Genomic DNA, 57,396 nt, shown 5'->3' on the forward strand with positions numbered 1-57,396 from the left:
CACGATGGGCGGGCTCTGGGTCGACTACGACCTCCAGACCACCGTCCCCGGCCTCTTCGCGATCGGCGAGGCCAACTTCTCCGACCACGGGGCCAACCGCCTCGGCGCCTCCGCCCTGATGCAGGGCCTCGGCGACGGCTACTTCGTCCTGCCCTCCACCATCAACGACTACCTGGCCCGCCACCCGCACCAGGACGCCGTCGACGACGGCCACCCCGAGGCCGCGGCCGCCGTACGGGAGGTCCGCGACTGCCTCGCCAAGCTGCTCGCCGTGGACGGCGACCGCACCCCGGACTCCTTCCACCGCGAGATCGGCGAGCTCATGTGGGAGTACTGCGGCATGTCCCGCACCGAGGAAGGACTGCGCAAGGCCCTCGCCCGGATCCCGGAGATCCGCGAGGAGTTCTGGCAGCGCATCAAGGTCCCCGGCAGGGGCGAAGAGTTCAACCAGTCGCTGGAGAAGGCCAACCGCATCGTCGACTACCTCGAACTCGCCGAGCTGATGTGCCTCGACGCCCTCCACCGCGCCGAGTCCTGCGGCGGCCACTTCCGCGAGGAGTCCCAGACCCCGGACGGCGAGGCCGCCCGCCGCGACGAGGAGTTCGGCTACGCCGCCGCCTGGGAGTACCAGGGCACCGGCGCGGCCCCCGTCCTGCACAAGGAAGACCTCGTCTTCGAGTACGTCCACCCCACCCAGCGGAGCTACGCATGAGGCTCAACCTGCGCGTCTGGCGCCAGCAGAACCCCGACACCCCCGGCGCCATGGTCACGTATGAGGTCGACGGCATCTCCCGCGACATGTCGTTCCTGGAGATGCTCGACACCCTCAACGAGGACCTCATCCTGCGCGGCGAGGACCCGGTCGCCTTCGACCACGACTGCCGCGAGGGGATATGCGGCGCGTGCAGCCTCGTGATCAACGGCGACGCCCACGGCCCCGAGCGCACCACCACCTGCCAGCTGCACATGCGCTCCTTCGACGACGGCGACACCATCGACGTCGAGCCCTGGCGCGCCGCCGCCTTCCCGGTCGTCAAGGACCTCGTCGTGGACCGCGGCGCCTTCGACCGGATCATCCAGGCCGGCGGCTACATCACCGCCCCGACCGGATCCGCCCCCGAGGCGCACGCCACGGCCGTGCCCAAGGCCGACGCCGACTCCGCCTTCGAGCACGCCGAATGCATCGGCTGCGGGGCCTGCGTGGCGGCCTGCCCCAACGGTTCCGCGATGCTCTTCACCTCCGCCAAGGTCAACCACCTGAACGTGCTGCCGCAGGGCTCGCCGGAGCGCGAGACCCGCGTCCTCGACATGGTGGCCCGGATGGACGACGAGGGCTTCGGCGGCTGCACCCTCACCGGCGAGTGCGCCACGGCCTGCCCCAAGGGCATCCCGCTGCCGTCCATCGCCGCCATGAACCGCGAATGGCTGCGGGCGGTCCGCAAACACGGAGCGTGAGGAATCTGAGAAGTCCCTGTGAGACGGGAACAAGGGACTCCAGGCACTTGCGTGAAAAATGAACGAAGGGAAAGGTGGAGGTGAACGAGGCATCCGCCCCTGCCTGCCGGACGGCACCGCACCCCCTCACGCCGGGTGCCGTCCGCATCCTCGGGTGCCGCACACCGGCGCCGTCTCGCGAGGTCGTATATGCAGGGCCGTTCCCGTCTCCCCCTTCCCCTCGGCCTGCGCCGGATCGTACGGACGCTGCGCAGGCCCGGCGGCGTACCGAAACAGCCGGACGCCGCCCTGCGGGAGAGCACCGGGAGCGGGAGCCCGGCGCCGCCCCCGCCCGGCCGGGCCCGTGAGGACGAGCTGCTGGGAAAACTGCCCGGCCTGGTCCGCCACCGCGGCCGGCTCTCCCGGGTCCGCGACGACCTGCTGCCCGCCGGCGCCCGGGACGCCAACCTGAGGGCGGTCGCCGAGGGACTCGAAACGGCCGGCGTCCCGTACGGGCTGGTCCCCGACGGGGAGCTCCGGCACCGGGTGGCCATCGCCCCGGGCGACCGCGCGAGCGCCCTGAAGGCATGCGCCGCGGCCTTCGCCGGGCTCCCGGTGTACGCCCGGCTCCTCGGCGACGGCGACGGCGACGGCGACGGCGGCGAAGCCGGGGAGGTCCTCGCCGAAACACTCCCCGAAGCCGTCGCGGCCCAGGAGGGCCCGCCCGCCGGCACCCACCCCCCGAAGATCAAGGGCATCCGGCTCTTCCAGCCGGTCGTCACCTCCGGCCGGACCGTGGCCTACGGCCCCGAAACCGGCTGTGACCTGGAGTTCTGGGAGGCCGCCGAGTCCGGCATCGGAGCGATCGCCGGGCTGCGCGAGACCCCGTACGGCTGGTGGGTGCCCACCCTCGAAGCCACGTCCACCACCCGCGTCGGCGACCGCGACCACCCCGTCGTCGACGCCTTCGCGGGCTGCTTCCCCGACGACATCGACTTCCCGGTCGACGCCGTGATCACCTGGGTCGACGCCGCCGACCCCGCCTGGCGCCGCCGCCGGGACCGCGCCGCCGCCGGGGCCACCGCCGCAGAACACGCCTCTGTCGACCACGCCGAGAACCGCTACCGCGACCGCGGGGAGCTCCGCTACTGCCTGCGCTCCATCGCCGCCCACGCGCCCTGGATCCGCCGCGTCTTCATCGTCACCGACGACCAGACCCCGCCCTGGCTGGCCACCGACCACCCCCAGGTCACCGTCGTCGACCACCGCGAGCTGTTCGCCGACCCCGCCGGCCTCCCCGTCTTCAACTCCCACGCCATCGAGAGCCAGCTCCACCGCGTCCCCGGCCTCGCCGAGCACTTCCTCTACTTCAACGACGACATCTTCCTCGGCCGCCCGCAGCGCCCCCAGAACTACTTCCTCTCCTCCGGTCTGCCCAAGGTCTTCCACGACCAGCGGGCCGTGGCCCCCAGCGCCCCCGGCGCCGACGACGACGTCTTCACCGCCTCCCAGAAGGCCACCCGCCACGCGGTGGAACAGGCAGCCGGCCGCACCTACCCGCATATCCTGGCCCACACCCCGTACCCCCTCAGCCGCTCCCTCTTCGCCCACGTCGAGGAGCGGCTGCCCGGCCGGCTGACCACCACCAGCCGCTCGGTCTTCCGCAGCGCCGACGACCTCGCCCCCGTCACCCTCGCCTCCCACCTGGCCCTCGCCGACGGCCGTGCCGTGGAGGGCGAACTGCACCACGCGTACGTCAGCACCGGGCGGGCCGAGGAAATCGACCGGCTGCCCGGCCTGGCGGCCGCCCGCTGGGCCGACGCGTTCTGCCTCGCCGACGACGACACCGGCCCCGGGCTCTCGCCCCAGGAGCAGCAGCGCGCGGTCGCCGCCTTCCTGGAGGCGTACTTCCCGGTGCCCTCGCCCTACGAGAGGTGCGGGCCGTACGGGACGCCTCGGCCGATCGGCTGATCCGATCGGCCGACCGGGCGCTCGTGCCGGCACTACGCCGCGCCGCGCCACGGAGGCGTCCGGCCGGTGGGGGACAGTGGGCCCCATGCCAGAAGCCCCCGCCGGGTCCGGACCGCGCCGCCGCACCCTCCTGGCGGCCGCCGCCCTCGCCCCGCTCGCGATGGCCGGCTGCTCCGCGGAGGATCCGTCCACCGCCTCCCACGGCCCGAAGGCCGCGCCGAAGGATGCCCTGGTCATGGTGATCCGGCACGCGGAGAAGCCGTATGCGGGGGACCTGGGCGAGGACGAGGACGGCAACGAGGACCCCGGATCACTCGCCGGGCGCGGCCGCCGCCGCGCCGAGGAACTGCACCGCCTGTTCCCGCCGGCCGGTGGTTCGGCGCTGCCGCGCCCGGCCGTCGTCTTCGCGGCAGGCGGCCCGTCCGGTCCCGGAGGCCGCCCCCCGGCCCGCTGCCGCCAGACGGTCGAGCCGCTGACCGCCGCCCTCCGCGCGCCCCTGCGCGCCGAGTTCGCCGTCGGCGCCGAGGAGGCCCTGGCGCGCGCCGCGCTGGCCGCCCCGATGCCCGTACTCGTCTGCTGGGAACACACCGGAGTCCCCCGCCTGATCCACGCCCTCGGCGCCCACCAGGTCCTCGGCGTCCCCGCCGCCTGGCCCGACCGCTACGACCTGGTGTGGACGTTCACCCGCCGGCAGGGCCGGTGGAGCTTCCGCGAACTCGCGCAGCACCTGCTCCCGGGCGACGCGTAGCCCCTACACCTCGCGCAGCGCCCGCGCGAGGTAGCCCGCCGTACGGCCCGCGCCCGCGGCGGCGACCTCCGCCGGCGTGCCCGCCGCGACGATCCGGCCGCCGTCCGTGCCGCCGCCCGGACCCAGGTCGATCACCCAGTCCGCGCCCGCCACCACCTCCATGTCGTGCTCCACGACCACCACCGAGTGCCCGGCGTCCACCAGCCCGTGCAACTGCCGCAGCAGCACCCGCACATCCGCCGGATGCAGCCCGGTCGTCGGCTCGTCCAGCACGTACAGGGTGTGGTCGCGGCGCAGGCGCTGGAGCTCCGTCGCCAGCTTGATCCGCTGCGCCTCGCCGCCCGACAGTTCCGTGGCCGGCTGCCCCAGCCGCAGATAGCCGAGCCCGATGTCCTCCAGCGCCCGCAGACTGCGCGCCGCCGCCGGGACCTGTGCGAAGAAGGCCGCCGCGGACTCCACCGTCAGGCCCAGCACCTCCGCGATGTTCAACCCCTCGTACCGCACGTCCAGGGTCTCGGTGTTGTACCGGGCCCCGGCGCACTGGGGGCACGGGGCGTACGTACTCGGCAGGAACAGCAGCTCCACCGAGACGAACCCCTCGCCCTGGCAGGTCTCGCACCGGCCGCCCGGCACGTTGAAGGAGAACCGGCCCGCCTTCCAGCCGCGCGCCCGCGCCTGCGGAGCCTGCGTGAACAGCTTGCGCACCACGTCGAACAGTCCCGTGTACGTGGCCAGGTTGGACCGCGGGGTCCGGCCGATCGGCTTCTGGTCCACCTCCACCAGCCGCCGCACCGGGAACCCCGGATCCGCGATCCGCTCCCCGACCTCCCGGGCGAGCACCTGGCCCACCAGCGTGGACTTGCCCGACCCCGACACGCCGGTGACCGCCGTGAACACCCCGAGCGGGAACTCGGCGTCCACGCCCCGCAGGTTGTGCCGCTCGACGGCGGTGAGCCGGACCGAACCGCTCGCCGTCCGCACCGGCCGCCGCAGTCCCGCCTCAGCCTCCGCCTCAGCCTTCGCCTCCGCCCCGCCCGTCCCGAACAGGTGCCGCGCCGTCGCCGACTCCGCCACTCCCGCGAGCTCCCGCGGCGGCCCGCTGTACAGCACCCGCCCGCCGTGCTCCCCGGCCAGCGGACCCACGTCCACCAGCCAGTCCGCATGCCGCACCACGTCGAGGTGGTGCTCGACCACGAACACCGTGTTCCCCGCCGCCTTGAGCCGGTCCAGTACGCCGAGCAGCGCCTCGGTGTCGGCCGGATGCAGACCCGCCGACGGCTCGTCCAGCACGTACACCACCCCGAACAGCCCGGACCGCAGCTGCGTCGCCAGCCTCAGCCGCTGCAGCTCGCCCGCCGACAGGGTCGGCGCCGTGCGGTCCAGGCTCAGATAGCCGAGCCCGAGCTCCACGACCGGCCCGATCCGGGACCGCAGGTCCTCGGCGAGCACCCGGGCCGCCTCCCCGCCCGCGGGCGCGTTCTCCCGTACGGGATCCGGTACGCGGGCCAGTACGGCGTCCAGGGCGGTCAGCGGCAGCGCCGCCAGCTCCGCGATCGTACGGCCCGCGAACGTCACGGCCAGCGCCGCGGGTCCCAGCCGCCGGCCCGCGCACACCGGGCACGGTGAATCGGTCAGGAACCGCTCCGCACGGGCCCGCAGCGTGGCGCTCTTGCTGTCGGAGAACGTCCGCATCACGTAGCGGTGGGCGCTCATGTAGGTGCCCTGGTACGGCCGTTGGATCCGGTCCGCATCCCGCACCGGATGCACCGTGACCACCGGCTGCTCCTCGGTGAACAGGATCCACTCGCGGTCCTTCGCGGGCAACTCCCGCCAGGGCGCGTCCACGTCGTACCCGAGCACCTCCAGGATGTCCCGGAGGTTCTTGCCCTGCCAGGCCCCGGGCCAGGCGGCGATGGCGCCCTGACGGATCGACAGCCCCGGGTCCGGCACCAGGAGTTCCTCGCTGGTGCGGTGGATGCTGCCGAGTCCGTGACAGGAAGGGCAGGCCCCGGCGGCCGTGTTGGGGGAGAAGGCGTCCGAGTCGAGCCGCTCGGCGCCCGGCGGGTAGGTCCCGGCGCGCGAGTAAAGCATCCGCAGGGAGTTGGACAGCAGGGTCACCGTCCCGACCGAGGACCGCGAGCCGGGGGAGGAGCGCCGCTGCTCCAGGGAGACCGCGGGCGGCAGCCCGGTGACGGAGTCCACCTTCGGGGCGCCGATCTGGTGGATGAGACGGCGGGCGTACGGGGCCACCGACTCGAAGTACCGGCGCTGGGCCTCGGCGTAGAGCGTGCCGAAGGCCAGGGAGCTCTTCCCGGAGCCGGAGACCCCGGTGAACACGGTCAGGGCGTCGCGCGGGATGTCCACGTCGACGCCGCGCAGATTGTGTTCCCGGGCACCCCTTACCCGTACGAAGGGGTCGTGGTGGTTCTCGGGCGCGGTGGAGTGGTGCATTCGCACCAGTTTACGGGCCGCTTCCCAGGGCTGCCCGCAGTCAGAGCCGGGCCGGCCCGGCCGCCCCCGCCAGCCCGGCCACCCGGGCCAGCCGCTCGAAGGAGTCCAGCAGCGCCGTGCGGTCGTACGTGGAGGTGGTGACCAGCAGCTCGTCCGCGCCCGTCAGGTCGGCCACTTCGGCCAGCTGCGCCGCGACCTGCTCCTCGGTGCCGTGGATGTGCCCGGCGAGCCCGCCCTCGTACAACTCCCGCTCCTTCGGGGTCATGGCCAGCGCCTCCACCTCCTGCGCCGGGCGCAGCGGCGGGAAGCTGCCCCGGGTGCGGGAGTAGGCGAGGGACCAGGCCTCCGGGATGAGGATGCGCCGGGCGGCCTCCGGGGTCCGCGCCACGGCCACCGTCCCGGAGACCACGACGTACGGCTCCGGGACGGTGGCCGAGGGGCGGAACTCCGCGCGGTAGCGCTCGATGACCTCCGTGACCCGGCCCCGGGCCCGCAGGTCGCCTACCACCAGCGGCAGCCCGGCCCGGGCCGCGATCCCGGCGCCCTCGCCGGTGGCCAGCACGTAGGCCGGTATCCGCAGCCCCTCCGCCGGGCGGGCGTGCACCTCGGGGTGCGCCTGCTGGCTGCCGTCCAGCCAGCCCAGCAGCTCCGCCAGCTGCTCCTCGAAGCGGTCGGCGTCCCCGGTGTCCCGGCCCAGCGCCCGCCGGATCCCGCCGGTGAAGCCGACCGAGCGGCCGAGCCCCATGTCGATCCGGCCGGGGAACAGCGACTCCAGGACCCCGAACTGCTCCGCGATCACCAGCGGTTGGTGGTTGGGCAGCATCACCCCGCCCGTGCCGACCCGGATCCGCCGGGTGGCCCCGGCGACGGCCGCGGCCAGTACGGCGGGCGCGGAGCCCGCGACTCCGGGGACGCTGTGGTGCTCGGAGACCCAGAACCGGTGGTAGCCGAGCCGCTCCGCCGCGCGGGCGAGCTCCACGGTGTCGCGCAGGGCCTGCGGGGCCGGGTGCCCCTCGCGGGTGCGGGACCGGTCGAGGACGGAGAGTCTGCGGATCACACAAGGCTGTAACGCACACGCGCCGAAAGGATTCCCCGCCAGGATTCCCTGCCTAATCTGACCCGTATGAGTGACAGCAACGACCGTCGGCCGCTGGCCGTGTTCGACATCGACAACACCCTGGCCGACACCGACCACCGCCAGCACTTCCTGGAGAGCCGGCCCCGGGACTGGGACGGCTTCTTCGGCGCGGCCCCGGCCGACCCGCCGCTGGCGCGCGGGGTGGCGCTGGCGGTGGAACAGGCGGCCGACTGCGAGGTCGTGTACCTGACCGGGCGCCCGGAGCGGTGCCGCGCCGATACGCAGGAGTGGCTGACCCGGCACGGGCTGCCCGAGGGCCGGCTGTGGATGCGCGGGAACCAGGACCGCAGGCCGGCCCGGACCACCAAGCTGGAGGTGCTGCGGCGGATCGCCCGTGGCCGGGAGGTGCGGATGCTCGTGGACGACGACGAGCTCGTCTGCCAGGCGGCGCGCGCCGCGGGCTTCAAGGCGGTCCTGGCGGACTGGGCGGCGGACGCGCCGGAGCTCAAGTCGGCACAGGAGGGGGAGGGCCGCACCTGATCCGTGGCGGAACCGGGCTCAGTCCTCGCCGTCGAGGCGGAACCCGACCTTGAGCCCCACCTGGTAATGCGCCACCGCGCCGTTCTCGATGTGCCCGCGCACCTGCGTGACCTCGAACCAGTCCAGGTTGTGCAGCGTCTGGCCGGCCCGGGTGATGCCGTTGCGGATGGCCTGATCGATGCTCTCGGGGGAGGTGCCGACGATCTCGGTCACCCGGTAGGTGTGGTTCGACATGGGTTCTCCCGACGGTGGGTGGCTTTTGCCTCGTTCCACGGTGCCCCAGTAAGTGCGTCTTCGCGAACTTTGTGTGAACAGTCCCGAGCGGCAGGGCCTTGACCCACCCATTGGTCTATGCCAATTTCAAGCCATCTCCGAGACCGGACTCCAGAAGGTGACCTTCGTGAAGATGCGCTTCCTCGCCGTGTGCACGGCCCTCGCGGCCGCGACCGCCCTCACGGGCTGCAGTCAGCTGGCGGGATCGGCCGGAGGGGCGCAGAAGGTGACCCTCTGGCTGATGAAGGGCAGCGCCTCGGAGGACTTCATCGCGAAGTTCACCTCCTCTTTCGAGAAGGAGCACCCCGGCGTCGACCTGGACGTCAAGATCCAGGAGTGGACGGGCATCGGCGAGAAGGTCAACGCCGTGCTCGCGGGCAAGGGCGGCGAGAGCGCCGACGTCATCGAGGTCGGCAACACCCAGGTCGCCCAGTACATCGAGACCGGCGGCCTGTCCGAACTCACCCTGGAGGGCCTGCGCGAGTGGGGCAGCAAGGACTGGCTCAAGGGCCTCTCCGACCCGGGAAGCATCGACGGCGCCCAGTACGGCGTCCCGTGGTACGCCGCCAACCGCGTGGTGATCTACAACAAGGACCTCTTCGCGAACGCCGGCATCAAGACCCCGCCCAGGAACCGGCAGGAGTGGATCCAGGCCACCCAGAAGCTCGACAAGGGCGACCGGCAGGGCATCTACCTGCCCGGCCAGAACTGGTACGTCCTCTCCGGGTTCATCTGGGACGAGGGCGGCGAGCTCGCCGTCGAGACCGGCGGAGAGTGGGTCGGCACCCTCGACGACGACAAGGCCCTGGCCGGCATGGAGTTCTACAAGCAGCTCCAGGCCCTCGGCGACGGCCCCAAGAACGCCGACGAGGAGACGCCCCCGCAGTCCGAGGTCTTCGCCGGCGGCGAGGTCGCCCAGATCGTCGCCCCGCCCGGCCAGGCCGCCGCCATCGAGGCCGCCAACCCGGCCCTCAAGGGCAAGATCGGCTTCTTCCCGGTCCCCGGCAAGACCTCCGACAAGCCCGGCGCCGTCTTCACCGGCGGCTCGGACCTGATCATCCCCGAGCGGACGAAGCACCGGCGCCAGGCCGTCGACGTGATCACCGCGCTCGTCAGCGAGACCTGGCAGACCGAACTCGCCCGCACGATGAGCTACGTACCGAACAAGGCCACCCTCGCGCACGTCGTCGACGGCAACGAGGGCGCCGCGAGCATGGCTCCCGGAGCCGCCCAGGGGCGCGCCACCCCGAAGTCCGCCCGCTGGGCCGAGGTCGAGGGCAAGAACCCGATCAAGCCCTACATGACGGCCGTACTCACCGGACAGGACCCGAAGCAGGCCGCCAAGGAGGCCTCTGACATGATCAGCAAGGTCCTCAGCTCCGACCGCTGAGCCTGGCCGAGGGGCGCTCCTGAGCGCCCGTCGAGCACCCCGCGAGCCCCCGTCGAGCGCCGCCCAGGCACCTGCCCAGCGCCTTTCGAGCGGGTGTCGAGCCCCCTTCGAGCATGTGCCGAGTTCCGGCGCGCCCGCCGAGTTCAGCGTTCGCACATCCAAGTGCCGCTGAGCAGTCATGTCGAATCCAGCCAGTCACGGAAGAAGTAAAGGAGCCAGGCCGCACCACCTGCCGGCCTGGCTCCCGTGCCCGGATCAGGAGCCGCCATGACCATCGCCCCCCTGTCCCCGTCCACCCTTCCCCCCACCGTGACCTCGGCCGTCACTCCTCTCCTCACCCCCGCAGCCGTACCCGCGGTCGCACCCGTCGCGGTACCCGCGGCCCTCCCCGCCACCCCCCACTACACCGTCCGCCTCGCCCGTGACGAGGACGAGGTGCGCGCCGCCCAGCGCCTGCGCCACCTGGTCTTCGCCGGCGAGCTCGGCGCCCGCCTCGACGGACCCGAGCCGGGGCTCGACTCCGACGCCTTCGACGCCTACTGCGACCACCTCCTCGTCGTCGAGGAGGAGACCGAGCAGGTCGTCGGCACCTACCGGCTGCTGCCCCCGGAGCGCGCCGCCGTCGCCGGTCGCCTCTACTCCGAGGGCGAGTTCGACCTCTCGGCCCTCGCCCCGATCCGCCCGGACCTCGTCGAGGTCGGCCGCTCCTGCGTCCACCCCGACCACCGCAACGGCGCCGTCATCGCCCTGATCTGGGCCGGCCTCGCCCGCTACATGGACCGCTCCGGCCACAACTGGCTCGCCGGCTGCTGCTCGATACCGCTCGCCGACGGCGGGGTCCTGGCCGCCGCCACCCGCGAGAGCGTCCTCACCCGCAACCTCGCCCCCGAGGAGTACCGGGTCACCCCGCACCTGCCCTGGAACCCCGAGGGCATCACCTTCCCCGGCCGCATGGAGCTGCCCCCGCTGCTCCGCGGCTACCTGCGCCTGGGCGCCTGGGTCTGCGGCGAGCCCGCCCTCGACGCCGAGTTCGGCTGCGCCGACCTGTACGTCCTGCTCTCCCTGCGGCGCACCAACCCGCGCTACCTCAAGCACTTCCTCTCGCTCGTCCCGGCCGCATGAGCGTCTGGCTGCCCACCTCGCCCTGCACCCCCGAGGCCTGCGCCGGCCACGCGGGGGAGCGGGCGAGCCTCGCCCGCGCGGTGCTCCGGCTCACCACCGCCGTCGCCCTGATCCTGCTCGGGATCCTGGGCTTCCAGCCGGTCCGGCTGTTCCCCGCCCGCCCCCGCCAGGCGCTGGTACGGGCCTGGGCGACCGCCCTCGTCCGGGCCTTCGGCATACGGATCACCGTGCACGGAAACCCCGGGCCGGGCGGCGGCCGCCTGATCGTCGCCAACCACATCTCCTGGCTGGACATCCCGCTCGTCGCCGCCGCCATGCCCTGCCGGATGCTGGCCAAGAGCGACATCGGCCACTGGCCGGTGCTCGGCCCGCTCTCCCGGCAGAACGGAACCCTGTTCATCGAACGGGACCGGATCCGCGCCCTCCCCGGCACCGTCGAGACCATCACCCGCGCCCTGCTGGCCGGCGACCGCGTCACCGTCTTCCCCGAGGGCAGCACCTGGTGCGGGCGCGCCCGGGGGCCCTTCCGGCGGGCCGCCTTCCAGTCCGCCCTGGACGCCCGGGTGCCCGTACAGCCCGTGCAGCTCGAGTACCGGCTGCCGGACGGGAGCCTCGCCGGGGCGCCCGCCTTCGTCGGGGACGATCCGCTGACCGCCTCCCTGTGGCGGATCGCACGGGCCCGCGGGGTGCGGGCCGAGGTCCGGCTGCTGCCGCGGATCCCGCCGGGCCGGTACGCGGACCGGCGGGAGCTCGCGGCCGCGGCTCAGGCGGCCGTCGCCGTCGAATCCGTCTCGGTCGTCCCTGTCGTCCCCGTCACCGCTTCCTCCGCCCCCACCCCTTCCTCACTGCTCGCGGGCGTGCCGGCCCAGCCGAACTCGCCGTCGGCCACCGACAGGGACAGGGCGAAGCGGCCCTCCGCATCCGTCCACCACTGAGTCAACTCCAGTCCTGCCGCAGCGAGTTCCTTCCGTACGCCCTCCTGGCGGAACTTCGCGGAGACCTCCGTCAGGATCTCCTCGCCCGCCGCGAACGGCACCACCAGATCCAGCGCCCTGACCTTCACCACCACCTCCGACCGGGCCCGCAGCCGCATCTCGATCCATTCCTGCTCCCGGTTCCACACCGCGACGTGCTCGAAGTCCTCGGTGTGGAAATCCGCGCCCAACTCCCGGTCGACGACGGCCAGTACGTTCTTGTTGAACTCGGCCGTCACCCCCTGCGCGTCGTCGTACGCGGCCACCAGCACGGCCTCGTCCTTCACCAGGTCCGTCCCCATCAGCAGGGCGTCCCCGGGCGACAGCATCGCCCGTACGGAGGCCAGGAACACGGCGCGCTCCGGCGGCAGCAGATTGCCGACCGTGCCGCCGAGGAACACCACCAGCCGGGGCCCGGGCGCGTCCGGCAGCCGCAGCGGCTTCGTGAAGTCGGCCACCAGGGCGTGCACCCGCAGCCCCGGGTGCTCCGCCAGCAGCGTCTGCGCCGCCCCCTCCAGGGCGCTCCCGCTCACGTCCACCGGGATGTACGTGTCCAGCGCGGGCATCGCCTCGATCAGGTGCCGGGTCTTCTCGGAGGAGCCGGAGCCCAGCTCCACCAGCGTGCGCGCCCCGCTCGCCGAGGCGATCTCCCCGGCCCGCGCCAGCAGGATCTCCCGTTCGGCGCGCGTCGGGTAGTACTCGGGCAACCGGGTGATCTCCTCGAAGAGTTCGCTGCCCCGCGCGTCGTAGAACCACTTGGGCGGCAGCACCTTGGGGGACACCGTCAGTCCGTGCAGGACGTCCGCGCGCAGCGCGGTGTCGGCGGAGTGCTCGTCGAGGGTGCGGGTCAACTGGAAGTCGCTCACTGGGAGGTCTCCTTCAGCGGGGTCAGGTCGACCCGTGTGCCACGGGCGGTCAGCAGGGTCCGGTCGGGTACTTCGCACCAGCGGGAATCGTCGTCGTACGGCTCGGACGCCACCACCGTGCGCTCGGCCGCGGCGTCGGCCAGGTACCAGAGCGAATCGCCCCAGGCCGTCGCGGCGATGCCGGTGCCGTCGGTCAGCAGCAGGTTCAGCCGGGAGCCGGGCGCGGTCGCCGCGAGCTCCCGCACGGGCTCGGCGAGTGCCGAGCCGAGGTCGTCCCCCCGCTGCAGCCGGTGCAGCACCAGCGCCCAGACCAGCGCCGAGTCCGTGCTCGCGGCCAGGGACAGCAGCTCCGCGGGTGGCAGGGCGGCCGCGAGCGGCGCCGCCGCGTCCGGCCAGTCCCGTACCGCGCCGTTGTGGCTGAACAGCCACGGCCCGGCGGCGAAGGGCGCTGCCGCGGCCTCCCCGTCCGCCCCGAACACGGTGGCGTCCCGTACGGCGGCCAGCGCGGCCCGCGTACGGACGACCCGGGCCAGATCGGCGAAGTTGGGGTCCCCCCAGATCGGCCCGGCCCGCCGGTAGCGCGCGGGGGCCGGGTCGCCCTCCGCGTACCAGCCGACGCCGAAGCCGTCGGCGTTGACCGTGCCGTGGCCCTGCCGGCGCGGCTCCCAGGACTGCCGCACGAGGGAGTGCTCGGGCTCGGTCAGCAGTCGGGCCAGGGGTATCTCGGGCCCGACGAAAGCGATATGACGGCACATCAGGCATCCCTCGCGGTCCGGAACCCGGAGAAGATCTGCCGGCGCACGGGCAGGTCCCAGTTGCGGAAGGTGCCCCGGCAGGCCACCTGGTCCACGGCGAACGAGCCGCCGCGCAGCACCTTGTGCTCCGGCCCGAAGAACACCTCCGAGTACTCGCGGTACGGGAAGGCCCGGAACCCCGGGTACGGCAGGAAATCGGAGGCGGTCCACTCCCACACGTCGCCGATCAGCTGGCGCACCCCGAGCGGGGACGCCCCGGCCGGGTAGCTGCCCGCCGGGGCCGGACGCAGATGGCGCTGGCCGAGGTTGGCGTGCGCCGGGGTCGGGTCCTCGTCGCCCCAGGGGTAGCGGGTGGAGCGGCCGGTGACCGGGTCGTGCCGGGCGGCCTTCTCCCACTCCGCCTCCGTGGGCAGCCGGCGTCCGGCCCAGCGGGCGTACGCGTCCGCCTCGTACCAGCTGACGTGCAGTACGGGCTCGTCGGCTGGCACCGGCTCGGTCACGCCGAAGCGGCGGCGCAGCCACTGGCCGGCCTCCCGGCGCCAGAACAGCGGCGCCTCGATCCCGTGCCGGTGTATCTGGTCCCAGCCCTCGGGGGCCCACCAGCGGTCGTCCCGGTAGCCGCCGTCGGCGATGAAGGCCTGGTACGCGGAGTTGGTCACCGGCGCCGTGTCGATCCAGAACGCCCCGGTGTCCCGGGTGTGCGCGGGCCGTTCGTTGTCCAGCGACCACGGCTCGGCGGAGGTGCCCATCGTGAACGGGCCGCCGGGGACCAGGACTTCGGCGGCCGCGGGGGGCGGGCCCTGCGGGGGATCCGGATCGGGCGCGGTGAGCACCGGCTCGCCCCGGCGCAGCTGATGGGTGATCAGCATGGTCTCGTCGTGCTGCTGTTCGTGCTGGGCGATCATCCCGAACGCGAAACCGTCGTCCAGCAGCGCGGAACCCTCCAGCGCGGTGCGCTCCAGCAGGTCGAAGACCCGGCCGCGCACCTCGGCCGTGTAGCGCCGGGCCTCCGCCGGCCCCAGCAGGGGCAGCTTCGGCCGCTCGGAGCGGGGGTGTTGGAACGCGTCGTAGAGCGGGTCGATCTCGGGGTGCAGGGAGTCGTGTCCGGCCAGGTTGCGCAGCAGCCAGAGCTCCTCCTGGTTCCCGATGTGGGCCAGGTCCCAGACGAGCGGGGACATCAACGGGGAGTGCTGGGCGGTCAGATCGCGATCGTTCACGGCATCGGTGAGCAGGACGGTACGGGTGCGGGCCGCGCTCAGGGCGGCGAAGGCCCGCTCGCGCAGGTCGGCGGGTGTCCAGCGGGTGGGCGCGAGGTCCGTCGGTGTGCGGTCGGCTGAAGGCGATGCGGTCATGAGCGGGCCCCCGTCCCGGTGAGCTGCAGGTATCCGTCGTCGGCCGGGCAGCGGCCGCGCAGTGCGAAGCGTTCGGTGAACGTGCCGACCACGTCTTGGACGTGCCGGCTCGCGCCGAGCCGCGGCAGCGCCTCGGCGGCGGCCCGGAAGCAGGTGGTGGCTGCCGTCCGCAGTTCCGGATCGGCCAGGCCGTGCCGGGCGGCGGACTGCCACAGGGGATTGCGCGGCGCGGGCCGCGGCCCGTGGGTGTCGGCCAGCGCCTTCGCCACCCGGTACGCGCTCTCGGCGGCCTCCGGGTCGTCGAACAGCGCGTGCACGACGGCCACCGGCACCAGCCAGCCGTCGTCACCGGGTTGGGCGTCGATCATCCGGAACTCCAGGTGCCCGCGCGGGCGCACCGGCGGGAACAGCGTGGTCAGGTGGTACTCCAGGTCCTCTGCGGTGGGCGGCCGCAGGCCGTCCGGGCCCGGGGTGCCGTTGCCGGCGGCCCCGGCCTCGCTTGCGCGCAGCCAGTCGCGGAAGGTCATGCCGTACGGGACCGGCCACGGCCCGTCGCCGGCCGACCGTACGCACATCACCTCGGTGTCGAGCGCGTGCCGGGTCCAGCCGCTGCGGGGTTCGGTGTCCAGCGGCGGGGCGAGCGAGCGCCGGGCGTCGAGATCGTTCCAGATCCCCTGGCGGGAGCACCGCCAGCCGGCGTACGGGCCCTCGTGCGCGGGGGAGTTGGCGAAGGCCGCCACGAACATGGCGCCCAGCAGATGTGCCAGCCGCCAGCGCCGGCCGTACCCGAGCGCACCCGGTTCCTCGTGCCCGGCGTCCACGCAGACCTGCACGGAGGCGGAGGAGCACATCATGGCGCGCCCGGCCGGGCCGGTGCGGTCGAAGTAGCTCTCCATCGCGTCGTAGCGCGGGCTGCACAGCAGGCGGCGCAGCGGCCGACGCGGATCGCGGCCGGTGCCGCGCAGGGCCAGGCCCTGGGACCGCAGAGCGGCCCGTACGGCGGTGAGGTCGGCCTGCAGGCCGTCCACGCAGCCGGAGAGGGAGGGGGCGGGCGCGGAGCTGAGCTCCAGCTGGCCGCCGGGCTCGACGGTGAACCGGGAGTGCAGGGGCAGGGCGCGGGCCGCTTCGTGCGCGGCGGTCAGCCGGTCGGGCGGCAGTATCTCGCCGGGCCGCTCGGCGTCCAGTACGAGCCATTCGAGCTCGGCGCCGAGGGTGTGGGGCGGGCCCGTCTTGAAACAGATGCCGTGGACCAGGTCCTCGGCGGCGGTTTCGCTGAGAGCGGGTGAGTCGCCCTGGGCCTGCGGGTCTGGTGGTGCGTACGAGTCCTGTGGCATGGCAGGGTCTCCTGTCCACGAGTGTGACTTGACCATGCCTACCTACCCGTCCTTGTCGGCCTGAAAAGGGGGGAGCGGCCACCGTGCGGAAAATCTCTGGCCGCGGGTGGTTCGTGCTGCCGATGATGGCGACATGAGCAGCAGATTGCGCGAGATCGCGCGGGGGAACGCGACCATAGTGGCGGCCGGTTGGTACCGGACGCGGTCGGGGCGGCAGGTCACCCTCGCCGCCGCCCTGGCGGAATCCAGGGCCGGAACCAGAATATATGGGCCAAACCAGGTCATTCCAGACGAGAAACTTCCCGCCGGGCGGTGTGAGACGGCCGTCGAGGTCACGGGGGAGAGCAGTACGGTCGCAGCCCGTAGGCTCGCCGAAGGCGGTCCGGGGCCGGTCTCAGGTGCCTCGGTGGCCGTCCTGAACTTCGCTTCGGCCCGTAATCCCGGGGGTGGATACGTCCGCGGGGCCAAGGCCCAGGAGGAGGCGCTGTGCCGCGCCTCGGCCCTGTACGAGACCCTGCTGGAGGCCCCGGAGTACTACGAGGTCCACCGCGCGGGACGCAGCACCTTCTACACCGACCGGGTGATTCACTCGCCCGGGGTGCCCGTCTTCCGCGACGACCGGGGCGAGCTGCTGGACGCCCCCTTCCGGGCTGGTTTCCTGACCTCCCCGGCTCCGAACGCGGGCACCATCCGCCGCCAGGAGCCGGAGCGCGCCGCCGAGATCCCGGCGGCTCTGGCGCGGCGCGCGGAGCGCGTCCTGGAGACGGCGGCGCTGCACGGGTATCCGCGGCTGGTGCTGGGGGCGTGGGGGTGCGGGGTGTTCCGGAACGATCCGGCGCAGGTCGCGGAGGCCTTCCGGGCCCTGCTGGCCGGGCGTTTCGCGGGGGTCTTCGAGCGGGTGGTGTTCGGGGTGCTGGACCGCGATCCGGGACCGCGGCAGGCATTCGAACGGGCTTTCGCGGGATTCGGGGAGTAGGGCGGCCCGGCCGGGCCCGGCCCGGTGCGGTCCGCCCTACGCCTCCTAGCGCCAGCCGTAGAGCTCGCGGAGCCGGTTCACGACCAGCTGGAACCGGCCCCGGTCCAGGGCGCACGCCTCGCGCCGCATGCCGTCCTCGTGCACCCGCAGCACCCGGTCCACGTCCACCCAGGACTCCCGCCCGGCACCGTCCCACGGCCCGGTCCCGATCGGCACCCACTCCCGGTCGTTGTCGTGCCGCTTGCTGGACAGCTGTACGGCGAGCAGCGTCCGCCCGCCCGCCTCCCGGGCGACGACCAGCACCGGGCGGTCCTTGCCGCGGCCGTCGTTCTCCTCGTACGGGACCCAGGTCCACACGATCTCGCCCGGGTCCGGATCGCCGTCCTTGTCGGGTGCGTACTCGGTGCGCACGGGCCCGATGGCGTGCGGATCGGCCTCGGTGGTGGCCGTGGCCCCGCCGCGCCCGGGCTGTTCGATGGGGTCGGAACTGTGGTGGGAAAGTGCCGTCATGCGGCTGAGGTTAGTGGTTCGGGCGGCCGTAGCGGTGTGGTTCAGCCGGTGACCAGGGCCATGACGAGGCCGTCGTACCCCTTGCTGCCGACGGTCTGGAGGGCGGTGGCGGTCAACCTCGGGTGCTCGGCGATGAGTTCGGTGAACCGGCGGACGCCCTGGACGCGGGGGTCGGCGCTGTCGGGGTCGACGACGGCGCCGTCGCGGACGACGTTGTCGCCGATGATGACGCTGCCGGGCCGGGTCAGTTCGAGGGCCCACTTCAGGTAGTCCGGGTTGGACGGCTTGTCGGCGTCGATGAAGACAAGGTCGAACGGGGCGAGGTCCGTCAGCTCCGGCAGCAGGTCGACGGCCCGGCCGCGCCGGATGTCGACGACGTCCGCCAGGCCGGCCCGGGCGACGTTCGCGGCGGCGACGTCGGCGCACCGCGGGTCGACCTCCAGCGTGACCAGCCGCCCGCCGGCCGGCAGGGCCCGGGCGAGCCAGATGGTGCTGTAGCCGCCGAGGGTGCCGATTTCGAGGATGGTCCGCGCACCGCGGATCCGGGCGAGGAGATGCAGCAGCTTCCCCTGGTTCGGAGCCACCTGATGCGCAGGCAGTCCGGCGGCCTCGGCATCCGCATTGGCGGCGACGAGCGCCTCGTCCTCCTCGACGAGCAGCCCGTCGAAGTAATCGTCAACGGCCGTCCACGTCTGCTGCCCCATGAGTACTCCCGATCCCCTTCGCCGCAGGTGAGTTCCCAAAGGGAACCTACACGAGATCCGGCACCTTTCAACAGGTTGTGGCGGAGGGGGAGGCTGAGGTGGGTGCGGCTGCGGCCGCGGCCGCAGCCGCGCGCAGGGCCTCCCGGTGCGTCCGAGTCGTGGTCATCAGCCCGTCGAGCGCGTCCCGGGTGCGGATGAGGTCGGCGATGTGCTCGGAGAGCCGGTCGCGCTCCTGCGCCATCCGCGTCAGCGCGATGTCGGAGCCCTCCTCGCTGGGCGAATCGACGCACGGCAGCAGTTCGGCGATGGTGCGGCTGGACAACCCTGCGGCATACAGCCGCTGGACGAACGTGACCCGCTCCACCTCGTTGTCCGTGTAGTGCCGCTGTCCGCTGGTGCTGCGCGTGCTGGTGAGCAGCCCCTGCTCCTCGTAGTAGCGCACCGACCGCACACTGACTCCGGCCCGCGTCGCGAGCTCGCCGATACGCATCTAGGCCGTGCCTTTCGGATCATGCCGGGCCCGCGGCGTCTGGCGTCGCGGGCTGATTCGACCTGATCCAAAAGGCACGGCCTACCCCCCGATCGGCTGTGATCCGCGGCACACAGCTTGCCTCTGACGTCAATGTCAGGTTTTAGCGTAACCGCAGTGCCCGACATCCGGGCGCTGCGGATACGAAGGAGCCCTACGGTGACGACGCTTTTCGACAGCCGTCGACTCGGTGACCTGACCCTGCCGAACCGGGTGGTGATGGCCCCGATGACGCGGGTCCGAGCCACCGCCGACGGTCTGGCGACCCCGTCGATGGCGACGTACTACGCCCAGCGGGCGACTGCCGGGCTGATCGTGACCGAGGGGGTGCAGCCGAGCCTGATAGGGCAGTCCAATCCGGGCACCCCGGGACTGCACACCGATGAGCAGGTCGACGCGTGGCGCCCGGTGACCGCCGCGGTACACGCCAACGGCGGACGGATCTTCGCCCAGATCGTGCACGGCGGCCGCGTCTCGCACCCCGACACCACGGGTATGCGGCCGGTCGGTCCCTCGGCCGTCCCCGCCGAAGGCGAGGTGTTCACCCCGGCCGGGCTCCGGCCCGCGCCCGTGCCGCGCGCCCTGGACACCGCCGAGGTGCCCGAGCACACCCGGTCGTATGCCGAGGCCGCCCGTCGCGCCGTCGACGCCGGCTTCGACGGGGTGGAGCTGCACGGCGCCAACGGCTACCTGATCTCGCAGTTCCTCTCTTCGAACGCCAACCTGCGCACGGACCGCTACGGAGGCTCGACGGCCGACCGGATCCGGTTCGCCGTCGAGGCGACGGCCGCCACCGTCGACGCCGTCGGCGCGGCCAGGACCGGCATCCGCCTCTCCCCGGGCGGGACGTTCTGGGGCGTCGCGGAAACCGACGTCCCCGAGCTCTACACCGCGTTGCTCACCGAACTCGCCCGCCTCGAAGTGGCCTACGTCCACCTCGAAGCGACCGCCGACGAGGACGTGCTCCTCGGCCTGCGCCGGGCCTGGCCGGGCACCCTCATGGTGAACCCGACCCTCCCGATGGGACCGAAGCAGACCGGCCGCGCCGAAGCGGACCACTGGCTCGGGCTCGGCGCCGATCTCATCAGCTTCGGCCGCGCCTACATCGCCAACCCCGACCTGGTCGAGCGGCTGCGCCTCGGACTGCCCGTCGCCCCGGTGGACGAGGCCACGTTCTACCAGGGCGGCGACGCGGGATACCTGACCTACCCGGCGTACCGGCACACGGACTGATCCCGCTCCGAAAGCAGACGGGCGAAAACGGGCGTGGCGAGGGTTTCCGTACGGGCAGCCGGTCGTTACGGGAGCGGAGGAAGGAGGTCCGCCATGCCCGCACACGGACCCGCCAAGCAACCCACGACCGAGCTCGACGCCCGCTACAGCTCCGCCCTCAACCCCCGCCCGGGCGCAGAGGACGCGACCGCCACCGACTGGGCCGAGGCCCAGCGGCAGTTGGAGTCCGCCGAGATCTTCTGGCTGTCCACGGCGCGAGCCGACGGCCGGCAGCACGTCACTCCCGTGATCGCCGCCTGGCACGGCGGGGTGCTGTACTTCTCGACCGGCCCGAGCGAGCAGAAGGCGAAGAACCTCGCCCACGACGGTCACTGCGCGCTGACCACCGGGGGCAACTCCCTCACCGAAGGGCTCGACCTCGTGGTCGAGGGCACGGCGGAGCAGGTCGCCGATCCGGCGCTGCTGGAGGAGGTGATCACGGCGTACGAGGGGAAGTACGGCGCCCACATCACCTCCCCCGAGGGCACCTTCCACGGCATCGGCGACGCGTTCCGCAAGGGCGACGTGGTCGTGTTCGCGGTCCCCCCGTCCACGGCCTACGGCTACGGCCGCAACGACGGGGTCTACACCCACACCCGCTGGACGTTCTGACCAGCGGGAATCACGAAGGCGCCGCTTCGTCGGCGCACGTGTCGGGCGGGGGAGAGCCGTCGCCGGGTTTCGCGGCGACGGCTCTGCGGGGAGGGAGCGGTCAGGGGCAGCTGGTGCGGGTGTCGCCCGGGTCCGTGGTGCAGGTGTCCGTGCCGGGGCCGCCGTTGGCGGTGTCGTTGGCGGAGACTCCGTCGGTGGTGGTCAGGCGGTCGTTGCCGTAGTCGCCCGTCAGGGTGTCGTTGCCCGGGCCACCGTTCACGGTGTCGTCGCCGAAGCCGCCGTCGAGGTTGTCGTTGCCGTAGCCGCCGTACACGGTGTCGTTCCCGTAGTTCGCGCGGACGGTGTCGTTGCCGCCGAGGCCGCAGATCACGTCGGTGAAGTAGCCGCCGGTCAGCGTGTCCGCGCCGACGGTGCCGATGATCGTGCAGCCGTGGGCGTTGTTCGCCGCGGTGGTGGTCGTCGCCGTGTTGTTGGAGGTCGACGGGTCCTGCTGCGTCGCGCTCGCTACGGCCCTGTTCGTGACCGTACCGGTGGTCCGGGGCTCGCCCGTCACCGTGACCGAGGCGCTCGCGCCCGGGGCCAGGGAGCCGAGGGCGCAGGTGGCCCCCGTCGCCGTGGTCGTACACGTACCCTGCGAGGCGGCGGCCGAGGTGAGGCCCACGCCGGCTCCGGAGAGCGTGTCCGACAGTGTGACGCCGGTCGCGGTCGCGGTGGAGGCCGCGGAGTTGGAGACCGTCACCGTGTACGAGGCCCGGTCGCCGATGCTCACGGTGGCCGTACCGCTCTGCGTCACCGACAGGTCCGCGCTCGGCGGCGGGGGCGGCGGCGTGCCGTCGCCGCCCTGGTAGCGGGCGAGGGCGAAGGCGAAGCCCGCGCCGACGCCCGCCGCGACGACCTTGCCGTCCGGCTGTACGAGCACCCCGCGGGCGTCGTCCCAGTCCAGGAAGCCCGTGACCGCGAAGCCGTCGCCGCCGAAGCCGGTGTCCACCGTGCCGTTGGTGTTGAAGCGGGCCAGGCCGAAGTCGTTGGCCTCTTGGCTGTTGGGGTCGTCGGCCTGCCCCGCGGTGACGATCTTGCCGTTCGGCTGGAGCGCCATGGCGTTCGCGCCTCCGCCGTCCCCGGGGAAGTGGACCGAGGTGCGCCCGCCGGTGCCGAAGCCGGCGTCGGGGCTGCCGTCGGCGTTGTAGCGCAGCAGGGCGACGCCGACACCGCCGGATCCCGCGGCGACGATCTTGCCGTCCGGCTGCACCGCCACGGCGTTGCCGAACTCGGTGCCGCCGAAGTCCGCGGTCACCATGCCGTCACCGCTGAAGGAGGGGTCGAGGCTGCCGTCGGGCAGGTAGCGGGCCACGCCGATGTCGAAGCCGGTGTTGCCCAGGTACCCGATCGAGACGATCTTGCCGTCCGGCTGGAGGGCCATGCGGCGGGCGATGCCGCCGGCGTCCTGGGGCGAGGCGGGCGTGAAACCGGCGACGACCGCGCCGTCGCCGCCCAGGCTCGGGTCCAGGTGTCCGCCGGCGTCGAGGCGGACCAGCGCGAAGCCTCCGCCGCCGCCCTTGCCCGCGGCGATGATCTTGCCGTCGGGCTGCACCGCCACGTCGGCGCCGTCCGCGGATCCGCCGAACTCCTCGACCCGTACCAGGCCGCCGTCGCCGAAGCCCGCGTCCAGACTGCCGTCGGTGTTGTAGCGGGCCACCGAGAAGAAGCAGCAGCCGCCACCCTCCTCCGCGACGACCTCGGTGGTGCCCGCCACGACGATCTTCCCGTCCGAGGGCTGGATCGCCACCGCGTTGGCCGAATGGGCGCCGCCGCCGAAGTCGCTGGTCACCGTGCCGTCTCCGGCGAAGCCGGAGTCGAGGCCGCCGTTGGCGTTGTACCGGGTGAGCGCGAAGCCGCCCTGGCTCAGGCCCACCACGACCAGCTTGCCGTCGGCCTGCTGCGCGATGTCGTGGCCTTCCGCGTACCCGGGGAACGGGGTGACCACCCGGCCGTCGGGCCCGAACGACGGATCCAGATCGCCGGGCGCGGCCAGCGCGGAGCCAGGCAGCGCGAGTACGAGCGCCAGGCCGAGCGCGGCGGCCAGTACCCCGGTCGTCCCGCCGGGTCCGCGCCGCCGCCGCGCGGGTCTCAGGTGTGCGTGGGTCATGGGCGTACGAACCTCCGGCCTCGCGGGGTGCAGGGAGCAGCGCACAGCTTCGTACGGGAGCCCGCCCGCGCCCCGCGAGCCGTGCCGCACTGCGCCCACTGGGCCCCGGGAACCACCCCGGCGGGGGAGCGCGCGGGGGTGGTCGCCGGGTGATCGCGGGGTGATCGCGGGGTGATCGCGGGGGTGGGCGGTGGGCTCAGCCGGCGGCGGCGCCGAACCACTTGGGCAGGTGGTCGAGCAGATCCTGCTGGTCCTCACCGACCCACGCCACATGGCCGTCCGGCCGCAGCAGTACCGCCGGCACGTCCAGTTCGTCACTGACGTCGACGACGTGGTCGACCCGGTCCGACCAGCCCGCCACCGAGAGCCGGCCGCTCTGGTCGAGGAGCAGGCCGCGGCCGCCGCGCATCAGCTCGTAGAGACGGCCGCGCTTCAGCGCCACGTCCCGCATCCGCCGGCCGAGCAGTTCATGGCTCTCTCGGCCCCCGTCGAAGTCGTAGCGGACGGAGATAGCGGTGATCTTCTCGATGAGGTACCGGTTCACCTCCTCGAAGTCCATCAGTTCCGCCAGCAGTCGGCGCACCGACTGGGGACCCGGCTCGGCGGACATCAGCTGGATCTGCGCGCGGGTGTTGTCCAGTACGGCGGCCGCCACCGGGTGCCGTTCGGCTTGGTAGCTGTCCAGCAGCCCCTCGGGTGCCCAGCCGGCGACCTCGGCGGCCAGTTTCCAGCCGAGGTTGAACGCGTCCTGGACGCCGAGGTTGAGCCCCTGTCCGCCGGTCGGCGGGTGGATGTGCGCCGCGTCGCCGGCCAGCAGCACGCGGTCGACCCGGTAGCGCTCGGCCAGCCGGGTGGCATCGCCGAAGCGGGAGAGCCAGCGCGGCGAGTGCGCGCCGAAGTCGGTGCCGGCGAAGGCGTGCAGCTGCTGCTTGAACTCGTCGAGGGTCGGGGCCGTGGCACGGTCCTCGGCCACTCCCTCGGCGGGCGTGATGACGCGGTAGACCCCGTCCCCCATGGGCATGGCGCCGAACCGCAGCTGGGTCTTGCGGACTTCGGCCACCACGGCGGCCACCGTCTCCGCCGGTTCGGCCAGCTCCATCACGCCCAGCAGCGTCTCGACCCGGGAAGGCTCGCCGGGGAAGCCGACGCCGAGCAGCTTGCGCACCGTACTGCGACCGCCGTCGCAGCCGACGACGTAACGGGCGCGCAGCCGCGTGCTGTCGGCCAGCTCGACGGTCACCCCGTCGTCGTCCTGGCTCAGCCCGACCAGCTCACAGCCGCGCCGGATCTCGACGCCGGCCTCGATGGCGTGCTCGGCCAGCAGCCGCTCGGTGATCTCCTGCGGGATGTGGAGGACGTACGAATGCGCCGTGTCCATCCGCTCCGGCCAGGAGGTGCCGAGGCCGGCGAAGAAGCCGCCCACCCTGAACTGCCGGCCGAGCGGCAGGAACCGCTCCAGCAGGCCGCGCTGGTCCATCGCCTCGATGCTGCGTACGTGCAGACCTTGGGCGCGGGACTGACGGGTCGGCTCCGTCTCCTTCTCCAGCACGAGCACCCGCACACCGTGCAGCCGCAGCTCGCCGGCCAGCATCAGTCCGGTCGGTCCGCCGCCGACCACGATCACGTCCATCATGAAAACCCCCAGGTACGTTGACAAAGGCGGGTGTACTGCGCGAATCCCTGATTTCGGCAGCTTCCGGCCTCGGCCGTTGATTGTGCGGTACGACGGGGGCCTTGCCGCAAGCCCCCCAGTGCGCTATATGTTGAGAGTGGCAAGGAGTGAGTAACCTCCTTGCCTTTCTTTTTGTCCGCCGCTCGGCGGCGTAGGGCTGCGCGAGAGGCCGCGGTGGGAACACTCCGGCGGGCCGCCTCGTTGCTCTGGGGTCCGCTGCTCTGAATCGCGAACCGCAGGAGTACCGTGCCCGTGCCCGAAACCTCCTCCAGCCCCGCCGCGCCCTCTCTCCCGCCGCTCGCCGCCCAGGCCGAGCGCCTGATCGAGCTCGGGGTGCACGAGCTCGCCGGGATCCCCGCCGATGCGCTGCGTGCGTTCGCCTCCGCGGAGGACACCGGCGGCGGCCACGGCGACGACGCCCTGCTCGCCGTCCGTCCGGACCGCGCCCCCGCCTCCGCCCTCGCGCCACTGCTCCGCCGCGACGGCAAGCCCGGCTTCGTCGTCACCGACATGCCCGACGTCGACGGCTTCGCCCCGCTCGACGTCATCGGGCTGCCCGACACCCCTCTCTACGTCGTCACCGGCCTCGATCGCGGCGACCACATGGCCAACTGGAGCCCGGAGGAGGCACTGCCGGCCCTCACGAAGGAGGAGCGCACTCCGCTGCTGCTCACCGAGGGCATCCACTGGGTGCTCCAGCAGCCGGCCGCCCTGGAACGCAACCGCTGCTTCATGACCATCGGCTCCCGGCTGCGCAAGGCGAACGGAGCCCTGGACGCCCGTACCCCGGCGATCTGGATCAGCAACGGCACGGGGCGCGACGGCCGCGAGCGGCGCAACGCCCCGAAGGTCGGCTGGTGCTGGTGGGGCAACCGCCACACCTGGCTCGGCTTCGCCTCGGCGGCGGGTCGCTCGGCGTGCAGGCTGAGCCCGTAGCGGTCGTACGTCGGCTGCGGGCCGCCGGCCCGGTCCGCGGTGTCGGTGAGCCGGTTGAACGCGGCCGCCAGATCCCGCAGGGGAGCGGGCCGGAGTGCGTAGACGGGGCGCCGGCCGGGGCGCTGGGAGGTGACGGTGCCGGCGCACGTGCTGCAATCGTCGTATGCAACTGGACGAACTCCGTGACCTGCTGGCCCGGCACGCGCGGCCGGACTGGAGCACCGACATCGAGGGGGTCCGCGTATCGAAGGTCGAGAGCCCCCACCCGCCCACACCGGCTGCGTCCGGCACGGTGCTGGCCGTCATCGCCCAGGGGACCAAGCGGCTGGCGCTGGGCGAGCAGGTGTACGAGTACGGGGCCGGGCAGTACCTCGTCGCCTCGGTGGACCTGCCGATCACCGGCAACTTCACCGAGGCCAGCCCCGAGGAACCCGCCCTCGGCTTCGGGCTGACCCTGGAGCCGTCCGCCGTCGCCGAGCTGCTGCTGGCCGACCCGGGTGACGCCGGGCGCGCACCGGGCGGACCGCACCCGGCCATCGCGGTCAGCGACGCCCCGCCGGAGCTGCTCGACGCGGTGGTCCGGTTGCTGCGCCTGCTGGACCGGCCCCGCGACCGGGCCGTGCTCGCCCCGCTGGTCAAACGCGAGATCCTGTGGCGGCTGATCACGGGCGAGCAGGGCGAGATCGTACGCCAGCTCGGTCTCGCCGACAGCAGCCTCAGCCACATCGCGCGGGCCGTGCGCTGGATCCGGGAGCACTACGCCGAGCCGTTCCGCGTCGAGGACCTGGCACGGCTCACCGGCCTGAGCGTCTCCGCCTTCCACCGCAATTTCCAGACGGTGACGGCGATGAGCCCCATCCGCTTCCAGAAGCAGATCCGCCTCCAGGAAGCGCGGCTGATGCTGGCCACACGCTCGGGAGACGTCACCGGTGTCAGCGTCCGCGTCGGCTACGAGAGCCCGTCGCAGTTCAGCCGCGAGTACCGCAGGCAGTTCGGCGCGTCGCCCAGCCAGGACGCCGCCCACCTGAGCCGCTCTGAACGCGCCCGTGCGGATGCCCTGCCGTGAATCCGGTCCTGAGCCGGGCCCTGAGTCCGGCCCTCACGTACCACCGCAGCAGGAATGGGCAAGGACGCGGGAGGATCTTTCTTTCGGCGCCGCGACGCCGGCTGGTTGCCTGGAAGTGTCACATTCCGGGTGGAGCGCACGTACTCCACCGCACGAGAGGGAGGCACATCATGCAGGTAGCCGTGGTCACGGGCGCCAGCTCCGGCATCGGACGGAGCGCGGCGCTCCAGATCGCCGCACGGGGCGTCGGAGTCGTCCTCACGTACAGCTCCAACCGGCAGGGCGGCGAAGCCGCCGTCGCCGAGATCGAGAAGCGGGGCGGCACCGCCGTGGCACTGCCCCTGGACATCAGCGACACGGCCGGCTTCCCCGCGTTCCGCGAGGCCGTGGCCGACACGCTGCGCACCACCTGGCAGCGCGACACCTTCGACCACCTCGTCAACAACGCCGGATTCGCGGGCGAGTCGATGATCGAGGACACCACCGAGGAGTCCTTCGACAGGCTCACCCGCGGCCTGTTCAAAGGCCCGTTCTTCCTCACCCGGGCGCTGCTGCCGCTGATGGCCGACGGCGGGGCGATCGTCAACACCACCAGCAACTCCGCACTGCCGCACGTGACGGCACCCGGGTACTCCGTCTACGCGTCGCTGAAGGGGGCGGTGACCGTACTGACCCGCTACATGGCCAAGGAGTTCGGCCCGCGGGGCATCCGCGTCAATTCCGTCGCGCCCGGTGCCACCCGCACCCGTTTCGCCGACAACGCCTTCGAACGGCACCCGGAGATCATCCCGGAGATGGCGCGTGCCTTCGCGCTCGGGCGGATCGGCGAACCCGACGACATCGGCATGGTGATCGCCACCCTGGTATCCGAGGAAGGCCGCTGGATCACCGCCCAGAACATCGAGGTCTCCGGCGGACAGAACCTCTGAGGGCGACCATCCCACTCAGGCCCCCGCTCAGATCCCGCACAGCACCTGCTCAGCCCCCGGTCGGCCAGTGGTTCGGCCAGGCTTCGGCTGCTTCCGCCTGGGCCGCCAGGGAGAGGAGGAGGGGTTCCGAATCGGCCGGGCCCAGGAGCTGGGCTCCCAGGGGGAGGCCCTCGGCGGTGAAGCCCGCCGGGATGTTCACCCCCGGCCAGCCCAGGACGTTCCACGTCCAGGCGTACGGGCACGCCGCGATCATCGCCCGGTCCGTGGCCATCGCCCCGAGTCCCGCCAGGGCTCCGATCCGCAGCGGGGGAGTGGCCGTCGTCGGGGTCAGGACCACGTCGAACCGGCCGAAGATCTCCCCGACCCGCCGCCGCAGCAGGGTCTCCGCCCGGCGGGACGCCCGTAGGGGCAGGCCGCCCAGGATCCGGCCCGTGCGCATCGCCTCGTGCGTGCGCGGGTCCAGCAGCCCGGGATCCGGTACCCGGGACGCCCAGTCCCGTACGCCCCCGGTCGCGCGGGGGACGAAGGTCAGGCCGATCTGCCCGTAGCGCGGGTCCTCCGGGACCACCTCGTGGCCCAGCGACTCCAGCCGCCCCGCCAGTCGCTCCACCGCCGAACGGACCTCCGGATCAAGGGACTTCGGCGTCGCCGTGAAGGCCATCCCGAACGACAGGGCGATGCGCAGCCGGCGCGGCGTGCGACGGGCCGACTCGACCGCCGAGACGGGGGCCGGGTGGTGCCGGTCCCCGGCGTGCGGGCCGCTCGCGGCGTCGAGCAGGAGCGCCGCGTCGCCGACGCTGCGGGCCAGCACGCCGTTGACGGTCAGCCCGTGGAACGACTCCGGCTCCGGCCAGGTGGAGATGCGTCCGCGCTGCGGCTTGACGCCCACCAGATGGGTCCAGGCCGCGGGGATCCGTACGGAACCCGCCCCGTCGGACCCCAGCGCCGCCGGGACCAGCCCCGCGGCCACGGCGGCCGCCGAGCCGCCGGAGGAACCACCGGGCGTGTAGGCCGGGTTCCACGGATTGCGGGTCTCGCCGAACGCCGGACCCTCGGTGAACGGCCACTGCCCCAGCTCCGGCGTCTGGGTCTTGCCGACGACGACCGCGCCGGCCGCGCGCAGCCTGCGTACGGCCTCGCTGTCGGCGGTCTTCGGCGGGAACTCCCCGGCGCAGCCGAACGCGGTCGGCTCACCGGCCACGTCCATGTCGTCCTTGACGGCGACCGGTACGCCGAGCAGCGGGAGCCGCTCACCTGCGGCCAGGCGCCGGTCGGCCGCGTCCGCCTCGGCGAGCGCGGCCTCGGTGCGTACGATCCGGAAGGCGTTGAGGACGGGCTGCGCGGCGGCGATCCGCTCCAGCGCCTCCTCCGTCAACCGGCGTGCGGAGACGCCTCCTTCGGCCAGTGCCCGAGCCGTTTCCACCAGCCCGGAAGACACAGTCGAAGCCTTCGTACCTGACGACGTCACCGACATCGGACCTCCCCGTTACCGCTCGGTAGGACCGAAGGTAACGGGGAGGGCCCGAGGGTGGCTAGAGCGGCTGGATCCAGCCCTCCAGCGAGGCCATGAACCCGTCGAAGTCGTCCCGGTGGATGGTGTGTCCGGCGCGGGCCACGGACCGCACCTCGAAACCGCGCTCCTCCAGCAGCGCGGCCCGCTCCGGGGAGATGAGGAAGCTCGGGTCCGCGAGCTGGACGAGTGAGGGGACCACCGGCGCCGCCGGCATCAGGTCCGTACCGAACAGCGGGGCCAGACTGAGCGCCGTTCCCTCGTCCCACAGGGTCAGGGTCTCCAGCTCGACGTCGATGTCCGCCTCGTCCCAGCGCGGGTTCATCGCCCGGATCTGCTCCTTGGGCGCGGACTTGAACTGTGCGAACACCTCCGGGCCCATCCCCTCGGCCGGGGTGGCCAGGTGCCAGGCCGGGTCGGAGAACACCGCCCGCTTCGGCTTCAGCCGGTCCGCGGCCAGCGAGAGGGTCAGCCCGCCCAGCGAGTGGCCGATGGCGAGGTCGGCGCCGGCCGGCAGGGTCTCGACGACGTCCTGCGCGAAGAGCTCCGGGGCGTACTCGCCGCGCCCGCTGGCGCCGTGGCCCCGCAGGTCCACGGCGATGACGCGGTAGCCGCGCTCGGCGAGTGCGGGACCCACCCGGCGCCAGGTCCGGTGGTCGGCCATCATGCCGTGGATCAGGAGCGCGACACGGTCGCCCTCGCCCCAGGTGTGGGTGTGCAGCTGCACGGTGATGCCCTTCTCGGAAGTCTCGGAGTGTCGGAATTTCTCGGAAGTTCTCGTCAGTTCTCGGCAGTTCAGCGCACGCTGCGGATCGGCTTCACCGCCAGCGCGCCCGCCACCGACAGGACCGCCGCGACGATGAACAGCGCGGTGTAGCCGCCGCTCAGCGAGACGATCACCGAGGCGATGAACGGCGCGATGATCTGCGGCCCCGCGTTCGCGATGTTGAGCACGCCCATGTCGCGGGCCGCGTCCTCCGCCTTCGGGAGCACCATCGTCACGAGCGCCGTGTCCACGGCCATGTACGAGCCGAAGGCGAGCCCGTTGACGGCCGCGAAGGCCAGCATGGCCGTCCAGCTGTTCGACACGGCCGGGATCACGAGCGCGACGGCCGACAGCAGGGCGGAGGCGCCGACGAACAGCTTGCGGCGGTCGAGCCGGTCGGAGAGGTACCCGCCGAGGACCGTGGAGAGCACCATCGCGATGCTCGTCAGCGGCATCAGCACCGCCACCGCCGCCTCCGGCTTCATGCCGTCGGGCAGCACGGTGTGGTCCTGGAGGATGTACAGCTGGTACCCACTGACCGCGAAGTACCCGAGCACGAGCAGCGCCCGCCCGATGAAGGCCCAGCGGAAGTCGTGGTCGCGCAGGGCGCCGGTGAACGCGGCGAGCTGCTCCTTGACCGGCAGCGGGGCGCGCGCCGGGAGCCGTTCCTCGCGGGTGCAGGCGGTGAACAGCACCGCGGCGCCCGCCACGACCGCGCCGAAGACGAGGTACCCGGTGCGGTAGTTCTCCGAGAACGCGGCGCCGATCAGCGCCCCGAGGGTGGAGCCGAACGGCAGGCCGAGCCCGACGGCCGCGGAGGCCTTGCCGCGGGCGGACTTCGGGACCCGGTCGGGGACCACGGAGGTGATGGCGGCCTGGTAGGCGTTCATGACGGCCTGGCCGAGGCACCAGGCGATCGTGATCAGCAGGATCGTGTCGGCGGCGCCGAGCAGGAACATCGCCGGTACGGCGGCGAGTCCGCCGCCCAGGATCCAGGGATTGCGCCGTCTGCTGCGGTCGGACAGGGCGCCGGCGACCGGGTTGAAGATCGTGGCGAAGATCGCCGAGACCCCCGCGATCAGGCCGAAGTTGGAGACCTTGTTCGCCGGGTCGATGTCCTCGACCTGGAGGGCGAGCAGGACGCCGCCGACGCCGATGTAGAGCGCGTACATCGCGCTGTTCCCGACGAGCAGCAACGGGAACAGGCCGCGTCCGGGAGCGCGCGGGCCGCTGGTGGCGGCGGGTGCGGCGGGTGCGGCGGACGCGCCGTCGGGGGTGGCTCCGGCGGTGCCGGTGCCGGAGGAGGAAAGGGCCACGGTGCCCTCCTGGGCGGGTTCTTCGTGCGGATGAGGGTGGGGTAGAGGTGAGGTGAGGGGTACGGGAGGGGGCGTCGGGAGGTGTGGGGAAGCAGTGCAGGGAGGGGCGCGGGAGGGGTACGGGGAGGGTGCGCGCCGCCCTGTCGCGGCGGCGGGGGTGCGTCGGAACACGACAGGGCGGCGGCACGGCGGGACACGGTCGGACACGTGCTGCGGTGCCCCCGGGGAACGGGATGTGACGCCCGAGTTACACGTGTCAATGAATCGTGTAACCACTGTGTAGCATTCGTTTCCGGCCATCCGCTAGCCCCCGGGCGCAATCGGTCTGGAAAGATGCCACGGCAATGTCACAGTCATCGAAACCGCCGCAGCCGGCCCCCGTGCCGACCAGCGCCGACGTGGCCCGTCTCGCCGGCGTGTCGCGCGCGACCGTCAGTTACGTCCTCAACAACGCGGAAGCCGTACGCATCAGCGAGCCGACCCGCCGCAAGGTCCGCCGGGCCGCCGAGGAGCTCGGGTACGTGCCGCACGCCGCTGCCCGCAGCCTGCGCGCCGGCCGCACCCGCATCGTGCTGCTGCCCAGCTCGCACGTGCCGATCGGACCGCTCTACAGCGCCTTCCTCAACGAGCTCCAGTGGTCGCTGCGCCGCCTCGACTACACCGTGGTCCAGTACGGCAGCCTCGGCCTCAGCGGCGACGAGGCCGCCCGTGCCTGGGCCGAGCTGCGCCCGGTCGCGGTGATCTCGCTCGGCGAGATCACCCTCTCCGCGCACAACGTGGCCACGCTCAAACGGGCCGGCGCCCGCGCGGTGATAACGATGGGCCCGGTCGGTGTCCCCGGGGCCCACGCCCTGGTCATGGACCAGAGCGAGGTCGGCGCCCGGGCCGCCGCCCACCTCGTCGAGCGGGGCCACCGGCGGATCGGCGTGGTCGTCCCGGAGGAGGAGGGGATGGAGCTCTTCTCCGCCCCCCGGCTGGAGGGCGCCCGCTCGGTGGCGGGCGCCGAGGTCGAGCCGCTGGCGATGGCCTACTCGGAGGAGTCGGCCGCCGCCCTCGCCGCCCGCTGGCGCTCGCTCGGCCTGGACGCGGTGTTCGCGTACAACGACGAGTACGCGATGCTGCTGATGCGCGCCCTGCTGGACGAGGGGTTGCGGGTCCCCGAGGACGTCGCGGTCATCGGCGCCGACGACCTGCTCATCGGCAGACTGCTGCGGCCCCGGCTGAGCACGGTGCAGATCGAGCTGCCGACCGGGGACCACCTGGCCGAGCTGGTGGACCGGGCGGTGCGCGAGCCGGGCGAGATCACGCAGCGGCACGACCTGATCTCCGCCGTGGCCATCCGGCGGGAGTCGACCTGACGACCGGCCCGTGAGGACCGGCCCGTGAGGACCGGCCCCGTGAGGTCCGGCCCCGTGAGGACCGGCCCGTGACGACCGGCCCGTGAGGTCGCCCGTGACGATCAGTCCACGAGGGACCGGCCCCTCACGACCGGCTCGTGCCGGCAGCCCCCTCCGGCGGTCGGCCGTTGGCCGGCAGAGGGCCGTTGACAGCCGGTGACCTGCGGACGGAGACTGCGGGCGCGCCCCACCGGGCGCGCCCGGCACCGCACCGGGTGCCGATCCCGGCACCGCCCCGGCGCCGCCCGTACGGATCCGCCCAGGAGAGCCCCCATGAGCATCCGCACCGCCCGCGACGGACGCAGCGTCCGCGACGTCTACGTCGTCGACGCCGTCCGCACCCCGATCGGCAAGTTCGGCGGAGCCTACGCCGGGGTCCGCCCCGACGACCTCGCCGCGCACGTCGTACGCGCGCTGGTGGACCGTACGCCCGACCTCGACCCGGCCCGCATCGACGACGTGGTCTTCGGCGATGCCAACGGCGCGGGCGAGGACAACCGGGACGTGGCCCGGATGGCCGTCCTGCTCGCCGGGCTCCCGGTGTCCGTCCCCGGGGTCACCGTCAACCGGCTCTGCGGGTCGGGCCTCGAAGCGGTGATCCAGGCCGCCCGCGCGATCGCGCTGGGTGACGCCTCCGTCGCCATCGCGGGCGGCGTGGAGTCGATGAGCCGCGCCCCCTGGGTGGTGCAGAAGCCCGAGCGACCCTTCCCGGCCGGCCACCAGCAGATGTGGTCCACCACCCTGGGCTGGCGGATGACCAACCCGCGCATGCCCGCGGAGTGGACGGGCTCGCTCGGCGAGGGCGCCGAACTCATCGCGGAGAAGCACGGCATCACCCGCGAGGCCCAGGACCTCTTCGCCCTGGAGAGCCACCGCAAGGCGGCGGCGGCCTGGGCCGCGGGACAGTACGGGGACGAGGTCGTCGCGTACCCCGGAGTGGACCTCGTACGCGACGAATGCATCCGGGAGGGCTCCACGCCCGAATCGCTGGCCCGCCTGAAGCCCGCCTTCCGGACGGACGGCACGGGTACGGTCACGGCCGCGAACGCCTCCCCGCTCAACGACGGCGCCGCGGCGCTGCTGCTGACCGACGAGGAGGGGCTGGCCGCCACCGGCCGGGAGCCGCTGGCCCGGATCAGCGCCTCCGCGGTCACGGGCATCGAGCCGCAGCTCTTCGGCCTGGGTCCGGTCGACGCCGTGCAGCGCGCGCTCGCCAAGGCGGGCCGGAGCCTGGCCGAGCTGACCACGCTGGAGCTCAACGAGGCCTTCGCGGCGCAGGCGTTGGGCTGCCTCGCGGCCTGGCCGGAGCTGGACCCGGCGGTGCTGAACCCGCGCGGCGGTGCCATCGCGATCGGGCATCCGCTCGGCGCCTCCGGGGCCCGGCTGGCCGGTTCGGTAGCGCACCAGCTGGCCGCGGCCGGCTCGGGTACGGGCATGGCGACGCTGTGCATCGGGGTCGGGCAGGGCATCGCGCTCGTCCTGGAGCGCTGAACGCAACGCACCCACGCCGCCGGGCCGTCGATCATTTCCGGTCACGGCGGCCCGTCAACTGCCCAATAACTGAACAGATGTGGTGCCTCCGGTCTGGCACGATGGCGCGTGCTGCCGCCCCCCGCCCCGCCCATCCCCACCGGAGGCCCCGCGCCATGCCGCTCCTCGAACCGACGCTCTGGCAGGACGGACCGACCCTGACCGGGGGCGCCGCCCCGGTCGTCGAACCCGCCACCGGCCGCACCCTGGCCACCCTCGCCCTGGCCGCGCCCGCCGATGTCGCCGAGTCCGCCCTACGGGCCCGGGCCGCCCAGGAGGACTGGGCGCGGGCCTCCCACATGGAGCGGGCCGCGGTCCTGCGCCGCGCCGGAGACCTGTTCGCCGCCCACGCGCAGGAGCTGCGGGACTGGCTGGTGCGGGAGTCCGGCTCCATACCCGGCAAGGCCGACTTCGAGCTGCACGTCGCCGCCCAGGAGTGCTACGAGGCCGCCGCACTGGCCTCCCGCCCGGCCGGGCAGGTGCTGCCGAGCGAGGCGCCGCGGCTCTCCTTCACCCGCCGGGTCCCGGCCGGGGTGGTGGGCGTGGTGGCCCCGTTCAACGCGCCGCTGATCCTGGCGATCCGCTCGGTCGCCCCGGCCCTCGCCCTCGGCAACGCCGTGCTGCTCAAGCCGGACCGGCGGACCGCCGTGTGCGGCGGGCTCGCGCTCGCCGCCGTCTTCGCGGCCGCCGGGCTGCCGGACGGGCTGCTGCACGTGCTGCCCGGGGGCGCGGAGACCGGGGCGGCGGTGGTCGCCGATCCGCTGGTCCGGGTGGTGTCGTTCACCGGGTCGACGGCCGCCGGACGGCTCGTCGGGGAGCTGGCGGGCCGTCATCTCAAGCGGGCGCACTTGGAGTTGGGCGGGAACTCGGCCCTCGTCGTGCTCAAGGACGCCGATGTCGAGGCCGCCGTGGCGCAGGCCTCCTGGGGCTCGTTCTTCCACCAGGGCCAGATCTGCATGACGGCCGGCCGGCACCTCGTCCACGCCTCGCTGTACGACGAGTACGTAGAGCGGCTCGCCGCGCGGGCCGAGGCGCTGGCGGTGGGGGACCCGTACCGCGAGCGGGTGCACCTTGGGCCGCTGATCGACCGCGGCCAGCTGGAGCGGGTCCACGCCCTGGTCGAGGCGAGCACGGAGCAGGGCGCCAAGCTCGTCGCCGGCGGCACGTACGAGGGGCTCTTCTACCGGCCGACCGTGCTGGCGGGCGTCGCCGACGACACCCCCGCCTACGCGGAGGAGGTCTTCGGCCCGGTGGCGCCCGTACGGTCCTTCGTGACGGAGGAGGAGGCGGTGGCCCTGGCTTCGGCCGGCCCGTACGGCCTCTCGCTCGGGATCGTGACCCGCGACGCGGCGCGCGGGATGGAGCTGGCGGGGCGGATCCCGACCGGGATCGCGCACGTCAACGACCAGACGGTGAACGACGAGGCGGTGGCCCCGTTCGGCGGGGTCGGCGCCTCGGGCACCGGGGCCCGCTTCGGCGGCGAGGCGAACCTGGACGCCTTCACGGAACTGCGCTGGACGACGGTCCGCTCGGCTCCGGCGGGGCACCCTTTCTGAGACGGCACGTACGTGCGGGCCGCCGACGCCGTGCGGCGGCCCGCACGTGCACCGCGGCGGAATGCGCGGGGCGAGCCGATCGTTCAAGGTGCATACAAGGCAATCAGGAGGTCTGGAACCGTGGCTACTGTCGAGCTCACCAAGGAGAACTTCGACCAGACGGTCAGCGAGAACCCGTTCGTGCTGATCGATTTCTGGGCGGGCTGGTGCCGGCCCTGCCTCCAGTTCGCCCCGGTCTACGAGAAGGCCTCGGAGGCCCACTCGGACCTGGTCTTCGCCAAGGTGGACACGGAGGCGCAGCAGGAGCTGGCGGCCGCCTTCCAGATCACCTCGATCCCGACGCTGATGATCGTCCGGGACCAGGTGGCGATCTTCGCGCAGCCCGGCGCGCTGCCGGAGGCCGCGCTGACGGACCTGATCGGGCAGGCGCGGGCGCTGGACATGGAGGAGGTGCGCGCGAAGATCGCCGCGTCGCAGCAGGACGGGCAGCCCGGCACGGCGGAGGCCTGAGCTCCCACCCGCCGACCGGCCGCGGGACCGCGCCGTCGAGCATCTGCCGCGCGAGCGCCCGCGGGTCTGGACGCGGCCACCGCGCGTCTCCCGCGCGCCCCACGGTCCCCACGTAAGGTGACAGGGAACAAGAGCCCCTGGAACCACGGATGGTGACTGTGTCGGAAGCGGTGGAGTACGACGTCGTGGTGCTCGGCGGGGGACCGGCGGGCGAGAACGTCGTGGACCGGACCCGCGCCGCCGGGCTGACGACCGCCCTGGTGGAGGCCGAACTCATCGGCGGTGAATGCTCGTACTGGGCCTGTGTCCCCAGCAAGGCACTGCTGCGCCCGGCGCTGGCCAGGGCGGACGCCCGCCGGGTGCCCGGGCTCGCGGGCTCCGTGGAGGGGCCGCTGGACGCGGCGGCCGTGTTCGCGCACCGCGACTACTGGACCTCCAGCTGGAAGGACGACGGCCAGGTCGACTGGATCGAGTCGATCGGCGCCCACCTCTACCGGGGCCACGGTCGCCTGTACGGGGTCCGCAAGGTCGCCGTCACCAGCCCCGAGGGCGAGCACCACGTGCTCGCGGCCCGGCACGCCGTGGTCGTCGCCACCGGCACCCGCGCCGTGATCCCGGACGTGCCCGGGCTCGCCGGGGCGCGGCCGTGGACCAGCCGGGAGGCCACGTCCGCCCAGCAGGCGCCGGGCCGGCTGCTGATCGTGGGCGGCTCGGTGGTGGCCGCCGAGATGGCCACGGCCTGGCAGGCCCTCGGATCCCGGGTGACGGTCCTCGTACGCGGCTCCGGGCTGCTGCCGCGGATGGAGCCCTTCGCCGGCGAGCTGGTCGTCGAGGCGCTGCGCGAGGCCGGTGCGGTGGTCCGTACGGACGTTGCCGTCGAGGCGGTCGTACGGGACGGCTCGACCGGGCCCGTCCAGGTGGTACTGGAGGGCGGCGAGATCCTGGAGGGCGACGAGCTGCTGATGGCGACCGGCCGCTCGCCGCACACCGAGGACATCGGGCTGGAGACCGTCGGGCTGACCCCGGGGGACTGGATCCCGGTCGACGAAAGCTGCCGCGTCCAGGGCCACGACTGGCTGTACGCCGTCGGCGATGTCAACCACCGCGCGCTGCTGACCCACCAGGGCAAGTACCAGGCCCGGATCGCCGGGGCCGCCATCGCCGCCCGCGCGGCGGGCAGCCCCCCGCTCGACACCGGCCGCTGGGGCGCGCACGCGGCGACCGCCGATACGCAGGCCCTGCCGCAGGCGGTGTTCACCGACCCGGAGGCGGCGGCCGTGGGCCTCACCCTCGCGGAGGCCGAGCGGGCGGGCCACCGGGTCCGCGCCGTCGACTACGACCTCGGCAAGGTCTCGGGCGCCGGCCTGTACGCCGACGGGTACCGGGGCCGGGCCCGGATGGTCGTCGACCTGGACCGGGAGGTGCTCCTCGGGGCCACCTTCGTCGGCCCGGGCGCGGCCGAGCTGCTGCACGCGGCCACGATCGCGGTCGCGGCGGAGGTCCCGATCGACCGGCTGTGGCATGCCGTCCCGGCGTTCCCGACGATCAGCGAGATCTGGCTCAGGCTGCTGGAGGCGTACCGGGGATAGCCGGGTCCACGACGTCGGCCCGCCGGTAGCTGCTGCCGTCGCGGGTGCGGGTCAGCAGGCCCGAGGTGATCAGGTAGCGCCGCAGCGCCGAGCAGTCCTCGTGCACGGTGCGCAGCGCGTCGTTCACCTCGGGCTCGGTGTACGTCCGGCCCTCCTCGAAGAGGGTCTCGGCGAGGTGGGCGAGCAGCTGCTCGCGGCGGGCGGCCTTGCGCGGGATGGCGACGAGCCGGCCGCCGGAGAAGAGGTCGGCGACATGGCGCTCTTTCTGTGACATGGCAGCGAGCCTGTCCGACACCCCGCATGTCCGGCAACGGATTTATGCCCGACGCACTGTCGGCGACGCCAACTCCCCTGAAAAGTGACGGTCGTTCATCTTACTGAGCGGTAGGCCCCGCCAGTACCCTCCCCCGTGACCGCTTCCTGCCCCACGGAGGAGCACGTATGCGACGTCCCACCGCCCGCCTGAGAACTGCCGTAGCCGCCGGGGTGATCGCCCTCGGCGCCGCCCTGCTCTCCCCGCTCGCGGCCGCGACCGCGGCCGCGGCGCCGCCCGCCGATCCCGTGCCGCTTCCCGTCGCCGACCACTGCGGCGGCCAGTGCGCGGACATCCTGCCGCCCGGCCAGAACGGCAACGCAACCCTCGCCCAGATCCTCCTGCACAAGGCGTTCGGCACGATGCCCGCCCACGCCTCCGACCAACTGGCCCGCTACGACTCGCTGGTGGCCGGATATCCCGGGCTCACCGACGCCAAGGTCAACGACTTCTTCAACGACGCGTCCTTCGGGGTCCCCGCCGACCAGATCGAGTCGACCACCAGCCCGCGCTCCGACGTCACCATCACCCGCGACAAGAAGACCGGCGTCCCCCACATCAAGGGCACCACCCGCTACGGGACTTCCTTCGGAGCGGGCTTCGCCGCCGCCCAGGACCGGCTCTGGCAGATGGACCTCTTCCGCCACGTCGGCCGCGGCGACCTGACCCCGTTCGCCGGCGGAGCCCTCGCCAACCAGGGCCTGGAGCAGCAGTTCTGGCCGCAGGCCCCGTACACCGAGGCCGACCTCCAGGCGCAGGTGGACCGGATCCGCACCACAGAGGGCGACCGCGGCCGCCTCGCGATGGAGGACGCGCAGGCGTACGTCGACGGCATCAACGCCTACCGCGTGCAGTCCAAGGACGGCCGTTACTTCCCCGGCGAGTACGTCCTCACCGGCCACATCGACTCGATCACCAACGCCGGCGAGATCCAGCCGTTCAAGACCACCGACCTGATCGCCCTCGCCTCCGTCGTCGGCGGGCTGTTCGGCGGCGGTGGCGGCGGCGAGGTGCAGGCCGCGCTCTCCCTGCTCGCCGCGCAGCAGAAGTACGGTCTGGAGGAGGGCACCCGGGTCTGGGAGTCCTTCCGCGAGCGCGACGACCCCGAGGCCGTGCTCACCGTCCACGACGGCACGAGCTTCCCGTACGCACGGAAGCCCGCGAACCCGCAGGGCACCGCGCTCCCGGATCCCGGCTCGGTCACCGCCGAGCAGCTGGTCTACGACCGCACGGGCGCGGCGGCCACCGCGGCCGCCGCCGATCCGCCGAAGCCGGTCAAGCAGAGCATGTCCAACGCCCTGCTCGTCTCGGGGGCGAAGACCGCGAGCGGCCACCCCGTCGCCGTCTTCGGTCCGCAGACCGGCTACCTCGCGCCCCAACTCCTCATGCTCCAGGAGCTCCAGGGCCCCGGTATCAGCGCCCGTGGCGCCTCCTTCGCCGGGGTGAGCATGTACGTCCAGCTCGGCCGCGGCCAGGACTACGCCTGGAGCGCCACCTCCGCCGGGCAGGACATCACCGACACCTTCGCCGTCGAGCTGTGCGAGCCGGGCGGCGGGGTCCCGACCACCGCGAGCGCCTCGTACCTCTACCGCGGCACCTGCACCCCCATGGAGAAGCTGGAGCGCACCAACACCTGGAAGTCCTCGGTGGCCGACCCGACGCCGAACGGCTCGTACCGGATGCAGGTCTGGCGGACGAACTACGGCATGGTGACCCACCGCGCCACCGTCGCGGGCAAGCCCGTTGCCTACACCGCGCTGCGCTCCACGTACCGCCACGAGGCCGACTCGATCATCGGCTTCCAGATGCTCAACGACCCCTCGTACGTGACGGACGCCCGTACGTTCCAGCAGGCCGCCCAGCACATCGGCTACGCGTTCAACTGGTTCTACGCCGACGCGCGCGAAGCGGCGTACTACAACAGCGGGTCGAACCCGGTCCGGCCGGCCGGCGTCGACGCCGCGCTGCCGATCGCGGCGAAGCAGGAGTACGAGTGGCAGGGCTTCGACCCGGCGGCCAACACCGCCGCGTACACCCCGCCCGCCGAGCACCCGCAGTCCATCGGGCAGGACTACTACATCAGTTGGAACAACAAGCAGGCCAAGGAGTACGGCGCGGCCGGCTTCGGCATGGGCTCCGTGCACCGCGGCGACCTCCTCGACCAGCGCGTGAAACCGCTCGTCGCCGCGGGCGGGGTCACCCGCGCCAAGCTCACCCAGGCCATGGCGGACGCGGCCGTCACCGACCTGCGGGCCGAGAACCTGCTGCCCGAGCTGCTCGCGGTGCTGCGCAGCCGACCGGTCACCGATCCGGCGGTGGCCGCCGCCGTCGACAAGCTGGCGGCGTGGCAGGCGGCGGGGACCGAGCGAAAGGAGACCGCTCAGGGCTCGAAGGCGTACGCGCACGCCGACGCCATCCGGATCATGGACGCCTGGTGGCCGCTGCTGATCGAGGCCGAGTTCGAACCGGGGCTCGGGGCGCCGCTCTACGACGCTCTGCGGGCCTCCCTGACCGTCGACGAGGCGCCCAACGCGGGCCACGGGCCCACCGGTTCCCATGCCGGGTCGGCGTTCCAGTACGGCTGGTGGAGCTACGCGGACAAGGACCTGCGCTCGGTGCTCGGACGGCCGGTCGCCGGCCCGCTGGCCAAGGCGTACTGCGGCGGCGGCTCGCTGTCCGCGTGCCGCGACGCGATGGCGGCCACGCTCAAGCAGGCCGCCGCAGCCGCCCCGGCGGCGGTGTACCCGGCCGACGGGACCTGCGCGGCCGGCAACCAGTGGTGCGCGGACTCGATCGTGCAGCGTCCGGTCGGCGGGCTGAGCCACCCGCAGATCAACTGGCAGAACCGGCCGACGTACCAGCAGGTGGTGGAGTTCCCGGCACACCGCTGAGGCCCCGCCCGTACCGCTGACCCGCCCGTACCGCCGAGGAGGCCCGCCGGCCCCGGATCGCTCCGGGGCCGGCGGGCCTCCTCGTACGGGTTGCCGCCGCCCGTCAGGGGCCGACGGTGATCTGCTGCGCCGGGTCGGTCGTGTCGGTGACCTTGTACACGGCGTTGAAGACGGACGAGGTCGCGCTGGTCGGGCAGCCGAACCCGCCGGTGACCGTGACCGGCACGGAGGCGTTGGTGAAGGTCAGGCTCGGCGGGGCGCCGTTCACCCAGGACCCGCCGACGTTCGCCGGGGCGGTGGGGGCGGCGGTGACCGTACAGGTGGCCAGGCCGGTCGTGTGCACGACGAGCCCGCCGACGGGGACGGTCATGGTGGCGGTGATCGGGGTGCCGTTCTGCATCGACACCGACCAGGAACCGCTGGTGGTGACCGTCGGGGTCACGCCCGGGATGCTGGAGGTGCACGAGCTGTACGTCGGCGCGGTGATCGGCGACGAGACGGGACCTGCGGGGTTCTGGTTCCCGGGGGCGGCCGGGACCGTGCCGGTGGAGACGGAGACCGTACAAGTCACCGTCACCGAACCGGCCTTGAGGGTGGCCTTGCCGCTGAGGGCGGCTTTGAACGAGTGCCCGGCCGGGGTGACGGTGGTCGATCCGGCCAGCGGCGAGGGCGCGGCGGTGGCGGTGACCGAGGCCACCGACAGCGCTCCGGCGGCGGCCAACCCGAGGGCGAGCGCGGTACGCGTGCGGCTCATGGCTGTGCTCCTTGGGGATCGGGGTGCGCGGTGGTGCCGGTTGGGGTGGGGGGATGCGGTGGTACGGGGTCCGGCGGCCCGGGAGAGGGACGCGGGGCGGCGGAGTTCGGCGCGGGAGGGTTCGGCTGCCAGGCGAACATCAGCCCGCCGCCGAGGATCCCGAGCAGGGTGCCGATCAGGAACCCGCCGAGGTTCGACATGACCAGTGCGGCCGTGGCGATGAGCGTGGTGAGGACACCGGCGAGGCTGCGCTGTGCGGGCGAGAACCAGGCGGTGAGGCCGAGCACGATCATGACGATGCCCATCAGGACGGAGGGGATGCCCGCGATGCCCTGCTGGAGCATCACCTTCAGCGGTGCGAGCGGCAGGGCGCAGATCTCCGCCCCGGCGAGGACGGCGAAGAGCCCTCCCCAGAACGGGCGGCCCCGACGCCACTGCCGCCACCGCCGCCAGAGGCTCAGAAGCATTCCTTCTTGCCCTTGCTGATGTTCATGCTGAGCCCGGAGAGCTTGAAGGTGCCCGCGTTCGTGGCCCAGGCCGTCTGCTGCAGATCCGTGATGCTGACGGTGTCCGCCTGCTGGGCGAACAGGTCCTGCATGCCCACGGCCTCCGTCGGCCCCTTGTCGAGGGTGGAGGCGTCGCGGCCGATCTCGATGTTGCTGAACACGGCGTCGCCGGCGAGCTGGGTGGCGTCGACGAACAGGTTGCTGGCCTCGACCGGCGTCTTCTTGCCCGCGGTGAGGTTGAGCGAGATGTCGCCGACGACCGGGAGCGTGGTCACGACCGACTGGCAGAGGCTGTGGAGCTTGGCCTCCTTGATGGCGGTGACCGCCACCGGGATGAGCTCCTCGCGGGCGTTGACGTCGATGCTGCCGTACTGGGCGAAGCCCTCGCCCTCCAGGCTCGTCGCCGACACCTTGAACTGCTGGCCCGACACGGCGAAGGAGGCGGCGAGCGCGCCTTGCGCGAGGGCGATGCCGAGGCCCGCGGTCACGGCGATGGCGGGGAGGGTCAGGACGGCGAAGCGGCGCCAGCGGACGCGGCCGCCTCCCTCGTCGTCTCTGCCGGGCGGGGCGGAGGAACCCGATAAGTTGGGGGAATCTGCCATGAGATCGTCCCTTATTTCGGCTGTGCACCGTTGTTACCGACGAGTTGAATGTAAGAGTGCCAATGGGGGTTGGCAAGGTTGTTCGACCGCGCCTTTTCGGCCGACTCCTACCGATCGGTTACTGCTTCCAGCGCGGTCTTACGCGGGTTTACGCGTCCTTGCGGAGCAGTTCGGCGACCTCCGCCTCCACCCGCAGGGCCATCGCCCGGGCGAACTCCGAAGCCACGACCTCGCCCGCCACCGGACGCAGCGCCGCCACCGCGTCCGAGATGTGATCCAGTTGGGTGGCCGAAAGTCGCTCCAACCCGTCCGGTCCGATCACATGCCGCCGGAACAGTCCCACGAAACGGTCGGCGAGTGCGGCCGCCTGCGTCTGTACGAAGTCCCCCGCGTCGAGGATCTCCGCGAGCGGCACGCCCTGCCGCACGAGCGTGAGCGTGGCCTCCAGCAGGCGCCGGCTCTGGTGCGTGACCCGGTCGCCCTCGATCCGTACGTACCCCAGCTCCGCGGCCCGCCGGGTGTCCGCGGCCGTCCCCGCGGGGCCGAACAGCCCGCGCAGCTCGGCCAGGGTCATGATGACCGGCTCCTCGTGGACCCAGTCGCGGGTCATCGCCCGCTCCAGGCCCAGGAGTTGGGACAGCCCGCCGCCAGCCTCCCAGGCGTGCAGCAGCTCGGCGATCCCGTTGACGGTGTATCCGCGCCCGAGGAGATCGCTGATGAGGCGCAGCCGGGTCAGGTGGTCCGCGGAGTACCAGGCGATGCGGCCCTCGCGGCGCGGCGGCGGGAGCAGCCCGCGCTCCTGGTAGTAGCGCAGGTTGCGCACCTTGACGCCGGCCGCGCGGGCCAGGTCCTCGCGGCGGTAGCGCTCGCCGCCGGCGCTGGTGTCCGCGCTGCCGTCCGTACCGTCTTCTTCTCGCACCTGCCTGCTCACGCGGCCGAGTGTAGGGCGAACCGGGGGAGCTACCGGCGGGTGTACCGGCAGGTCACATGGGGCGCGGCCGCTCTTCCTGCTTGACCGCCCGCAGCACCACGAACTTCGGTTCGCTCGCGGCGACTTCGCTGTTGCCGAAGAGGCGGCGCAGGTGGGTGTGGTAGCCCATGTGGCGGTTGGCGACCACCCACAGCTCACCGCCCGGGCGCAGCACCTTGCGCGACTGCGCGAACATGCGCAGCGCCGTCGCGTCCGTCGTCGCCTGGTGGGAGTGGAACGGCGGGTTGCACAGCACCAGGTCGACCGAGCCCGGGTCCAGCATGGCCACGCCGTCGCCCACGAGGAAGTCGGCCCGCTCGCGCTCGTGCTGGACGTTGGTGCGGAACGTGGCCTTCGCCGAGGCGACGGCCTGGTACGACTCGTCGGTGAACACGATCTCGGCGCGCGGGTCCGCGACCGCGACCGCCGTGCCGACGATGCCGTTGCCGCAGCCCAGGTCCACGACCCGGGCGCCGTTCGTGTTGTTCGGGATGCTCTGGAGGAAGAAGCGGGTGCCGACGTCGAGCCGGTCGGCGCAGAAGATCCCGGCGTGGTTGACGGCGGTGAGGCCGGAGCCCGAGCCCGCGTCCTCGTCCAGCGTGTACGTCACCGGCCACGGGTCGACGGCCCGCGTCGAGGTGGCGCTCGGCGTGCAGAAGATCAGCCGGGCCTTCTTCTCGGCGAGCGAGGTCCTGGTCGGGCCGAGGATCCGCTCGAAGAGCTTCAGCGTGGAGGTGTGGATCTCCTTGACCATGCCCGTGCCCACGACGACCGTGCCGGCGTGCACGTGCGGCGCCAGCCGGTACAGCTGGTCCTCCAGCAGCGCCAGGCTCTTCGGCACTCGTACGAGGAGCACGTCGATCCGCTCGGGCGGCGGGTCCTGCGTGGTCAGCAGCCGCACCGTGGACTTGGCGGTGCCGATCCCGGCACGGTCCAGGTTCGCGGCGGTGCCGGCCCGGGCGAGGTAGGAGTCGGTGATCTGCGTGGGGTGGTACGCGGCCAGTGCCGTCGTGAGCGCCCCCCAGCGGTCTCCGAGGATGGTGATCTGCCCGGCGCCGGCCAGGTCCACCGGGCCGTGTTCCCCCGTACCGGAGTCGAGGTGGCGCAGCAGGTACTCGTCGGCGGCGTCCCAGGCGCGGAGCTGGTCGCGCGGGTCTTCGGGGAAGCGGGTGAGCTCGTGGGAGCCGAAAGGCGTGGTCAGACGGTTCATCGTGACCCCAGGCTAACCGAGGCTGCGGCCCGGCCCCGCACGCACGGGGCCGGGTGGTGCGCCACTCGGCGCACCACCTGGGGCGCTACTCGGGGAACTCGCCCGCCATCGCGGCGGCGATCCGCAGGTGGGGGCGGGCTTCGTCGGCCCGGCCCTGGCGCTCCAGCGTCCGGCCGAGCATCAGCTGTGCGTAGTCCTCCACCGGCCAGCGCTCGAGGATGGCGCGGAGCTCGTGCTCGGCGCGGGAGAGCCGGGCGCAGTGGTAGTAGGCGCGGGCCAGCAGCAGCCGGGGCGCGAGCTGCTCGGGGGCCTCGCCGGCCAGCGCCTCCAGGATGTTCGCGGCCGTCGTGTACTCCTTCGCGTCGAAGAAGAGCCGGGCGCGCTCCCAGCGCTCGGCCGCCGTGCCGTGCTCGAAGTACGTCGTCGGCGCGTTCATCGAGATCCCTTCCGCCGTTCAGGTGATGTGTCCGCCTGCCCCAACACGTGGGGGCGGCCGGACATTCCACCGAACGCGGCGCCGGTGTCGGTACTAAGTTGTGCAGTATGAGCAATCTCGATCGCCAGCCCGCTCTCTCCGCCTGCGGCGGCCGCGGCTTCGTCGTGGCCGAACCCGTCCGCGAGCTCCTCAGCCCGCGTACGGTCAAGCTCGGGGAATCCACCGAGGTCCGCCGACTCCTGCCGAACCTGGGCCGCCGCATGGTGGGCGCCTGGTGCTTCGTCGACCACTACGGCCCGGACGACATCGCGGGCGAGCCCGGCATGCAGGTCGCCCCGCACCCCCACTCCGGGCTCCAGACCGTGAGCTGGCTGCACGACGGCGAGGTGCTGCACCGGGACAGCGTGGGCAGCCTCGAGACGATCCGCCCGCGCGAGCTCGGCCTGATGACGTCCGGCCGCGGGATCAGCCACTCGGAGGAGAGCCCGCGCTCGCACGGCCGCATCCTGCACGGGGCCCAGCTGTGGGTGGCCCTCCCGGAGGACCACCGCAATGTGGAGCCCCATTTCCAGCACCACGCGGAGCTCCCGCAGGTGACCTCCCCGGGCCTGACGGCGACGGTCATCCTGGGCACCCTGGACACCGCGACCTCGCCGGGCACGGCGTACAGCCCGATCGTCGGCGCGGACCTGGCGCTCGCGGCGGGCACGGAGACCCGGCTCCCGCTCGACCCGGACTTCGAGTACGCGGTGCTGTCGATGTCGGGGGAGGCGCACGTGGACGGCGTCCCGGTCCTCCCGGGCTCGATGCTCTACCTCGGCTGCGGCCGCACGGAACTCCCCCTGCGGGCATCCTCGGACGCCGGCCTGATGCTCCTGGGCGGCGAGCCGTTCGAGGAGGAGATCGTGATGTTCTGGAACTGGATCGGGTGCAGCAACGAGGAGATCGTACAGGCTCGCAAGGACTGGATGGAGGGCACCCGCTTCGGCGAAGTGAAGGGCTACGACGGCCCCCCGATCCCTGCGCCGCAGCTCCCGCCGGGGCCGCTGAAGGCACGTGGGCGGGTGCGCTGACCTGCGGTTTTCCAAAGTTGGTGACCAGTCGAGATCAGCCGAGGAGCGGCCGCATCCCGTGCGGAGATCCTTTCCGGCGGGGCAAGCAACGGGGGCTCCGGAAGGCCCTCTCCGGGCCCTCGACGTTTCCCAGGTGTGACCAGCTGGGGTCAGCTTTGCCAGGACCAATGCTGACCCAATGCTGACTTTGGTGATAGTTCGTCAGGTCCGCTGATGTTCCGTCATGAGGTTCTCGGTGGCGTTCGAAGCCCGGCGCTGCTCGGTACAACGCGTTGTACCGAGCAGCGGGTCTGGCGCGGCGCTGGGTCAGGCGGCGTCGCTTGCGACGGAAGGTCGCCTCCGCGAGCCGAAAGCGGAGTCGAAGGGACGGCAGTGCGTCGTAGGCACGAGCAGATACGGCGCCCCTGAACCCGCGACCGAGTGGGGGCCGGTCTGCCCCGCCGCGAGGGCCTCGTACGGGGTGAGGACGTCGAGGCTGTCGAACTCGTAGTAGAGGGGTAGCACGGTCCACGCGACGAGCTGGAGGTGCGCGCGGACCGCGGCGCTCTCGATCGCGTGGCGGTGCGTCGCCCGACTGGTCATGCTGCACTTGCAGTCGATCATTGCGACGTGGCCCTCCTTGGCGGCAAGGAGGTCGGGAGTCCATCGAAGGGAGCTGTCGGTCTTTCGGAGTGCGGCTTGAACAGGGTGGGTGAGGACTCCCTGGCCCCACAGGTTGACCGCCCATCCGCGCGCGGTCAGTTCCTCGGCGATGCGCTGCTCGTGGGCGTCCCCCACGGCCTTCCTCTGCTGAAAGCTCGGCATGACGAGAAGTGTTGCGCAGCGCGCTCCCGGCCAAACGAGGGGCGGATGCAGACCGGCCAGGCAAAACCCCGCAGAACCCGTCCGCCAGAGTCCGCCCGTGTCCGCCTGAGTCCAGCTGTGTCTCACTGCGTTCGGACATTGTTGACCGGAAATCGCCCATGGTCGTCCCCGTTCCTCCCGGGGCGGATCGACCTGTGCGGTCTGGCTCACCCTTCGCAGGAAGCGGGTACGCAAGCAGCTGTACGTTCGGTGAGCGGGCGCTCTCGTCCGGCGATCCCTTCCCCTTGGTCGCCTGTGTACATTTGTGTGGCAAGGGTGTCTGCTGAAGGCGACTCACTGAACGCTCATGCATGCCCAACAGTGTTTCCTGGCCCGCCTGACCAACATCTACTCCGGTGGCGTCCCTATCTCCCTACAAAGAGATGGGGACGCCACCGAGTGTTCACAGGCGACTTTCACTACCCATCAGGTGCACGAGTCTGGCTGGCATGCCAACCTCTAGAGGTCGTCCTGCTCTACTCGTGAGCTGGAACCGGGTACCTGTGATGCCTTTCCAAGCATGCTCTTCGTCTCTCCAGTGGCGGCCGAGATAGTGATCTGCAAGCCAACCATCTGGAGATGGTTCTGGCTCGACTTTGCTGGGTCGACGAGCGACGCTACCTCGCGCAGCATGTGCCAGACCTGCTCCCGCTTCACAGGGTCGGTAACCGAAGAGAGAGGGATGCTGATGACTGTGGTTTCAAACGACGGCTCGGGCGCCCTGCCGGCTTGAACCGGAATAGTGACCGCAGTGTGGCCAGGAGCGGGCGAGCCGCACTCACTGATTCGCTCGGATGCCACCCCGGCAGCGTCACTGCTGTTGGTGGCGTCGGCCTCCTCTCCGTTCCGTTGCCCCGGCGGTGTTAGGAGCAGTCGCGGCCGGAGCTGCTGTTGCAGAGTTGCTGACTGGATCTGCGTCGCGCTCGCCGGGCGAATCTCTACGCCGTCGCTGTCGGTCAGCATCCATTCATCGGACGTGGCCAGCTTGAACAGCGCCAGACGCATTTCCTCGTCCGTTTGAATTAGCGGCCAGGTCGGATCGCTGTAGGGGTGCGCGAACAGCTCCTTAGGTGTCAGGTCCCGCCCGTACTGACCCGACGTGATGAGCTGCGCCACATACTCGGCGGAGAGCTGGTTCATCTGGACGGCCCGGCCATCCGCTACCAGGGCAGTCCATACATGACGACCAGAGAGCGATGTCTGCGGCTCTGGTAGCGTCTTGTACTGCACTGCGAGGCCGCTGTCAGTCCTCAACACAAACGCATAGTGCTGGTACGCCCAAACGACAGCCTCATCAAGCTTCTGGGTGGCTTGGTCACGGCGCGCGCGTGCTTCGGCAAGTTCTTCACTGTCCTCAGCCAGTTGAGCGACAACCTGATTCCAGGCTAGATAGTCGCGTGCGAAAGCCTTCGCCCGGTCCCGTCGCTGGGTGGTGGCCACAGCCATCACCATCGAAGCTGCAAAAGTACTGGGCAATCCTGGAGATATTCCGTACGCGACGTCGATGTCAGCACGAGTTGCCTGGTCCCGGCCGTTGAGCAGAGTCCAGCGGCGAGGGTCGAGGACAACGAGCCTCGTCTGCTGAGAATCCAGTCCAGAAAAGGCGGCGGACGCAGAGGCTTCATGGTCAGGACGCGCCAGCTTGTGGAGAGCGGTAAAGCTGTGCTTCTCCGCCAGTGCTTGTGCACGCACCCACACCATGTCGACTGACTCTTCACCACTGACCATCGACAGAGCATTTGCGTGGTACATATTCAGCGTCTGTTTGATGGACAGATAGAAACGCTCAGCCCCCCTGCTTGGTCGGCTCCGCTCAAGGGCACCAAGTCCTCCCTCGGCCGGGCTCGCCACGAGGGCGTTGAACACTTCTTCGGCCGCTGAATAGTCAACGCCAGGACCCGCAACCGCGGCCAGCAGCTCAGCCTTGGTTGCTCCCCGGACCGCGCGAGGGCGGGGTACCAGACTGTAGGCCAGGCATGCGGTACCCATCCGCAATGCCGGCACTGGCTGTCCGGCATCAACCCCATTGGCCTTCAAGGCGGCATCAAGGACAAACGCTGTACCACCACCTGCACCAGTGTTGACGATGTCAGTGGTCGCCACAGCGCGGTAGCCCTGAATCGCTCGGTCGTTGCCTGCAAGCACACCGCTTGAGAGAAGTGCCTCCAGTGCGCTGGTGTGGAGCGGTATGTCGCCCACGCCAATGAGGGCGGGAGCCCAGCGTCCCGATTTGTGCTCGTTACTCCAGAAGAGGGCGGTACGGGCAAAGATCGACACGGTCGAACGCACTCGCTGGAAGGCCTGAACTACGGTCCACTCCTTACTTACCAGAGCGAAAAGATCCGGATGGAACGGGTAGGTTTCAGCAACCCGTTCCGATAGTCCGGCCAGTGTGCGCTTACTTCCAAGAGGCGTGTATACCTGATCTTTCCATGCCCCCCGTTGGCCGGCCGCAGTGAAAGCAGCAGCTGTGGAATTCTCGACATCATCAGTCTTGGCCTGAGCAAAAAGACGCCGACGAATGATCTGCGCGAAGTCGGACGGCTCAGTTACCGTTACCGTCTCCCCGTTCCGCTGCAATCGCGGACTCAGGTAGTCACGAAAGGCTACGGCTGCCGGATGGTAGCCGCTCTGGTCCTCCTCGCTCTTGATCATGACGATCACAAGAGCCACGCTAGGTTGATCATCCACAGCGTCAGTCAGGGCATTCAGGAACGCCTGCTCGCCGGGCATCCCGCCGATGGCGCTCTCATCGGTGAGCGCCATGGTGTAGTCCATGAGTTCATCAATGAGAACCAAAACCGGGCGATCAACCTCGGCAAACGCCGCCTGCAAGGTCGCCTTGTTCGCCCCCAGATTGCTGTAATGCTGGTAGCGGGTCATCCTGTCCGGGTTTTCTGCGAACAACAGCCAAAGAAAGCGACCAAATAGATCCGTAGCAGGGCCAAAGCGAGGGTCGGTCTTTCCGGGCGACATCCCATCGCAGGTCAAGATGACCGGAAGTACTCGGGACAGGTCGACCGGGTTCTGACCTGCACTAGCCTCCACACTCACTGCCTGCCCTAGCTCAGATGAGAAGAAAGCGCCAGGGCGACTAATCATGTGCCAGATCCCGACGAGCGCGTGGCTCTTTCCGCCACCCATCCCCTGATCGAGATGAAAGCACGCCTGTGCTTCGAGATGGCTCACGCCGAGCCTGCGAGCTACGCGGCCAAGAAACCCTACAAGCTTTGGAGTTGGCTGGGTGATGTCCGTGTAGTAAGTGCAGTCTGCGTACGGCACAGGAACGGTCTGGTAGACAGCCTTGGCCAGGCTCATCTGCAGCTCGCCTACCGACCCTTCAGTCTGGCGAACCTCGTCGCGCAGCGTCAGCACATCAGCCCAGTGAGCGACGGGAGAGGTAGAAGCGGTCACGTCGTCTCCTAGAAGAGGCTGGTCTGGTTGCGGCTGTGCGGCACAGCGGCTGGTGCTGTCGGCGTGATCGCGGCGGACGCCTGCACCGTGCCGCGATTCCGTTTGATGGCGGCGAGGGCGACCGCAACGGGGTCCGAACCGGGAAGTTTGGCAGCTACCCAGTCGACAACCGCCCACAGATGTGCGTCCGTCGGTGACAATTCCGCGTCAGCAACAACCGCTGCAACAGCCTCAGTGCCTGACGACCACCGGGCCGCCATCGCCCGGATCACCTCGTACACGCTCGATGAAGGTGTGACCTTCTCAGGAGCGTCGTGACGCAGTCGGTACCCCGCCTTGGTCTCCAGGAGAATCGGGCCACGCAGATCCTCAAGACGCAGGTCGTCTGACTGGGCAAAGAACCGAGCTTCCCCCTTCGGTACGTCTGCGCGCCCATAAAGCTCATGCCAGAAGACTGCGAGGCGTGTGTGTGGGTCGAATGTCTCCAAAGGCAGTTCATCAAGCCTCAAAGCGACTGCGTCCCGCACCGCGCGACGCGCCAGAGTCATGTAGTGCTCAAGCGGGACCTGCTCGCCACTTGGGGTGATAACCCGCTCATAGCGACCCACAATTGCGAGCGCCGCCCCGTATGAGGCCATGAGTTGGTCCTCTAGCGCAAGGCCGTCGATGTCCCAACCTCGGCAGCGGGCCTTGACGTCAGCGACCACGTCCGCGTCGACTTGTGCCGCGATTCCGATAGGCCGGCGGCTTGGTGCGACACGGGCACCGATCGACACGGTGACTGAGATCGTGGCCACGCCCGTGACCGCGGTCTCAGTCCTCGAAGGCCACGACGACGTTACAACGAACCCGGCATCTGTCAGCGCAGTGAGCAACCTCTTCCAAGCTTCGGGGTCCGCGTGTCCAAAGATCACCGTCAGGTGTCCATCAGACTTGAGAACGCGTCGCGCCTCTGTGAACGATCTGGCCAGCATAGACTCGTAGCGAACTTCGCTCGACCGATGGTCACCGGCCCCCTTGGCTCCCCGCCCCTTCACGATGATCTCTTCGGCTTTGTCTTGCAGTCCGTCAGGCCCGTCTGCATTGCCGTCAAAGAGCTCCGGCATTGCCTTCCCCAAGGCGCGCTTAAACCACACGTAGAAGAGATCCGACGAATCTGCGTAGGCGATCATGTCGTAATAGGGAGGGTCGCACACTAGGGCGTCCACAGTTCCATCTCGGTACGGGAGTGCCACAGCGGATGCCCGCCTAAACCTCCCCGGACGGCCAGCCGCGTCCGTCTCATCGAGGATTTTCTTCAGTGCGTTAATCAAACTCATCGACACTGAAGACCATGTACCAGGGCCCTCCCCAGGCCCCGCTTCAATGTAGTCGAATTGATGCTTAATGACAGATTGGGAAGAGAAAATGTGATCGATCTGAACGCGGTTCTGCTCAGATCCATTAGGCCTCCCATGCGCCCTAGAACTTGCACCTCTGGTGCTATGTTTCACTTGGCGCATGATGTTGCTTGCCGCATACCCTGCAAGAGCAGCCGCATATTCGGCCGAAACAATCTCAGAGAGTTCAGCATGGAGTTCCGAGATGACCCGTGCGGTGGTGGCGAATAGCAAGGATTGACGACTGTTCATGAGGGAGCCATAGGTCAAGTACCCGTAGCCGCTACCTCGCACATTGTCCCTGTTCCCCGCGGGGATGCGCTCATCAGGAACGGCGCTCAAATTGAAAATGTTCTCAAAAGTAGCAGTGTCGGCCAGCCGCACCGCCTCTATTTCGTCATGCCTCGGCACGCGAAAGATCTTCTGCTTGCTGTCTTCATCCACTTCACCAACGGCCACCATGACGTCTACATACTGACCGGCGAATCCCTTCGCCTTGACGACATCGAGAGTATGAATGTGCCCACAGGACTGGAATGGGCAACGCGCAGACTTTCCGCGCTTACCTTCAGGTGAACTGAAGGGAGGATTTTGTTCGGCTCGCCCAGAGTGGATCTCAACCCTCCACATATCGCCGTCGGCCAGAAGGCGAACGGCTTGACCCTCGTCTCCTGTGCGCGTGTAAGGGTGACGTAGCGTCATTGTGCCAAGAAGTGGGAAGCGGCGCCGGCACCCATCACAAGGAATGGTCACCGCCCACAGATAGGCCCATGGCAACGCCTTGCCCAAACTGGGATTCCGCGGGTAGTACTGCGCGACCCGGCTTTGAACCCTCTTCCCCACCTCGGCCAGAACCGCACGTACGTCTACCAGCAAGCGAGGCTCATCATCAGGCAGCGCAAGGCCATCAATCGGCAACGGCGAATCGTCGGGATCATGAGAGCCCCCAGCCCCCTCAGGGGCGAGTGACTCTCCACCCGATGAGGCGGCGAAAGGAAGTGGCGGCTCATCGGACCAATCCTTGAGCGGAAACTCAGCTAGGAGTCGGCCTGCAAGAGTGGCCACGGGAGAGAGATCGGTCCCGACAGCCGTGGCACCCAATCGAGCAGCCTCAAGCGGGATGATCCCTCGCCCTGAAAACATGTCCAACACCACTGGAGCCTTGCCTGGGTACTGGACCCCGATCCGCTCCCGCAATCGCGCCATCGCACCGCCGTCGCCGACCTGTACAGCGAGTCTGATATCGGTTCGGTTTTCGGGCGTATCTGCCAACAACGCGCAGACGACTGCAGCTCGAGCTTGTGCGATTGGTCGCGAAGCGAACCAGGTGAATAGAGCCTTCTCGCTCCGGCCAGAGCCTGCCGGCGTTGTGACGGCTGCATCAACCTCGGCGCAGGGGAACCATGTGTCAATCATGCGTGCCGTCGAGTCTGGTACCGAACCTGCAGGCGCCTTGGCGGCGGCACGATCGGTACCCGTCGTCGCGTTCACGACAGAGCCAGTAGTCACTACTGGTCTCCAATCAGTCTGTTGAGCTCAGAGAGCGGAATCTGAAAGCGTTCGACGCGCCGGTGCCTACTCAGGGCGGCGGCGGGGTCCTGCTGCCGCAGGACGACGGATGGGCGAGCCGCGCAGGTAATGACGACGTAGAGCCAGTAGGCATCCGTGCGCTGCTGGGCCTGCGCCCACTCGTTCTGTTCGAGCCAGATGGCCCTTAGGGGACCGCTCTGCCCCTTCACCTCGATGAGCCGTTGTTCTCGGGTTACTCGGTGGCGGGCATACAGGTCGTAGCCCAATCCGGAGCTTTGCCGGTCATCGACGTCGTAACCCAGACGTTCGAGCTCGGTGACAACGGTGGTGATGGCAACTTGTTCTGCGTCCGGGTCGTACCCCAACGTCTCGACCCGCGCTCCACCAGTGACGCTCACCCAGCCGACCAGCCGTACGGAGCTTGCACTCACGCCGGCGATGTCTTCGAGCACAGCCTCCCGCGACGACTTCGCCACGGCGAACTGCTCGAGCAGAGAGCGGCGCTCGTCGAGAGGGCGGTCTGCGATCGACTCCTCGAATCGGTATTGCGTGGCGTCCAGTTGAGAACGGGCAGCAGCAATCCAGGCTCTGCGCTCCTGGATCAGGGCTTCAACCTGGCCGCGCAGGGTTTCCCGGGCAGCCTCATGGGCATCGTGGCGAACTGCGGGCGGCAGAGAATCGGGGCCTCCTGGAGCCGGGTCCTCGGCGGCTGGTGCGCGCAGCTTCATGAGCGAGTCCCAGGCAACAGGTATCGCCTGACCAAGAGAGCACCGGATGAGCAACGGAGCCTTGCGGATGATCCTGGTACGGCCGTCGTGAACCTGGATGTCAGCATCAAACAAGGTCAGCACGTACGAAGTCAGCGAACCGCTGTCAACCAGCGTCGACCCGCGGACCAGATCCGCTTCGCCGAGGGAGAGCGCGTGTGCCACAAGCTCCTGAAAAGGCTCCTCTGTAGGACCGAGCACGATCACATCGTCTAGGCCTGCGGCGCCGTCGTTGATCGCCTGCCGCACCGAGTCACCAGCCGCAGCCACATATGCCTGCCACATACCGCCCAACGCTTGGGGTAATGGTGCGATGGTTGCGGCCACTTCCCGAATACCCTTGGCTGGTCCCGGCCCTACCCGCCAACTCTCGGTGCGAGCAACCTGCTCCACCATCGCCTCGACGATGATCGGGTTAATGGCCTCCAGCCGGTCTGCTGCAAACCGCTCCAAGGCTTCGGAGACGTTGGCTGGTGTGGCCAGACTCCGCTCCTCGGCGACGAGCGCCTGGGCCGAAGCGATCAGTGTCTGCGTGTCAGGAACGACAACCTCTCGGCCAGCCTGAGCATCCAGCATGGCTTTGCCCCAGTCGAAGCCAGCGCGATCGGCCGTAGCATCCAGAAGGTCGTAGACCTTGCCTTCCAGAGACTTTCCCGCAATCTCAAGGTTGGTCAGCATCACCTGCTGGACGCGCCCCTCCCTCGTGTGCGGAGCCACCAGGTGATAGACGTAAACGAGATTCTCTTGTCCGATTCGATGGAGTCGGCCCATTCGCTGCTCAAGACGGACCATCGACCAAGGTAGGTCCCAGTCGACCATGACGTGAGCGGACTGGAGATCGATCCCCTCACCACCGGCATCAGTGGATACCAGGACTTGGAAGTCCCCTGCCAGGAAGTCTTCCTGCAGTACGTCGCGGGCTGTGTGGTCGACGGATCCTTCAAGGATTCTCGAGCTGAAGCCCGCTTCCTCGAAGCGCGCCTGGAGCCATCGCGCAGTGTCGGAGAACTCGCTGAAGACGAGTAGCTGGCCCTCGCCTTGACGAAGTCCGTGACGTTCCATTAGCTGCATCAAGTGCGACCACTTCGCTGGCGCTTGCGCGGCTTCAGCACGGCTCAACGTTTCGAGGATGGCAGCGACTTCTGAGAGCTCACGAGGCTTGTCCTTGGTTCGCGCGGACACGAGCGCCGTCTCTGCTCGCGCCCATGCTTCGTCGTCATCTGCCGCAGCACCGAGACCGTCCGCGGTAATGAGTCCCTCCGGGGGGACTGGCTGGGAGCGTTCGTGGGCAGCGCCCAGCAGAGCTGCCTGACGGCGGCGCAGCGTCGCAGCAATGGCGGACAGAGACGACGCAGCTCGCTTGCCGTAGATCGAGCGTGCCAACGTCGCGGAGTCCGCGTAGAAGGTCTCTACGTAGTCCATGACCGCGTCGTACACGGCTGATTCATACGGGTTCAGATCCACCGAAATGGTTTCGGAGAACCGTTGCTTGAACAGCTTCGACCCGTCGTGTCCGACCAGGTCTTCCTTCATGCGGCGCAGGAACGACAGCTTCGAAGGAATGAGCGACGTTTCGTAGTCAGTCTTGCGCGGCTCCCACGGGTACAGCGTGGGGTCGAGCAGGTTCATCAAGGCGCGGAAGTAGTGCTCTTTGCCGCGATGCGGCGTTGCCGTCATGAGTAGTAAGTGGTGGGAGCAGTCGCCGACCTGGCGCGCCGCGGCGAGGAACTGACTGGTCGGAGTGAGTCGGTGGGCCTCGTCAAAGATCGCGAGGGACCAGGAGCTGTGTGAGCCGGCTACCTTCCGGCGCACCTCACCGTTATGGGTGAAGAGGTCCAGCGAGACGAGCCAGGTGTCATAGCGAGGATCCAGATCGGCCGGGTCTGCTGCGACGGATGCAGTGATGCGCTTGGCGGTTACCCCGAAGAGGCGCTGGAGGTCTCGCTCCCACTTCGTGACCAAGTGCGCAGGCACGATGATCACGGCACGGCCTTGTATAAGGCCGACGCGACGCCCCTCGGTTAAGTACATGCCAGCCATGATCGTCTTGCCGGTGCCGGGCTCGTCACCGAGCAGAAACCGAAGACGCGGCTGAGTGAGCATGTGCCCGTGGACGGCTTCGTCCTGGTGGGCGAACGGCTTAAGGGGGCGAGTTGCCAGCACTGCGGACCGAATACGAGGTACTGCGTGCTGCATCCAGCGGCCCCATAAGCCAGTCAGGGCCCTGTCTGGATCGCCGCCTCGATCATTGACCGGGATCAGGCCGGCCTCTAGCTGGGAGGCAGTCAGCAGGACGCGTTGGGGAGCCCCAATTGCGTCTACCACGAAGAGCTCAACAGTGCCGTCACCGGCATGGTCAGCATCGCGAACGGTGACCAGTGCGCCGTCCACGCGCACCTGTCGACCCTTCTCGGGTAATGCGACTGCCACGTTCCCCCCAAGCGCCGTTCGAACGTCAGGCCACTACGTTCGGCGACCTGCCCCCACGACGAGCGCCCTGACCAGGGAGAGCCTAGCCGCGACTGCCTGGTTGCGTACCTGTTCCAGTCGAGCTTGATCGCCGAGATGTCGCGACTCGTCCCGTTACTTCATAGATACCGATCACATTTGATGCGTGGTGCAGGCGGGGCACTGTGATGACGCCCTTCAGCAAGACGGCTGAAAGGGTAAGGCGGGCCAGTACCCGGAAGCCGTTGCCGGCCGTCAGTGCGCCTATGCGGACCTGTCCGTGATCATGCACGCGATCCAGTCAAGTCTTGCGCCATCCCCGTGATTGCGTTGCAGGAGTCTGATGGGGTCCCTATCCTCGTGGGCAACGCGTCGACGGAGACGAGTAACCACGGACTATGCGAGCAGAGAGAGCCGCCGGCAGCTGTGAAGGCGGACTCGCACCC

At 70.9% G+C, this 57,396-nt stretch carries 46 protein-coding genes and 1 pseudogene (1 of these 47 cut by a window edge); 21 read left to right on the plus strand and 26 right to left on the minus strand.

Translation table 11 applies throughout. From position 1 onward, the window contains the following. The 4 genes from ACIQU4_RS11825 to ACIQU4_RS11840 all read left to right on the plus strand — a co-directional run. On the plus strand, nt 1-712 hold the 3' end of the coding sequence (locus tag ACIQU4_RS11825; protein ID WP_403728408.1) for a fumarate reductase/succinate dehydrogenase flavoprotein subunit. 1,241 nt of this gene lie to the left of the window's left edge; 712 of the gene's 1,953 nt are visible here — the last part of the coding sequence; its start codon lies off the left edge, out of view; it ends in the stop codon at nt 710-712. Continuing rightward, nucleotides 709-1,455: a succinate dehydrogenase/fumarate reductase iron-sulfur subunit gene (locus tag ACIQU4_RS11830; protein WP_403728409.1), complete on the plus strand. Its 747-nt coding sequence runs from the start codon at nt 709-711 to the stop codon at nt 1,453-1,455. The genes ACIQU4_RS11825 and ACIQU4_RS11830 overlap by 4 nt, the downstream gene beginning before the upstream one ends. 189 nt (nt 1,456-1,644) lie before the next feature. Further along, nucleotides 1,645-3,405 (plus strand): stealth conserved region 3 domain-containing protein, encoded by a 1,761-nt coding sequence (locus tag ACIQU4_RS11835; protein ID WP_403728411.1) that lies wholly within the window; start codon nt 1,645-1,647, stop codon nt 3,403-3,405. Between the two features lie 85 nt (nt 3,406-3,490). After that, a complete protein-coding gene (locus tag ACIQU4_RS11840; RefSeq protein WP_403728413.1) occupies nt 3,491-4,153 on the plus strand; it encodes a hypothetical protein in 663 nt (220 codons plus the stop codon). A gap of 3 nt (nt 4,154-4,156) precedes the next feature. Here ACIQU4_RS11840 and ACIQU4_RS11845 read toward each other — a convergent pair whose 3' ends face one another. Together ACIQU4_RS11845 and ACIQU4_RS11850 are read right to left on the minus strand one after the other, a co-directional pair. Then, a complete protein-coding gene (locus tag ACIQU4_RS11845; RefSeq protein ID WP_403728414.1) occupies nt 4,157-6,604 on the minus strand; it encodes an ABC transporter in 2,448 nt (815 codons plus the stop codon). Nucleotides 6,605-6,644: 40 nt separating this feature from the next. Beyond that, a complete protein-coding gene (locus ACIQU4_RS11850; protein ID WP_403728416.1) occupies nt 6,645-7,661 on the minus strand; it encodes an LLM class flavin-dependent oxidoreductase in 1,017 nt (338 codons plus the stop codon). Between the two features lie 66 nt (nt 7,662-7,727). On the opposite strand from ACIQU4_RS11850, the gene ACIQU4_RS11855 reads away from it, so the two are divergent. Continuing rightward, on the plus strand, nt 7,728-8,222 hold the full coding sequence (locus ACIQU4_RS11855) for an HAD family acid phosphatase (protein ID WP_403728418.1): 495 nt from the start codon (nt 7,728-7,730) through the stop codon (nt 8,220-8,222). An 18-nt stretch (nt 8,223-8,240) separates the two neighbouring features. On the opposite strand, the gene ACIQU4_RS11860 is transcribed toward ACIQU4_RS11855, so the two are convergent. Beyond that, a complete protein-coding gene (locus ACIQU4_RS11860) occupies nt 8,241-8,456 on the minus strand; it encodes a dodecin (RefSeq protein WP_403728420.1) in 216 nt (71 codons plus the stop codon). A gap of 166 nt (nt 8,457-8,622) precedes the next feature. Here ACIQU4_RS11860 and ACIQU4_RS11865 point away from each other — a divergent pair, with 166 nt between their 5' ends. The 3 genes and pseudogenes from ACIQU4_RS11865 to ACIQU4_RS11875 all read left to right on the plus strand — a co-directional run. After that, entirely contained in the window at nt 8,623-9,885 is a 1,263-nt protein-coding gene (locus ACIQU4_RS11865; protein WP_403728422.1) for an extracellular solute-binding protein, read from the plus strand. A gap of 267 nt (nt 9,886-10,152) precedes the next feature. Beyond that, the gene (locus tag ACIQU4_RS11870; protein ID WP_403728424.1) at nt 10,153-11,007 is read left to right on the plus strand and encodes a GNAT family N-acetyltransferase; all 855 of its coding nucleotides are present in this window, start codon (nt 10,153-10,155) and stop codon (nt 11,005-11,007) included. Next, a pseudogene (locus ACIQU4_RS11875) lies at nt 11,004-11,531 on the plus strand (lysophospholipid acyltransferase family protein); the annotation flags it as partial. The gene ACIQU4_RS11870 and the pseudogene ACIQU4_RS11875, both read left to right, overlap by 4 nt. A gap of 239 nt (nt 11,532-11,770) precedes the next feature. On the opposite strand, the gene egtD reads toward ACIQU4_RS11875, so the two are convergent. Genes egtD through egtA form a run of 4 tightly spaced genes read right to left on the minus strand, consistent with a single transcriptional unit; the run spans nt 11,771 to nt 16,288 of the window. After that, the gene (gene egtD, locus ACIQU4_RS11880; RefSeq protein WP_403728426.1) at nt 11,771-12,847 is read right to left on the minus strand and encodes an L-histidine N(alpha)-methyltransferase; all 1,077 of its coding nucleotides are present in this window, start codon (nt 12,845-12,847) and stop codon (nt 11,771-11,773) included. Then, complete coding sequence (gene egtC / locus ACIQU4_RS11885; RefSeq protein ID WP_403728428.1) at nt 12,844-13,602, minus strand: ergothioneine biosynthesis protein EgtC; 759 nt, start codon at nt 13,600-13,602, stop codon at nt 12,844-12,846. Before egtC ends, egtD begins: the two co-directional genes overlap by 4 nt. Continuing rightward, the gene (gene egtB, locus ACIQU4_RS11890) at nt 13,602-14,954 is read right to left on the minus strand and encodes an ergothioneine biosynthesis protein EgtB (protein ID WP_403728430.1); all 1,353 of its coding nucleotides are present in this window, start codon (nt 14,952-14,954) and stop codon (nt 13,602-13,604) included. The genes egtC and egtB overlap by 1 nt, the downstream gene beginning before the upstream one ends. Then, a complete protein-coding gene (gene egtA / locus ACIQU4_RS11895) occupies nt 14,951-16,288 on the minus strand; it encodes an ergothioneine biosynthesis glutamate--cysteine ligase EgtA (protein ID WP_403728431.1) in 1,338 nt (445 codons plus the stop codon). Before egtA ends, egtB begins: the two co-directional genes overlap by 4 nt. A 133-nt stretch (nt 16,289-16,421) precedes the next feature. On the opposite strand from egtA, the gene ACIQU4_RS11900 reads away from it, so the two are divergent. Further along, nucleotides 16,422-17,264 (plus strand): TIGR02452 family protein, encoded by an 843-nt coding sequence (locus ACIQU4_RS11900; protein ID WP_403728432.1) that lies wholly within the window; start codon nt 16,422-16,424, stop codon nt 17,262-17,264. Between the two features lie 45 nt (nt 17,265-17,309). On the opposite strand, the gene ACIQU4_RS11905 is transcribed toward ACIQU4_RS11900, so the two are convergent. From ACIQU4_RS11905 to ACIQU4_RS11915, 3 genes are all read right to left on the minus strand, one after another. Next, nucleotides 17,310-17,774: a type II toxin-antitoxin system PemK/MazF family toxin gene (locus ACIQU4_RS11905; protein ID WP_403728434.1), complete on the minus strand. Its 465-nt coding sequence runs from the start codon at nt 17,772-17,774 to the stop codon at nt 17,310-17,312. Nucleotides 17,775-17,815: 41 nt separating this feature from the next. Next, nucleotides 17,816-18,478, minus strand: coding sequence for an O-methyltransferase (locus ACIQU4_RS11910; RefSeq protein WP_403728435.1), 663 nt, complete (start codon nt 18,476-18,478; stop codon nt 17,816-17,818). 67 nt (nt 18,479-18,545) lie between these two features. Then, the gene (locus ACIQU4_RS11915; RefSeq protein ID WP_403728437.1) at nt 18,546-18,968 is read right to left on the minus strand and encodes a MerR family transcriptional regulator; all 423 of its coding nucleotides are present in this window, start codon (nt 18,966-18,968) and stop codon (nt 18,546-18,548) included. Between the two features lie 198 nt (nt 18,969-19,166). On the opposite strand from ACIQU4_RS11915, the gene ACIQU4_RS11920 reads away from it, so the two are divergent. Together ACIQU4_RS11920 and ACIQU4_RS11925 are read left to right on the plus strand one after the other, a co-directional pair. After that, on the plus strand, nt 19,167-20,240 hold the full coding sequence (locus ACIQU4_RS11920; RefSeq protein WP_403728439.1) for an alkene reductase: 1,074 nt from the start codon (nt 19,167-19,169) through the stop codon (nt 20,238-20,240). A gap of 93 nt (nt 20,241-20,333) precedes the next feature. Further along, nucleotides 20,334-20,891 (plus strand): pyridoxamine 5'-phosphate oxidase family protein, encoded by a 558-nt coding sequence (locus ACIQU4_RS11925; protein ID WP_403728440.1) that lies wholly within the window; start codon nt 20,334-20,336, stop codon nt 20,889-20,891. Between the two features lie 100 nt (nt 20,892-20,991). Here ACIQU4_RS11925 and ACIQU4_RS11930 read toward each other — a convergent pair whose 3' ends face one another. Both ACIQU4_RS11930 and rox read right to left on the minus strand, forming a co-directional pair. After that, complete coding sequence (locus ACIQU4_RS11930) at nt 20,992-23,037, minus strand: calcium-binding protein (protein ID WP_403728442.1); 2,046 nt, start codon at nt 23,035-23,037, stop codon at nt 20,992-20,994. A gap of 196 nt (nt 23,038-23,233) precedes the next feature. Next, nucleotides 23,234-24,670 (minus strand): rifampin monooxygenase, encoded by a 1,437-nt coding sequence (rox, locus tag ACIQU4_RS11935; RefSeq protein WP_403728444.1) that lies wholly within the window; start codon nt 24,668-24,670, stop codon nt 23,234-23,236. 291 nt (nt 24,671-24,961) lie between these two features. On the opposite strand from rox, the gene ACIQU4_RS11940 reads away from it, so the two are divergent. From ACIQU4_RS11940 to ACIQU4_RS11950, 3 genes are all read left to right on the plus strand, one after another. Next, nucleotides 24,962-25,645, plus strand: coding sequence for a DUF5701 family protein (locus ACIQU4_RS11940; protein ID WP_403728446.1), 684 nt, complete (start codon nt 24,962-24,964; stop codon nt 25,643-25,645). A 163-nt stretch (nt 25,646-25,808) separates the two neighbouring features. Next, complete coding sequence (locus tag ACIQU4_RS11945; protein ID WP_403728448.1) at nt 25,809-26,711, plus strand: AraC family transcriptional regulator N-terminal domain-containing protein; 903 nt, start codon at nt 25,809-25,811, stop codon at nt 26,709-26,711. Nucleotides 26,712-26,881: 170 nt separating this feature from the next. Continuing rightward, nucleotides 26,882-27,640, plus strand: a complete 759-nt coding sequence (locus ACIQU4_RS11950) for an SDR family NAD(P)-dependent oxidoreductase (protein WP_403728450.1) — start codon at nt 26,882-26,884, stop codon at nt 27,638-27,640. A gap of 49 nt (nt 27,641-27,689) precedes the next feature. Here ACIQU4_RS11950 and ACIQU4_RS11955 read toward each other — a convergent pair whose 3' ends face one another. The 3 genes from ACIQU4_RS11955 to ACIQU4_RS11965 all read right to left on the minus strand — a co-directional run bounded on the left by ACIQU4_RS11955 (nt 27,690) and on the right by ACIQU4_RS11965 (nt 31,232). Beyond that, nucleotides 27,690-29,114, minus strand: a complete 1,425-nt coding sequence (locus tag ACIQU4_RS11955) for an amidase (RefSeq protein WP_403728452.1) — start codon at nt 29,112-29,114, stop codon at nt 27,690-27,692. A 58-nt stretch (nt 29,115-29,172) separates the two neighbouring features. Continuing rightward, nucleotides 29,173-29,877: an alpha/beta fold hydrolase gene (locus ACIQU4_RS11960; RefSeq protein WP_403728454.1), complete on the minus strand. Its 705-nt coding sequence runs from the start codon at nt 29,875-29,877 to the stop codon at nt 29,173-29,175. 68 nt (nt 29,878-29,945) lie between these two features. After that, nucleotides 29,946-31,232, minus strand: coding sequence for an MFS transporter (locus tag ACIQU4_RS11965; protein WP_403728456.1), 1,287 nt, complete (start codon nt 31,230-31,232; stop codon nt 29,946-29,948). 344 nt (nt 31,233-31,576) lie between these two features. On the opposite strand from ACIQU4_RS11965, the gene ACIQU4_RS11970 reads away from it, so the two are divergent. The 5 genes from ACIQU4_RS11970 (at nt 31,577) to ACIQU4_RS11990 (ending at nt 37,814) form a co-directional block, all read left to right on the plus strand. Further along, nucleotides 31,577-32,590, plus strand: coding sequence for a LacI family DNA-binding transcriptional regulator (locus tag ACIQU4_RS11970; protein WP_403728457.1), 1,014 nt, complete (start codon nt 31,577-31,579; stop codon nt 32,588-32,590). 312 nt (nt 32,591-32,902) lie between these two features. Further along, the gene (locus tag ACIQU4_RS11975; protein ID WP_403728459.1) at nt 32,903-34,120 is read left to right on the plus strand and encodes a thiolase family protein; all 1,218 of its coding nucleotides are present in this window, start codon (nt 32,903-32,905) and stop codon (nt 34,118-34,120) included. Nucleotides 34,121-34,275: 155 nt separating this feature from the next. Further along, nucleotides 34,276-35,715, plus strand: coding sequence for an aldehyde dehydrogenase family protein (locus ACIQU4_RS11980; protein ID WP_403728461.1), 1,440 nt, complete (start codon nt 34,276-34,278; stop codon nt 35,713-35,715). A 120-nt stretch (nt 35,716-35,835) separates the two neighbouring features. Then, on the plus strand, nt 35,836-36,225 hold the full coding sequence (locus ACIQU4_RS11985; protein WP_403728463.1) for a thioredoxin family protein: 390 nt from the start codon (nt 35,836-35,838) through the stop codon (nt 36,223-36,225). Nucleotides 36,226-36,374: 149 nt separating this feature from the next. Continuing rightward, nucleotides 36,375-37,814, plus strand: a complete 1,440-nt coding sequence (locus tag ACIQU4_RS11990) for a dihydrolipoyl dehydrogenase family protein (protein ID WP_403728464.1) — start codon at nt 36,375-36,377, stop codon at nt 37,812-37,814. Here the strand turns inward: ACIQU4_RS11990 and ACIQU4_RS11995 are convergent. After that, the gene (locus ACIQU4_RS11995; RefSeq protein WP_403728465.1) at nt 37,786-38,088 is read right to left on the minus strand and encodes a DUF2087 domain-containing protein; all 303 of its coding nucleotides are present in this window, start codon (nt 38,086-38,088) and stop codon (nt 37,786-37,788) included. The two genes, ACIQU4_RS11990 and ACIQU4_RS11995, sit on opposite strands and share 29 nt — an antisense overlap. Nucleotides 38,089-38,255: 167 nt before the next feature. Between ACIQU4_RS11995 and ACIQU4_RS12000 the strand changes: the two genes are divergently transcribed. After that, the gene (locus ACIQU4_RS12000) at nt 38,256-41,018 is read left to right on the plus strand and encodes a penicillin acylase family protein (RefSeq protein WP_403728467.1); all 2,763 of its coding nucleotides are present in this window, start codon (nt 38,256-38,258) and stop codon (nt 41,016-41,018) included. A 103-nt stretch (nt 41,019-41,121) separates the two neighbouring features. Here the strand turns inward: ACIQU4_RS12000 and ACIQU4_RS12005 are convergent, their stop codons facing one another. The 6 genes from ACIQU4_RS12005 to ACIQU4_RS12030 form a co-directional block, all read right to left on the minus strand. Then, nucleotides 41,122-41,772, minus strand: a complete 651-nt coding sequence (locus ACIQU4_RS12005) for a hypothetical protein (RefSeq protein ID WP_403728469.1) — start codon at nt 41,770-41,772, stop codon at nt 41,122-41,124. Next, the gene (locus ACIQU4_RS12010; protein ID WP_403728471.1) at nt 41,769-42,239 is read right to left on the minus strand and encodes a DUF6114 domain-containing protein; all 471 of its coding nucleotides are present in this window, start codon (nt 42,237-42,239) and stop codon (nt 41,769-41,771) included. Before ACIQU4_RS12010 ends, ACIQU4_RS12005 begins: the two co-directional genes overlap by 4 nt. Beyond that, nucleotides 42,230-42,880, minus strand: coding sequence for a DUF6230 family protein (locus ACIQU4_RS12015; protein WP_403728472.1), 651 nt, complete (start codon nt 42,878-42,880; stop codon nt 42,230-42,232). The genes ACIQU4_RS12010 and ACIQU4_RS12015 overlap by 10 nt, the downstream gene beginning before the upstream one ends. 148 nt (nt 42,881-43,028) lie before the next feature. Then, a complete protein-coding gene (locus ACIQU4_RS12020) occupies nt 43,029-43,811 on the minus strand; it encodes a MerR family transcriptional regulator (RefSeq protein ID WP_403728474.1) in 783 nt (260 codons plus the stop codon). Between the two features lie 52 nt (nt 43,812-43,863). Further along, nucleotides 43,864-45,051: a methyltransferase gene (locus ACIQU4_RS12025; RefSeq protein WP_403728555.1), complete on the minus strand. Its 1,188-nt coding sequence runs from the start codon at nt 45,049-45,051 to the stop codon at nt 43,864-43,866. Nucleotides 45,052-45,145: 94 nt separating this feature from the next. Continuing rightward, on the minus strand, nt 45,146-45,496 hold the full coding sequence (locus ACIQU4_RS12030; RefSeq protein ID WP_403728476.1) for a tetratricopeptide repeat protein: 351 nt from the start codon (nt 45,494-45,496) through the stop codon (nt 45,146-45,148). A 107-nt stretch (nt 45,497-45,603) separates the two neighbouring features. On the opposite strand from ACIQU4_RS12030, the gene ACIQU4_RS12035 reads away from it, so the two are divergent. After that, nucleotides 45,604-46,569 (plus strand): pirin family protein, encoded by a 966-nt coding sequence (locus tag ACIQU4_RS12035; protein WP_403728478.1) that lies wholly within the window; start codon nt 45,604-45,606, stop codon nt 46,567-46,569. A 306-nt stretch (nt 46,570-46,875) separates the two neighbouring features. On the opposite strand, the gene ACIQU4_RS12040 is transcribed toward ACIQU4_RS12035, so the two are convergent. From ACIQU4_RS12040 to ACIQU4_RS12055, 4 genes are all read right to left on the minus strand, one after another. Beyond that, nucleotides 46,876-47,373 (minus strand): hypothetical protein, encoded by a 498-nt coding sequence (locus ACIQU4_RS12040; RefSeq protein ID WP_403728479.1) that lies wholly within the window; start codon nt 47,371-47,373, stop codon nt 46,876-46,878. A gap of 498 nt (nt 47,374-47,871) precedes the next feature. Continuing rightward, nucleotides 47,872-50,826 (minus strand): DUF499 domain-containing protein, encoded by a 2,955-nt coding sequence (locus ACIQU4_RS12045; RefSeq protein ID WP_403728481.1) that lies wholly within the window; start codon nt 50,824-50,826, stop codon nt 47,872-47,874. 8 nt (nt 50,827-50,834) lie between these two features. Continuing rightward, nucleotides 50,835-53,696 carry a hypothetical protein gene (locus ACIQU4_RS12050; protein ID WP_403728483.1) on the minus strand — a complete coding sequence of 954 codons (2,862 nt, stop codon included), beginning with the start codon at nt 53,694-53,696 and terminating at the stop codon, nt 50,835-50,837. A 17-nt stretch (nt 53,697-53,713) separates the two neighbouring features. Next, entirely contained in the window at nt 53,714-56,893 is a 3,180-nt protein-coding gene (locus ACIQU4_RS12055; RefSeq protein ID WP_403728484.1) for a helicase-related protein, read from the minus strand. Between the last annotated feature and the right edge of the window lie 503 nt (nt 56,894-57,396).

The organism is Streptomyces sp. NPDC090741, assembly GCF_044769045.1.
GTDB lineage: Bacteria > Actinomycetota > Actinomycetes > Streptomycetales > Streptomycetaceae > Streptomyces.

Bases quoted from the DNA above. Each gene is read 5' to 3' on its own strand.
- ACIQU4_RS12005 (WP_403728469.1), bottom strand. From the start codon at position 41,772: ATGAGCCGCACGCGTACCGCGCTCGCCCTCGGGTTGGCCGCCGCCGGA.
- ACIQU4_RS12040 (WP_403728479.1), bottom strand. From the start codon at position 47,373: ATGCCGAGCTTTCAGCAGAGGAAGGCCGTGGGGGACGCCCACGAGCAG.
- ACIQU4_RS11950 (WP_403728450.1), top strand. From the start codon at position 26,882: ATGCAGGTAGCCGTGGTCACGGGCGCCAGCTCCGGCATCGGACGGAGC.
- ACIQU4_RS11900 (WP_403728432.1), top strand. From the start codon at position 16,422: ATGAGCAGCAGATTGCGCGAGATCGCGCGGGGGAACGCGACCATAGTG.
- ACIQU4_RS11860 (WP_403728420.1), bottom strand. From the start codon at position 8,456: ATGTCGAACCACACCTACCGGGTGACCGAGATCGTCGGCACCTCCCCC.
- ACIQU4_RS12010 (WP_403728471.1), bottom strand. From the start codon at position 42,239: ATGCTTCTGAGCCTCTGGCGGCGGTGGCGGCAGTGGCGTCGGGGCCGC.
- ACIQU4_RS11980 (WP_403728461.1), top strand. From the start codon at position 34,276: ATGCCGCTCCTCGAACCGACGCTCTGGCAGGACGGACCGACCCTGACC.
- ACIQU4_RS12015 (WP_403728472.1), bottom strand. From the start codon at position 42,880: ATGGCAGATTCCCCCAACTTATCGGGTTCCTCCGCCCCGCCCGGCAGA.
- ACIQU4_RS11905 (WP_403728434.1), bottom strand. From the start codon at position 17,774: ATGACGGCACTTTCCCACCACAGTTCCGACCCCATCGAACAGCCCGGG.
- ACIQU4_RS11995 (WP_403728465.1), bottom strand. From the start codon at position 38,088: ATGTCACAGAAAGAGCGCCATGTCGCCGACCTCTTCTCCGGCGGCCGG.
- ACIQU4_RS12035 (WP_403728478.1), top strand. From the start codon at position 45,604: ATGAGCAATCTCGATCGCCAGCCCGCTCTCTCCGCCTGCGGCGGCCGC.
- ACIQU4_RS12030 (WP_403728476.1), bottom strand. From the start codon at position 45,496: ATGAACGCGCCGACGACGTACTTCGAGCACGGCACGGCGGCCGAGCGC.
- rox (WP_403728444.1), bottom strand. From the start codon at position 24,670: ATGATGGACGTGATCGTGGTCGGCGGCGGACCGACCGGACTGATGCTG.
- egtA (WP_403728431.1), bottom strand. From the start codon at position 16,288: ATGCCACAGGACTCGTACGCACCACCAGACCCGCAGGCCCAGGGCGAC.
- egtB (WP_403728430.1), bottom strand. From the start codon at position 14,954: ATGACCGCATCGCCTTCAGCCGACCGCACACCGACGGACCTCGCGCCC.
- ACIQU4_RS11970 (WP_403728457.1), top strand. From the start codon at position 31,577: ATGTCACAGTCATCGAAACCGCCGCAGCCGGCCCCCGTGCCGACCAGC.
- ACIQU4_RS11855 (WP_403728418.1), top strand. From the start codon at position 7,728: ATGAGTGACAGCAACGACCGTCGGCCGCTGGCCGTGTTCGACATCGAC.
- ACIQU4_RS11840 (WP_403728413.1), top strand. From the start codon at position 3,491: ATGCCAGAAGCCCCCGCCGGGTCCGGACCGCGCCGCCGCACCCTCCTG.
- ACIQU4_RS11955 (WP_403728452.1), bottom strand. From the start codon at position 29,114: ATGTCGGTGACGTCGTCAGGTACGAAGGCTTCGACTGTGTCTTCCGGG.
- ACIQU4_RS11845 (WP_403728414.1), bottom strand. From the start codon at position 6,604: ATGCACCACTCCACCGCGCCCGAGAACCACCACGACCCCTTCGTACGG.
- egtC (WP_403728428.1), bottom strand. From the start codon at position 13,602: ATGTGCCGTCATATCGCTTTCGTCGGGCCCGAGATACCCCTGGCCCGA.
- ACIQU4_RS11830 (WP_403728409.1), top strand. From the start codon at position 709: ATGAGGCTCAACCTGCGCGTCTGGCGCCAGCAGAACCCCGACACCCCC.
- ACIQU4_RS11915 (WP_403728437.1), bottom strand. From the start codon at position 18,968: ATGCGTATCGGCGAGCTCGCGACGCGGGCCGGAGTCAGTGTGCGGTCG.
- ACIQU4_RS11870 (WP_403728424.1), top strand. From the start codon at position 10,153: ATGACCATCGCCCCCCTGTCCCCGTCCACCCTTCCCCCCACCGTGACC.
- ACIQU4_RS12000 (WP_403728467.1), top strand. From the start codon at position 38,256: ATGCGACGTCCCACCGCCCGCCTGAGAACTGCCGTAGCCGCCGGGGTG.
- ACIQU4_RS11910 (WP_403728435.1), bottom strand. From the start codon at position 18,478: ATGGGGCAGCAGACGTGGACGGCCGTTGACGATTACTTCGACGGGCTG.
- ACIQU4_RS11975 (WP_403728459.1), top strand. From the start codon at position 32,903: ATGAGCATCCGCACCGCCCGCGACGGACGCAGCGTCCGCGACGTCTAC.
- ACIQU4_RS11930 (WP_403728442.1), bottom strand. From the start codon at position 23,037: ATGACCCACGCACACCTGAGACCCGCGCGGCGGCGGCGCGGACCCGGC.
- ACIQU4_RS11945 (WP_403728448.1), top strand. From the start codon at position 25,809: ATGCAACTGGACGAACTCCGTGACCTGCTGGCCCGGCACGCGCGGCCG.
- ACIQU4_RS11925 (WP_403728440.1), top strand. From the start codon at position 20,334: ATGCCCGCACACGGACCCGCCAAGCAACCCACGACCGAGCTCGACGCC.
- ACIQU4_RS11990 (WP_403728464.1), top strand. From the start codon at position 36,375: ATGGTGACTGTGTCGGAAGCGGTGGAGTACGACGTCGTGGTGCTCGGC.
- ACIQU4_RS11835 (WP_403728411.1), top strand. From the start codon at position 1,645: ATGCAGGGCCGTTCCCGTCTCCCCCTTCCCCTCGGCCTGCGCCGGATC.